Genomic DNA, 57,346 nt, shown 5'->3' on the forward strand with positions numbered 1-57,346 from the left:
TTTCATCCTGATCATATTCATCTCGAATCTCTCCGACAATTTCCTCTAATATGTCCTCTACTGTGACTAGTCCCGCTGTACCTCCGTATTCGTCTACGAGCACTGACATATGAATTCGTTCCTTTTGCATCAAAATGAGCAATTCTTGAACAGGGGTGCTTTCAATGACCCGGATCACCGGACGCATTAAGTCTTCAATAGATACATCTTGATTTAGGAAGCTCGCCTTAAATACATCTTTGCTATTAATAACTCCAATCACATGATCTTTGTCCTCTTTAATAACAGGGTAGCGTGTGTACCTTTCGTTCAGCATATAATGAGTCACATCTTCTAAGGTCTGTTCAATCTCTATAGCTGAAATTTCTGTACGCGGGATCATGATCTCTCTCGCCACTCGGTTATCAAATTCAAAGATTTTATTCACATATTTGTACTCAGATTGGTTAATCTCACCCTTCTCATAGCTTTCAGATAAAATGAGTCGCAATTCTTCCTCACTGATCGCCACTTCATGTTCTTTGACAGAATGATAACCAAATAATTTCACGATGCTTCGAGCAGCCCCATTTAATGCTTTAATAAACGGGTACATGACTTTATAGAAAAAGATGAGTGGTTTTGCTGTCACAAGGCTGACGGCCTCTGCCTTTTGAATGGCAATTGTTTTAGGCGCGAGTTCTCCAACAACAACATGTAAAAACGTAATGATCACAAATGCGATGATAAACGAAAGGATGTCAGTTAATGCGGAATGAAGCCCGATTTTTTCAAAAAGCGGATGCAGAAAATGCTCCACCGTCGGCTCACCCAGCCACCCTAATCCTAAAGCTGTGATGGTAATTCCAAGTTGGCAGGCGGACAAATATTCGTCCAGATTTGATATCAGCTTTTGAACATGGATGGCCCTTTTATCACCGCTTTCAATCAGCTGGTTGATTTTAGAGCCTCTAATTTTCACAATCGCAAATTCAGTGACAACAAAAAATGCTGTCGCAGCAATGAGTAATATGACTAAAAATACGTTTAAAATGTACAAAAAAACCCTTACCTAACACTGGTAAGGGCTCACCTCCTCTGGCATCAATTAATCATTACGGCCATTTAGGAAGATCATTACAAAACGGAGCAATTCAAACAGGGAGACAAGGGCTGCTGCTACATACGTAAGAGCTGCAGCATTTAACACCTTGTTCACGCCTCTTTCTTCACTGCTTCTAATGATTCCTTCTGAAACAATGATATCCTTTGCACGAGAACTTGCATTAAACTCGACAGGCAATGTCACAAGCTGAAAGAATACAGCTGCTGAGAACAAAATGATCCCAAGCCCGATTAAGTTAAGGCTGCTGAGCAAAATTCCACCAAGGAAAAGAAGCGGAGCAACACCAGATGCAAAGTTCACGACAGGAAAGATCTTATGTCTCAAAACAAGCGCACCATAGGATTCCTGATGCTGCAAGGCATGTCCAACCTCGTGTGATGCGACTGAAATGGCCGAAATGGAGTGGCCGTAGTACACAGGTTCAGATAAACGAACCACACGCTGCGTCGGGTCGTAATGATCAGTCAAAGTTCCTCTTACCGGTTCAACGGGCACATCGTATAACCCGTTGCGATCTAAAATATATCGAGCGGTTTCAGCACCTGTTTTCATACTGGATGCTTCCACCTTTGAATACTTTTCAAAATTATTCTTCACTTTAAATTGTGCCCAAAATGATAATCCCAATGCGGCAAATGTTAAAAAATAAAAAAACAGCATGCTCATCAGCTTCCTTTTTATTTTATATATTTATTTACAATTTTAATGACTTTTATGTACCATGTACAGCAAAAAGCACTAGGTCTTTTTCAGGGGAATGACCGCACCAATGAAAAAGAAGAACACACCTAAGCAAGCTGTATAAAAGGTCACTGTACCATAAAGGTCTTGAAAAAAGTGCAGCCATGAAAAATCATTTATAAAATGATTCACAGCATTTAAATCAAACACGAGTAAGATGACAGCTGATGATAAAAAGTGCACACCAATAAAAAGAAGTACGGTCTTTTGAACGAACGACATTCGAATTCCCTCCTTCTTCTCCCTTATTTTAAGATATGGGTTCTATTTCAATACATGACGAAGATGAAAAAATCTTTCCTCAATCGGGCATACTGACATTAGCATTCTCCTGAAAGGAAGAGTCCGATGAAATCAAACCGTATCTTTATCGCTTGGCTAAGGTGGCCGCTTTATCTTCGAATTGCTATTATCATTTGTTTCTTGCTTCTTTTTTTTGGACAATTAATCGTTTTACTAGAACCGAAGCAGTATCATACGATCTTTGATGGGATCTGGTGGGCGCTCATTACAGTCTCTACGGTTGGCTACGGTGATTTTGTGCCGCAAACCATGCCAGGGCAGGTGGCGGGTATGGCACTCATTTTTATCGGAGCCAGCTTTGTCACCGCTTATTTCGCCACACTTGCCGCCGCTGTGTTCAGCAAGCAGCACCATTATGTTGAGGGCAAGGTAGCCTTTAAGGGGGAAGGACACCTGATTATCGTCGGCTGGAATGAGAAGACGAACAAACTGCTTCAGTCGTTTCAAACGATTGATCCAGCCATGCCGATTGTGCTGATTGATGACTCCTTGAAAGAGGGGCCTCTTTTGGAAAATGTTCATTTTATTAAAGGACATGGGACCGAAGACGGCACACTCCGTAAAGCCAATATTACCGGTGCAGATGCACTGATGATTACCGCAGATCAGCATGAAAATGAAGTGACAGCCGATATGCAGAGTGTCTTAACCTTACTTGCTGCAAAAGGCTTAAACCCTTCGCTATATTGTTTAATTGAAATTTTAACAGATCGTTACGTGAAAAATGCCGAGCGTGCTGGCGCCAACCAAGTCATTCATACCTCTGATGCTGTCAATCATTTAATGGTTGAACATTTTCTAATAAAGGAACAGCTTACGGCGATTAAGAAAAAACGACATATGACGTTGCATAAACACGTCACGATCATACCTGTACCAGCTTCATTAGCCGGAGAAACCTTCTTAACAGCGCTCCATCACTTTTTAGAGCATCATGTGATCATCGTTGGCGTACAAAAAAAAGAAGGACCCATGATGAATCCTCCCTTTGGCTATGAGCTTCATCCAGAGGATGAACTGATCAGCCTTTAAAGCAGTGCGTCTTCTAATTCCTTGACGAGCGAAAAGCCAATCTCAGCATAAGCCTTTGATACATCTCCATCTTTCTCTTTTGGTTCTTGGAATTGGTTAAAGGATGCGCCCACATTTCCAACCATCGCATGATCATCTAACTTGTCTTGGTATACATGCTTTAAGAGAAATGGATGTCCCATTTTCACCACAACACCTGGCTGATCCAGCTGGCCTTTCTCGGCTGTAAAAGGAACTCTGAGAAAGGTATAGCCATCACGGTTATCAATTTTATAATCAAAATACCCGTGATCATAATCCCAGTTCCCATTAATGACATAACCGAGCGGCTTCATCGTTTCTTCTAAATGGTAAAGTGAAAAGCTTTCACCAGGCAGCCTGGATGGTACATGAATCATACGAAACCCTCCTTTTTTATTAGGGTTCGTTAAAGAGAGGAATTCATACATTTCCTCTCGCGATTTGTACATTGTTTGTAAACGCGGCATCAAATAAGCTTTGATTGGTTGATTGATTCGTCTCGTTATCGCTGCCGGAACCTGCTGTTTCCTTCGTAACACTCTTAGAACAAATGCGTCCGACATTGCCAAAGTTCACGATTGCCTGGCCCGAAATATCATGAATATAGACATGATTCGTCCTCATTTTTCACCCTCCTCCATTTATTATTCTATGTACAGAACATAGGAAAGCTTGCACAGGAACCTGAAGAAAACAAAAAAGGCACACCTTTATGTAAAGGTGTGCTTTTTCGTCTTATGATTGTTTTAAACGGCTTTCAAGCTCTGCTTTTTTCTCTTCGAAGCCCGGTTTGCCTAGTAAAGCAAACATATTCACTTTATACGCTTCTACTCCAGGCTGATCGAATGGATTGACGCCTAGTAAATATCCAGACATCGCACATGCTTTCTCAAAGAAGTACACAAGGTATCCGAATGTATAAGCATCCATCTCAGGAATTGTCACGATAAGATTCGGTACTTTTCCATCAGTATGGGCAAGCATTGTTCCTTCAAATGCTTTTTTATTGACGAAATCAACCGTTTTTCCTGCCAGATAGTTCAAGCCATCAAGGTCTTGCTCTTCTGCTTCAATCACAAGCTCATGTCGAGGCTTGTCTACATTGACGATTGTTTCGAACAAATCTCTTCTTCCTTCTTGAACATATTGGCCAAGTGAATGAAGATCTGTTGAGAAGTTAGCTGATGAAGGATAGATTCCTTTTTCATCTTTCCCTTCACTTTCACCAAATAATTGCTTCCACCATTCTGCGAAATATTGCAGGCCTGGCTCATAGTTGATCAGCATTTCAATCGTTCTGCCTTTATTGTAAAGGACATTGCGGACGACTGCATATTGGTAAGCCGCATTTTCAGAAAGCTCAGATGAAGCGAAGTCTTCGCTTGCTTTTGCCGCACCTTCCATCATCTGATCAATGTCTGCACCGCTCACAGCGATTGGCAAAAGACCGACTGCTGTTAATACAGAATAGCGTCCACCTACATCATCAGGGATGATAAATGATTCATAGCCTTCTTCAGTTGCTAATGTTTTCAGTGCACCGCGTGCCTTGTCAGTTGTCGCATAAATACGTTTTTTCGCTTCTTCAGCACCGTATTTTTCAATAAGGAGCTTTTTAAAGATGCGGAACGCAATGGCTGGCTCTGTTGTTGTACCAGATTTTGAAATCACATTAATGGAGAAATCTGCATCTTCCAATAGATCCATCACATCTGTTAAATAAGAAGAACTGATGTTGTTTCCAATAAAAATAATTTGTGGTGTCTTGCGCTTGCCTTTTGGCAAAGTGTTATAGAAAGAATGGTTCAAAAACTCAATCGCCGCACGTGCACCTAGATATGACCCGCCGATTCCAACAACAAGCAGGACATCAGAGTCAGACTTAATTTTATCTGCACTTTTTTTAATGCGGGCAAATTCTTCGCGGTCATATTGCTTCGGCAAGTCCACCCAGCCTAAATAGTCACTGCCTGCACCCGTTTGTTCATGAATATTATGATGGGCCACCTTCACAAAATCTTTTAAATATGTAAGCTCATGTTCTTGAAAGAAAGGTAACGCTTTCGAGTAGTCAAATTGAATATGTGTCATCGCTTGTAAGCCCTCCATTACGTTAGTTCTGTCCCTTTCACTTTAGCGGAACTAGCTTTTGAAATCAAGTGATCGTCACTGGCATAGCAAAAAGCCGCTTCTCATTCGGAGAAGCGGCAATCTGAATTATAAAGAAGCTTTCAAAATCGATAGAATGTCATCACGGTTAAGTTTCATAAAGTTTCCAAAACCACCATATTCCATTTCTTTTGCTGCAATGTCAGCAATTTTGTCCAGCTGATCCTCACCAATGTCATAATCAGCTAAACGGCTTGGTGCACCAAGGCTTGTCCAGAACGCTGACAATTTGTCGATTCCTTCTAATGCGATGTCACGATCTGACTTTCCTTCTGTTTCGATGTCAAACATGTTCAACATAAGGTTTTTAAAGCGTTCGACATTATGATCGAGTGTGTGGCGCATCCAGTTTGGGAAGAGGATAGCAAGCCCGCCTGCATGCGGAATGTCATAGACAGCCGATACAGCATGCTCAATCGTATGGGACGCCCAGTCGCCAAAGTAACCCATTTGCAGCGTGCCATTTAAAGCAATCGTTCCTGCATAAAGAATGGTTTCACGATGCTCATAGTTTTGTAAGTCCTCCAGAAGTTTTGGTGCTGTCTCGATGACCGTTTGAAGAACAGCAAAACACATCCGGTCCTGTAAAGGCGTGTTTTTTACATTATGGAAGTATTGCTCAAAAACGTGGCTCATCATATCGACCATACCATACACTGTCTGGTTTTCTGGCACAGAATACGTATGCTCAGGATCTAGAATCGAAAAAGCAGGGTGAGTGACAGAGCTGCCCCACACATATTTTTCATTCGTTTCCCAGTTTGTGATGACAGAGTCCGGGTTCATTTCTGAACCAGTTGCTGCAAGTGTCAGCACTGTGCCAAACGGCAGTGCTTTTTGAGCTGTTGTTTTCTTTGAAATAATATCCCACACATCACCGTCATACTCTGCTCCGGCTGCAATCGCTTTTGTACAGTCGATCACACTCCCGCCGCCAACGGCTAATAAGAAATCAATGTTCTCCTTTTGGCAGATATCGATTCCCTTTTTTACTGTTGTGAGGCGCGGGTTTGGTTCAACGCCAGACAGCTCAAACACTTCTGCATCTGCTTCATTTAACGCACGGATGACATTGTCATAAAGACCATTTTTCTTAATGCTGCCTCCGCCATATACAAGTAACACTCGTTTTCCATAACGAGCGAGTTCGCTTTTGAGTCCTTCTAGCTGTCCTTTTCCAAACATCAATTTTGTTGGATTATAGTAAATAAAATTCTCCATCTGTTCTACATCTCCTTAAAACGAATATATCCAAAAACATGAAAGACTACTGTAACATATGTACACGATGAACTCAAAAAAAGATAACTGCCCGTAAGCAGCTATCTTTTGTTGTTCAATTATAAAGAAGCGTTCAGAATGGCTAAAACATCTTCTTTGTTTAGCTTTTTAAATTGACCAAATTCACCGCGTGCCATTGCACGGTCTGCAATTAAATCAATTTTCTCATCGTTGATATCATAATCCGCTAAACGGCTTGGCGCACCAAGACTTGTCCAGAAAGCTGACAGCTTGTCGATTCCTTCTAAGCCGACTTCTTCATCTGTTTTGCCCGCAGGATCTACATCAAATACACGCACCGCTAATTGTTTAAAACGGCCTGGGTTTTCTTGAATCACATGTTTCATCCAGTTCGGGAACAAGATCGCAAGTCCGCCTGCATGAGGAATATCATAGACAGCAGATACTGCGTGCTCAATGTTATGAGATGCCCAGTCACCACGTGCCCCCATTGAAAGCATTCCATTAAGCGCAATTGTGCCAGTGAATAAAATCGTTTCACGCAGCTCGTAGTTCTCTAGATCGTTGATCAACTTCGGTGCCGTTTCAATGACAGTGCGAAGAAGTCCTTCACACATACGATCTTGGTAAGGTGTATTTTCTGTGTGATGGAAATATTGTTCGAACACATGTGACATCATGTCAACCATGCCATAAATCGTATGGTTTTTAGGCACAGTGAATGTGTTGACTGGATCCAGAATAGAGAATTTCGGGAAAACTGCTGGACTTCCCCAGCCATACTTCTCATTTGTTTCCCAGTTTGTGATAACTGATCCAGAGTTCATTTCAGAGCCTGTTGCGGCAAGTGTCAACACAGTACCGAACGGAATAGCTTCCATTGGGACGTGCTTACGTGTCACGATATCCCAAGCATCTCCATCGTACTTCGCACCAGCAGCGATTGCTTTTGTCGCATCAATGACACTGCCGCCGCCAACTGCCAAAATAAAATCAATATCGTTCTCTTTGCAAAGCTCGACCCCTTTTCTTACTGTTGTTAAGCGCGGGTTTGGCTCTACGCCAGCAAGTTCAGTGATGGCAGCTCCTGATTCTTTTAGGATGCTGACAACTTGGTCATAAAGGCCGTTTCGTTTAATACTGCCTCCACCATATACAAGTAATACGTTTTTTCCGTAGTGTTTGAGTTCATCTGAAAGGGCTGATACTTCTCCCTTTCCAAAAATTAATTTCGTTGGGTTCCAATAAGTAAATCGATCCATGTGATCTCCTCCTCGCGCTACATTATGCGCCTCATTCATTCCAAAAGTAAAGTAATTTGCTTTCATCCATTTTCTTACGCATAGTTTGGCTAAAAATCTGCAAAATATAAATGTATTGATGCTGTAGCGAAAGGAGGAATCACGATGAGTGCTATTCAGCGTATTGCCCTCGTGCTCACGATTATCGGTGCTATTAACTGGGGACTAATCGGCTTTTTTCAATTTGACTTAGTAGCAGCGATCTTTGGCGGACAAGGTTCTGCATTATCACGTATTATTTATGGTCTTGTTGGAATTGCAGGTCTTGTCAACCTTGGTCTGTTGTTCAAGCCAAGCGAAGAAGCTGTTCGCCGTGACGAGCCGAATCCAGAGGTTCGTTAAATAAAAGGACATAAAAAAGGCTGCCTACATGAGGCAGCCTCAGCGTGTAGACAAACCCTCGCATTCTTTGTCAGGTCTGCGCGCTGGTGCTCACGATTTCTAAATTCGCTCCGCTCCAGTGCTCGCCCTTCCTAGACTTCAAAGGTTTTCTATCACGCTGAAAAAAAGACAAAGGGCTAAAATAAAGATCATTTTAGCCCTTTGTCAACAATCTAAGGCACCGTTTGAAGCGGTGCTTTTTTATTATTTCTTGATAAGGTCTTTACGGTTTGATTGCTCAATCCACTCTTCAAGTTTATCTTTAAGCGTATTGAAACCTTGTGGTGCAGCAGCTTCTTCTTTCACTTGCTGTGGTCTTTGTTTCTTTGGTTTGCTTTCTTTTCTTTCAGGTGCTTCTTGTGTCGCACGGATAGAAAGGCTGATTTTACCTGCATTTTCATCAACAGAAAGAACTTTTACTTGTACTTCGTCACCAATTGAAAGGTGCTCGTTGATGTCTTTTACAAAGCCATGTGTTACTTCAGAAATATGCACAAGTCCTTGAGTTTCTTCATCTAATGCAACAAACGCACCATACGCTTGTAATCCTGTTACTTTACCAGTGTAAACACTGCCTACTTCAAACTTTGTCGCCATGATAACAACTCCTAAATAAATGTTTTAATATTCGTTTATACGCAATTAAAAACTATATCACAGAACGGGCAGTTACGCAAAATATTTTTTAAATGGGTTTAGATTAGATTAAAAGGGGGAATACCTGAAAACAAGAATGCTTTCTAGTATTCCCCCCTAATTTGTGAGGCATGAGTCCATTTGGATTGATGCCTTTTTTTATTTTAAAATGGCTGATGCTTCTTCCTTCACTTGTCGAGCCTGCAAAAAGCGCTGAATTCTTGAAAGTGATTCCTGAAGATGATCAAGTGATGAAGCGTATGAACAGCGAATATGACCCTCACCGCTCGGTCCGAATACATTCCCAGGAACAACAGCGACTTTTTCACTTAGGAGCAGCTCCTCAGCAAATTGTTCTGATGTCATGCCTGTGCTTTTAATCGATGGGAACGCGTAAAATGCTCCGTTTGGCTGGTGGCATGTGAGGCCTAGTTCATTCAGGGAGCCGACAAACAAATTACGGCGTCTTCTATAGCTTTTCTTCATTTTCTCTACATCTTCAAGCCCATTTTTTAATGCTTCTTCTGCCGCATATTGTGCCATCGCCGGCGCGCACATCATAGAATATTGATGTATTTTCAGCATGGCATCGCGCAGTACAGGTGGTGCTGCCACATATCCTAAGCGCCAGCCCGTCATGGCAAACCCTTTAGAAAAGCCTGAAATCAAGATCGTTCTTTCTTTCATATCCTGAATAGCCGCCACGCTTGTAAAAGCTTCATCGTATGTCAGCTCTGCATAAATCTCATCCGTAATAATGAGCAGGTCATGCTCTTTCGCAAATTGAGCAATATCTTCAAGCTCTTCCTTTGAATAAACAGACCCCGTTGGATTTGATGGCGAGCAAAGCAAAATGGCTTTTGTCTTCGGCGTCAGCTTTGTGCGAAGATCAGCAGAATCCGCTTTGAAATCTTTTTCAGCGGATGTACTTAAATAGACAGGCACTCCGCCTGCAAGTGTCGTAAGCGCCCCGTATGCTACGAAACAAGGCTCTGGAATGATCACTTCATCCCCGCTGTTTAAAATCGCACGAAAGGCCAAATCAAGTGCCTGGCTTCCACCAACTGTGATAATGAGCTCTTCTTCTGGACTGTAGTCAATGTGAAACCGCTTATATAAATAGTGGCTCAGTTCTTTTCGCAAAGAGATTAAACCTGCATTCGCCGTATAGGAGGTCAGTCCTTGTTCTAATGACATAATACTTGCTTCTCTGACATTCCAAGCTGTCACGAAATCCGGCTCACCGACACCAAGGGAGATAACTCCCTCCATTGTGGCAGCCAAATCAAAGAATTTCCGAATACCTGACGGCTGAATGCTTTGTACCGTTTCAGATAAATAAGACTTTTTCATTTAAGGAGACACCACGATTCTTTTGTCATCGTCTCCTGTTTCAAACACTTTCCCATCATGTTTATATCTTTTCAAAATAAAGTGGGTAGTTGTTGAAACAACGGAATCAAGTGTCGATAATTTTTCAGATACGAAGCGTGCAATATCAGACATTGATCTTCCGCGGATCACAACGGAAAGATCATAAACACCTGACATGAGATAGACAGATTCCACTTCCTGAAACCGATAAATCCGTTCAGCAATTTCGTCAAATCCGACGCCTCTTTTTGGTGTCACTTTTACATCAATCATTGCTGTAACGCCTTCATGGCCATCCACTTTTCGCCAGTCAATCATAGTTGAATAATCAATAATGACTTTTTGATCTTCAAGTTTTTGAATGATGGCTTCGGCTTCTTCTGTTGTCACGCCTGCCATTTTTGCAATTGTATTTAAATCGGCGCGGCTGTTTTCATCTAAAATCTCTAATATTTCAGTTTCTTTTTCTGTTAGTTTCATTTGATTTCACACCTCAGATTATAAAAGCTAGTTTTAAAAAATCTTCTGAACATTATAGCACGTTTTTCCCATTATGCTAAGCAGGGAAAAGATTCTAATGATAGCTTAAAATCCACTTTTTAGGGTACAATACAGTCACCTAACAGAGAGAGTATCAAGTATCGGAGTGAAGAATGTGGACATTGTTCAGCCAGCTTATATGAAAAGTACATTCGGTTTAGATATCTATTACGAGCACTATCCAAATGAGGGCAAGAAGACATTGATCTTAATTCACGGTCTCTTCTCTTCCACCTTCAGCTATCGAAAACTCATCCCGCTTTTGAAACAGGACTTCAATTTAATTGCAATAGATCTGCCGCCATTTGGACAGTCTGAGAAGTCGAATACGTTTATTTACAGCTATCGCAACATGGGAAAAATTATTATTGAGCTAGCTGGTTATTTACAGATTCAGCATGCGATTCTAGTAGGCCATTCAATGGGAGGACAGATTGCCTTATACGCTGCTACTGAGCGGCCGGACCTATTTGAAAAGGCGGTTCTTTTGTGCAGCTCTGGATATTTGAATAAATCAAAAAGATCACTTGTTTACAGCACATATATTCCTTATTTTTATCTGTATCTAAAAAGAAAGCTTTTAAAGCAGGGCATTATGAAAAATTTAACTGCCGTTGTGCATGATCACTCCATCATTGATCAAGAGATGGTCGACGGATATTTAAAACCGTTTTCAGATGATCAAATCTTTCGGGGAATATTTCGTTTGATTCGGCACCGGGAAGGAGATTTAACCTCGGACATTTTGAAGAAAATGGAAACACCTGTGCTGCTCATTTGGGGCGAGGAAGATCGAATCGTTCCCATTCAAATAGGCGAAAGACTGCACAAAGATCTGCCGAATTCGACCTTACATGCATTAAAAAAAACCGGGCACCTCATTCCTGAGGAAAATCCGGTCTTTGTGTCTGATCAAATCGGACATTTCAGCCTGTCTTAGCGTGAACAGGAGCTGCTGTCTCGCAAGACAAAAAGCTGATTCGCTGTTTGCTGACAGCTCTCTATCGGAAGAAGCTGTTCAAATGAGTGATGGTAGATGGCTTGAATCTCTTTTGCTAAAGATAACGGGTCTTCTGCGTCGTATAATGCACTGATGACGTCAGCAGGCTCCGTTTCATAAAAATCCTCTCCATAAAGAAAAGGGTCCCATGCCTTAATGAATTGAATCATCTCTTCTACAGCTTGACTATCTTTCATCGGTATCACCGCTTATAATAAATTTTGTGATGTTTATTTTAGCACAACCAAGAATGGTTGAAAAACAGCTAGAGGTGGGTTTCATGAATTTCGACGAACAGATCATACGTAAAGGTTCAAAATCAGTGAAATGGGATCAAGCAGAGTCTTTGTTCCTGACAACGGATGCCCTCCCGATGTGGGTGGCCGATATGGATTTTAAAGCGCCGCAGGTCGTCCTTGATGCATTGAAAGAGCGATTAGACCATGGTGTATTTGGCTATGCATTTCAAGATCAGGATACGCAGCAGGCAGTAGCTGGATGGCTCAAAAGAAGACACGGATGGACCATTCAGACAGAAGCGGTCACTTTTACACCAGGAATCGTAACGGCCCTTAGTTTTGCTGTTCAAGCCTTTACAGCACCGCATGACGAAGTAGTTATACAGTCACCAGTGTATACACCTTTTTATCAAATGATTGAGCGAAATGGACGTACAGTCTCAACCAATCCTTTAAAAATAGAAAACAACCGTTATATGATGGATTTTGATGATTTAGAGAAAAAACTGAGCAGACCACAAGCAAAGCTCATGTTCCTATGCCATCCGCATAATCCGTCTGGAAGAGCGTGGACAAAAGAGGAATTAAAGCGAGTTGGAGACCTCTGTGTGAAGCATGGAGTCACAGTCGTTTCAGATGAGATTCATTCTGATTTGATGCTTTATGGGAAGCAGCATGTTCCCTTCGCCAGCCTTTCTGACGACATTGCACATATCACGGTAACGTGTATTGCGCCGAGTAAAACCTTTAATCTAGCGGGTCTGCAGGCATCTGCTATTATCATTTCAGATGAAGAAAAAAGAACCCTTTTCACCAATGAATTGCAAAGAAATGGACTGTCCAAACTGAATGCATTTGCAATTCCAGCGATGGAAGCAGCATACCGTCACGGGGATAAGTGGCTTGATGCCCTTGTTCTTTATCTCGAAGGCAATATGAAGATGGCGATGGACTATATTGACGAATATCTTCCAAATATGCGTTATATGAAACCAGATGCTTCTTATTTATTGTGGCTGGACATTCAGGATTATCAATTCAGTCGAGCGGAATTAAAGCGGAATCTGCTAAAAAAAGGGAAAGTGATCCTAGAGCTTGGCCACGTGTACGGACACGAAGGAGACGGCTTTATTCGGATGAATCTCGGCTGTCCTGCTTCAACAGTCAAAGAAGGACTGAAACGTCTTCATCAAGCGTTCACGCCATCAGCTGAATAAGATCTATACGGTAGAAAGAACATCCTAACGGGTGTTCTTTTTAAAGAAAAAAACCCTCCTTTTATCATATCTACTTTGTACATGAAATGATATAATGAGAGGAATTACTATTATTTACGAGGAGAGCATTTAAATGGAAATGTTCAAGGATTTTCTGCTCCATGTATCTTTTATTCTATTTCCAATCTTTTTATATCATGCGCTATGGTTAAGCCGGACCCCTGCTCATTTCCCAAAAACGAATAAACTGCTCATCACAGTATTCGCATCCATCTCTTCAGCACTATGTATTATGTATCCAGTTGGTTCGATTTTAGATTTGCAGACTGGGCTTCAATCCATTCCCCTTGTACTTGCTATTTTATACGGAGGATACATGGCGGGGAGCGTTGCCATCTTGATAAGCATCATTGTCAAATTCGTGATGTATGGCTCTTTCTTATGGATTGGACTCATTGTTGTCCCAATTTACTTTTTCATCCCATTCCTGTTCTACCGAAAATGGCATCAATATTCGAAGCCAAATAAGCTTTTTTACGGAGTGCTTATCGGTTTATCCAAAGGATTCTTTATCTACATTGGACTGCTTGCGGTCAGCTTACTGGAATACAGCCCAGCTTTTATTATGCAGCAAAAGCTCCTTGAGTTATTTTTCTCAACTCTTTACTACATATTCTTTCTTTTGCTCAGTATCTATTCCATTGAATTCGTTAAAGAAAATGCGGAAATGAGAACACAGCTTGTCCAGTCAGAAAAACTGACCATTGTAAGTGAACTTGCTGCAAGTGTCGCCCATGAAGTACGCAATCCGCTGACAGTTGTGAGAGGGTTTATTCAATTGCTCTTTTCGAGTGATCATACAAAAGAGCCGCCTGCCAATAAAGATTATAAAAATCTTGTTCTATCCGAATTAGACCGGGCGCAGGACATTATCACGAGTTATCTTGACATCGCAAAACAAAACTATTATCAAATTGAATCACTCAATCTATCTAAATTACTTGAGGAATGTGCATCACTGATGACATCCTATGCGAATTTTAAATCGGTCACGATTCATCAATCCATTGAACCTGACTTATACATTCAAGGTGACGTAACGAAGATCAAGCAAGTCATGATTAATTTAATCAAAAATGCGATAGAAGCAGCTCCCGAACATGAAGGAAAGGTTGAACTTTTTGCTTCGAAAGAAAATCATAAAATCTGCCTTTATTTCGTTGATAATGGTGTAGGTATGACAGAAAGCCAAATGAAAAAGCTTGGCGAACCGTATTACACCTTGAAAAACAAAGGAACTGGGCTTGGGCTGACAGTGACTTTTTCAATTATTGAAAATCACCATGGAACCATTCGTTTCAAAAGCTCGCTGCAGTCTGGAACAACCGTTACCGTAAAATTTCCTGAAGATACAAGAAGAAAATGATTAATCCATTTTTTTTGTTCTTTTTTCATCTATCCGCTCCTGCTTTTTAGACGCACGCACGATGAGACGAAAACAAATAAACGCAGCAATAAAGAAAATCACCGTGGTGATCGCCGCCGGGATGTACTCCCTTTTATCTTCAGGAAAATATAGTAGAAAAAGTACGATGAATGACATCTCGCCATTCCCCCTTTTGCTCGTTTACTTCACTATATTGGCTAAAAGAAATGAAATACCTTCCTATGAGAAGGAAATGGAGGAATTTCACATGACAGACATTCAAATTGGACAAGTTGTGAAAGGTTTTTATAAAACAGGTGTATACGTTGGGGAAGTGACAGCAGTAAAACCATCGACCTATCTCGTTCAAGTAAAAGCCGTTCTGACACATCCCACTCAAGGCGACCTGCATCATCCGAAAGAAGCAGACGTGCCTTTTTTCCAGGAGAGGCGGGCTTTGGCCTATAGAGAACAGACCAATATCCCTCATCATATGGTGAAGCCTTATGATGGCGATATACCTGATTATGAAGAGTCACTGAAAGAAGCTGTAGATAAATTGAAACAAGCACTCCATGCGGATGATTCCAAATGGGCTGAAAAATCAAGAGCGTGCCTATCTTCTCTTGAGAAAGATTATTTTCCAGAAGACGTCCGCTAATCAGCCGAATCAAAAAAATGCGAGAAATCGATCAGCTCACCAATTTTGGTTGTTTGCGGATTTTCCACATAGGCTCTGTCTTTTTCAAAAAGGGTTAACAGCTGATAAGTCGTCATGGCATCATCGAGTGCTTTATGATGCTTACCAGCTCCTTCACTGCCGTATTCCTTTGCCGCTTTTCGAAGCCCTGTCAGTGTGCGGTCACCAAAAAAGGTTTTATATTCAAAGGCAAGATCCCTCAGCTTCCCCTTAAAAGGAAAGCTAATATGATTCAGCATACAATTTTGCTTCAATACCTTCATGTCCATGTTGCCCCACGTAATAATCTCACAATTCTCTCCCCCATCAAGAGTCACGAGCTTCTCGATAAACACCTCAAATGAAATCCCGCTCTCTACATCCTCCTGCGTAATTCCGAGGAATGATTTACAGCGCTTCGTCAGCTTGGGGAACTTTTTCGGTTTGACGTAGCTGGAGAATGTGTCTATGATCGTTTCATCTGCTGCTTTCACTACCCCAGCTTCAATAATTTCAGGAAAAAAGTTTTGTGGATGATATTTTCCATCAGGCATCGTAAATTCAAAATCGACCACAAGCACCGTCTTCTGTTCCACCAGTTTCACCTCACTTTTTCGTCAGTTTTCATTCTCATACCATTATATTAAGGTGGACCTTGAAATCACTTCATTTTCGTGAAAATAATGCAGATTCACTACGCCCAACCTATTCATCTGATGAAAGATCGTTTATTTTCCTTTATAATTATTAAGGAACACGAAATAAATAAAGAAGGTGGTCTCTATCACAAACAGGAAGAAAAACTTGTACATCATGTGGTTTGTGAACTTTTTTGTATCTGCGAGCATTACAATGATCGTCCCTTTTTTATCACTTTACATAGAATCTCTTGATAGCAGCTATTCAAATGAATTTGTTCAAAGATGGAGCGGCTATGTCTTTGGGGTCACGTTTTTAACGGCCTTCCTGATCTCTCCGATTTGGGGGCGGATTGGCGACAGGCATGGCTATAAAAAGATATTATTAATTAACGGTATTGGCATCGCCACAAGCATTCTATTAATGGGGCTTGTGCACACCGTGTATCAGCTATTCGCATTAAGGCTCTTCATGGGGCTTGTCACAGGCTTTATCTCGACTTCCATGGCACTGATTTCTGCACAGACCGAAAAGGCAACAGCCGGTAAAACCCTTGGAACGATGCAGATGAGTAATGTCGCCGGAGGATTGTTTGGCCCATTAATGGGTGGATTCATGGCAGACAGCGTCGGATTTATTTATACGTTTTTCCTCACAGCGGCTGTCATTTATGTGTCGGCTATTGTGATTATCTTCGGAGTGAAGGAACAGCCAATCCGGTCAAAAGAAGCAAAGCGTGTTTCTTACTCACGGAAGGATGTACTCTTTCACATTTTCAAACAGCCTTTACTTATAGTCACGATGCTTTTAACGTTTATTACACAAGTAGGGAACTTTAGCATTCAGCCGCTTTTGGCTTTATACATTCATGATTTACATGGTCCTGTCAATCTCGCTTTTTATGCGGGGCTTGCATTTTCTGCAACTGGACTTGGCAATTTGCTGTTTACGCGAAAATGGGGAGATCTCGGAGATCGAATTGGTCATGACAAGGTGCTGCTAGCCCTTCTCATCCTCTCTTCTATTTTATTCATCCCGCAAGCGATGGCGGATTCGTACGTGATGTTAGTCATTTTCCGTTTCCTATACGGCATGGCACTTGGCGGCATTATTCCATGTACGACAGCGTATATTCGGATCAAAGCACCTGCTTCTATGCAAGGTGAAGTGCTCGGATACAATGTCAGCTTCCGCTTTCTTGGGAATGTCGTCGGTCCGGTAATCGGCGGCATTGTGGCGAGTCATTACGGGATTCCAGCTGTCTTTTATGTCACTGCCGGCATTTTTCTGTTTGGCGCGTTATTTTTATGGGCGGTCCGCTCGCATGCGAAGACAAAGGAAAGGAGTGTCTGATCATCTTCAGACACTCTTTTTTTCTTGCAGAAAAGCCTTATTCACTAGACTTCACGCCCATTCTTTTCTAAAAATAACCTTCTCGTATTCGCAAAAGAATGGTACGATATGGCTAGAAAATTGAAGAAAGTGAGTGACCTCATGTTTCGTGCAATCATTGGTTGGTTATTACTTGCTGCCCTCATCCCATTATTTGCTCTGACTTTTTATCTATCAAAGGAAGAAGCTGCAAGTGTAAAGCCTGTTAACGAAGTGCTTGATCAAAAAATCAAGCTGGAAAAGATAGATTTTTCCCAAAACAGTTATATGTATGACCGGGATGGTTCTCTCATCTCCGAGATCGTCTCAAACGATGAGAACCGAGTGTTTGTGAAATACGATAAAATCCCTGAACCTGTGAAGGAGCTGTTCCTTCGTTCAGAGGACCGCAACTTTTATGACCATAAAGGAATTGACTTTATGGGGGTGGTTCGTGCCCTTGCTGCAAACGTCAAAAACCATGGCATCAGCCAAGGTGCGAGTACAATCACACAGCAGCTGTCCCGCAACTTATATTTAAGCCATGAACGTTCGTTCAGCCGAAAGTTTACAGAGCTGCTCTATTCCTATGAACTTGAGCGGAAATTCTCGAAAGATGAAATTCTCGAAAGCTATTTAAATACGATTTATTTCAGTAATGGTGTTTACGGTGTCGGTTCTGCGGCTAATTACTATTTTGATAAGCCGCTTAGTTCTTTAACACTCGCACAAATGGCATTTATCTCTGCTATTCCAAACAACCCAACACTGTATGACCCATTAAAACAGTTCAAGCACACAAAGAAACGCCAAGAACGGCTGCTTGGTATTTTGAAGAAAGATGGCGTCATCACCAAAAAGCAATACAAAAAAGCCGTTAAAGAAAAAATCAGCCTATCCTTAAGTGAAAAGAAAAACCTTTATCCTGACTATGTGACATATGCCAATGAAGAGTTTACCGATCTTGTGTCTGATCAGGAGGGCTTTACAAAACGATTGAAGAAGGCCAAAACGGCTGAAACAAAAAAGGCCATTCAAAAAGAATTATCTGAAAAGGTCAGTGCTCTGCTCCAGGATGGCGTGAAGATTTATACGGCGCTTGACCCTTCCTTACAGCAAAGAGCTGTCTATCAGCTCAATGCTCAATTGCCTTACCAAGGGGTCGAAGGTGGATCAGCCGTCATTAATCATGAAACGCATCAAATTGTTGCACTTGCTGGCGGGAAAAATTATAAGAAATTTGATTTTAACTATGCTTATCAAGCGCAAAGACAGCCTGGTTCTGCGATTAAGCCGCTTTTAGACTATGCGCCTTATATTGATCAAACCGGCGCAACAGCTTCAAGCACCATCAGTGCTGGCAAGTTTTGCAGCAGCGGATACTGCCCGCAGAACTATAATCATAAAACGTATGGAACAGTCACACTTGAAACAGCCTTTAAAAATTCTTACAATACCCCTGCGATCCGAATGCTGGATACAGTAGGTGTCAAAAAAGGCTTCAGCTATTTAGAGAAGTTCTCATTCGAGCATATCGTAGCAGATGATTACCGCCTTCCTTCTGCACTTGGCGGATTTACGAAAGGCTTCTCACCGCTAGAAATAACAGATGCGTACACCGTTTTTGGCAACCAAGGAGCCTACACACAAAGTCATTCGATCACAAAAGTGACAGACTTAAACGGCAAGACCCTTTACAAGTGGAAAGAGTCGCCAAAGCAAGTATATTCTCAGCGGACAAATGAAACGATGCGTAAGCTGCTTTCCTCCGTTGTAAAAAGTGGAACAGGGAAAAAAGCGAATTTCAATGCCCCTTATATCGGTGGTAAAACAGGGACATCCAATGACTACAAAGATATTTGGTTTGTGGGACTGACAGATCAGTACACAATGGGTGTCTGGGTCGGAAGAGATAGAGGAACGGTTGAATCGATTTATCGTTCAAGCCCGCACTTACGTATTTGGAAAAATACGATGCAATACGCCAGATAAACAGGAGGTTTGATTGCGATGCATTCAACACATCCATCCCATTTAATTTTATTTGACGGTGTCTGCAACGTGTGCAGCGGCGCTGTTCAATTTGTGATTAAGCGCGATCCGAAAGAACGGATGATGTTTGCTTCATTACAATCAGATACAGGACAGCGTATTTTAAAGGAAAACGGTTTGCCTTTAGAAGAGTTCAATTCATTCATTTATATTGAAAAAGGAACCCTTTATACGAAGTCAACAGGCATCTTAAAAGCCGCGCGGCATTTAAAAGGGATCTACAGATGGAGCTTTTTACTCCTTGCCATACCGCGACCAATCCGTGATTGGTTTTATGAGCTGATTGCAAAAAATCGCTACAAATGGTTTGGTCAAAAAACATCTTGTATGATGCCTACACCCGATATTCAAAAGCGGTTTCTTTCATAAAAAAAAGCATCCTCCAATGATAGGAGGATGCTTTCTTTGTCTGCTTACGAAGGCAGACTTGCCATCACACTGTTATAAAGCTTAATAAATAAGTACAAAATACCGATCAAAAACGTCGCCCAAAACAGCAGAATAAACATCATAAACCCAATCAAATTCAGCATATTAAGCGATTGATAAATGCGAACCACAACCCAGATAAAATAGACAAGACTTGCTAATGCAAAAAGTCCGACTAGCAGAATGAGCTGCTGCGTCAACAGAAATGCAAGCAAGCTGGCAAATAAATAAACAACGGATGCAATCCGAATTTTCTTTAAGTTCTCCCCTTCAGGGTCCTTAGCGAAAAAGAGTAACGCCAGCTCTAATACCGTATCTGCAATCAGTTTTAAGGCAGATAAGATCATAAAATAAACAAGTGCAAAAGCGGCAAAAAGAGCAAGACGGATGCCCTGTTCTGAGAAAAATTCCAGCATTCCTTTTAAAATACCTGCTTGAGTCAAGAAATCAGTTGTGATACCTACTGTAAAAATCGAAAAAGCAGAGCTGAATAGTAAGATTGAAATCAGCGGAAAATATCCAGTCAAATATGTATTTTTCATAAATAGTTCCTTTCTCATAAGCTCACATTTATTATGGCTCACTTAAAACGGATTGACAAGATGCTTTCAAAGTAAACTGACAGCAAAATCAAATTTATGATTTTGCACGTACATTCCTTCACAAACTTACATTTTCCCGTTAAAGTATTACTGTTACGAAAAAATCGTGCGTTAGGGGTATACTCGTGAAAAAAACTTTAAGACTGCAAACACGGCTGACGATCTTTGTGTGTATCGTTGTCCTGATCTCCCTTTGTATCACATTCTTTACGATATGGTCGGAAACAGCCAAGAACATTCATCAGCAGGAGCGTGACATTGCTCTGTCTACTGCCAAAATGGTCGCAGAGGCACCGATCACAGCACAATCATTAGAAGATCATTCATATTCAGCATTACGAAAATATACAACAAATGTTCAGCAAATCACCAAAACCGAATTCGTTGTCGTCATGGATATGAAAGGTATCCGCAAAACACACCCGAATCCGCATAAGATTGGGAAACGGTTTGCCGGCGGTGATGAAAAAGCAGCATTACAGGGAAAAGAACATATTAGTACGGCTTCTGGAACACTCGGCAGATCCATGCGTGCTTTTGTTCCTGTTTATGATCAAAATGGTAAGCAGCTCGGGGCTGTAGCCGTAGGGATTACGTTAAAGGAAATTGACTTGATTATTCATCAAAGCTTACTTCCACTCTACTTCGTCACATCACTCAGCCTCCTATCTGGCATCATCGGGGCACTCATTGTGGCAAGAAAAGTGAAGAAGATTATGTTTGGACTTGAGCCGGATGAGATTGCCACATTGCTAAAAGAACGAAGTGCCATGCTAGAATCAACAAAAGAAGGGATTCTTGCCGTCGATCAGCGCGGTAAAATCAAGCTGGCCAATGCAGAGGCAAAACGACTCTTTCATAATATGGGCATTATGGTTGACCCTAGAGAACAAGATGTTCAAACTCTCCTCCCTTCAAGCGGCTTAAAACAGGTCATTGAAACACGCAAGCCGCTGCTTGATCGTGACGTGAGAATGAATGGACTGGAGCTCGTTTTTAATGAAGTACCAATTACAGTAAATGATGAGATTGTCGGGGCCATCGCCACCTTCCGTGACAAAACAGAAGTCAAACACCTGGCTGAGCAGCTTAGCGGGGTCAAAATGTATGCGAATGCCCTCCGTGCCCAGTCACATGAATTTATGAACAAGCTTCATGTCATTTTAGGTTTGGTCCAGCTCAAAAACTACGATGACCTTGGTACCTACATCAAAGATATTGCCATTTATCAGCAAACGGAAACAAATGAAATCATCAACCATGTGAAAAACTCTGTTTTAGCAGGATTTTTACTAGGAAAACAAAGCTATATCAGGGAACAAGGCGCTTCCTTGGAGGTTATTTGCAGCACACAAGTGCCAAATACGGAGGACCCGGCAGTGACGCATGACCTCATTACCGTGATTGGCAACCTGTTAAATAATGCACTCGATGCGGTTTCACATACTGAGACGAAAAACATCTCGATCTCCTTCAGATACGTTCAGGAGCAGCTTCACATTGAAATCACGGACACAGGTGTTGGTCTCACAAAAGAAGAACAAGACATCATGTTTGATCAAGGCTTTTCAACTAAAGGAGAAGACCGAGGTTTCGGACTCTACTTCGTTGACCAAAGCATCAAGAAATTGAATGGACATATGATTGTCACGAGTGAAAAAGGAGAAGGAACGACCTTTAGTCTCCGCATTCCGTATAAACAAAAGGAGGATTCACATGATTAATGTGTTAATAGTAGAAGATGATCCAATGGTTGGGGAGCTGAACAAACGCTACCTGACCCAAATCGATGGCTTTGAGTTAAAGGGGATTGCCACCTCTTTTCAGCAAGCACTTGAAGTGTTAAAAACAGAAGTCATTCACCTCGTACTGCTCGATATTTATATGCCAGGTCAAAATGGGCTGGCATTACTAACAGAAATTCGCCAGCAAAATCATGCCGTTGATGTCATTGTCATTTCGGCTGCAAATGAAGTGGACGTTGTTCAGCAAACGATGCGAAACGGAGCGGTTGATTATTTAATCAAACCTTTTGAGTTCGAACGATTCCAATCAGCACTGGCAGAGTATAAACGGAAACACGCCCTGTATCAATCCATGAACAGCATTTCGCAAAATGATTTAGATGCGAAGCTTTTTCATAAAAAAGCAGAGGCGGAAAAAGTCCTCCTGCCAAAAGGCCTGACCAAAAGCACACTCAAACTCATATGGACAAGCATTCAATCATTTGGTCAGCAGGCTTTCACGACCGAAGACCTAGCCAATCATACAGAAATCTCTCAAGTCTCCATTAGAAAATATTTGAAATTCCTTGAGGACATCGAAGTGGTGGATGTTGAAATGGCTTATGGGACAATTGGACGTCCTGTTTTCCAATATAAACTGAACACGAGCAATATGAATTTGATTCAGCAATATCTTTAAAATGTTACATCTGACCTTCACGAAAGGCCAGATGTTTTTTTATGGCATACGATGTAACAAACCCCTTGATATCAGTGGTTCTACTGTAATAGAGCACATCACAAAAGCGGCATTATATCATATTTCGGCAGATAAAAAGACATCAAATAAAGCCATTTAACATTTTTTTAAAAATAAAACAAATTTCTATTTATTTATTCGATGGGAAATGATAAATTATGATTGATTAGTTCAACGAGATATAAGTCTGATGTCTTACATCTTCTCTCCTGCCCTCCATAAGTTTCATGAGAAAGCAGGATAAAATACCCTCTTTAGGGTGAGAAGAGATAGATCGGTCTTTTTTCGCGAGACTTTTCTGAAACTTTTAAATTTTATAGGGGGTTATGTTTTGAAGAAGCGCAAAATTGGACTAGCATTGTCCTTAGTCGTAGCAGCAGGAACCATCCTTGGAGCATGCGGCAACTCTGGCTCAAACAGCGGTGAAAGCAAAAAAGATAAAGATCAATTCACTGTTGCAATGGTAACTGATGTCGGTGGTGTCGATGACAAATCGTTTAACCAATCAGCTTGGGAAGGTTTACAAGCTTTTGGGAAAGACAACAATCTAAAAAAAGGTAAAAACGGCTTTGATTACTTACAATCTAAATCAGATGCTGACTATACAACAAACTTAAACACACTTGCTCGTGAGAAATTCGATCTGATTTACGGAATTGGTTTCTTAATGGAAGATGCTATATCTGAAATTGCGGATCAACGTAAGAAAAACCACTTTGCTATCGTTGATGCAGTCGTGAAAAAAGACAACGTGGCCAGCATCGTGTTTAACGAAAACGAAGGATCATTCCTTGTGGGTGTTGCGGCTGCTCTTACAACAAAATCAAACAAAATTGGTTTTGTCGGCGGCGTTGATTCCGAATTAGTCAGAAAATTCGAAGTCGGTTTCCGCGCAGGTGTTGAAGCAGCGAACCCAAAAGCAAAAGTTGAAGTGAAATATGCTGGTGCATTCGATAAGGCTGACATCGGTAAAGCAACAGCTGAAAGCATGTACAAATCTGGCGTCGACATCATCTATCATGCTGCTGGCGGCACTGGAACTGGTGTCTTCACAGAAGCGAAAAACCTGAAAAAAGCAGATCCTAACCGTAAAGTTTGGGTCATCGGTGTAGATAAAGACCAGTATGACGAAGGAAAAGTACCTGGAACAAAACAAAGTGTCACCCTTACTTCTATGGTTAAGAAAGTAGACACAGCGGTACAAGACTTAACAACAAAAGCAAAAGATGGTAAGTTCCCTGGCGGCGAAGTGATCACATACGGTCTGAAAGAAGGCGCTCTTGACATCTCTCCATCTAAGGAAAACCTTGATAAAGATGTATTAAAGAAAGTGGAAGAATGGAAACAAAAAATCATCAAGGGCGAAATCAAAATCCCTGCAACACGTGATGAATTAAAAGATTTTAAAGCTTAATTTGAGCATCGGGATAAGCGCGCCTTATCCCCTTGCCTCTCCTTTACCTCCTCTTTATTCGTAAAAGGTGGTAAAAGAAAAGCTGCAGCCTCGTTTTGCAGCTTTTCTTTTGCTAGTTTTTATCTTCATCAGCACCCTAAAAAAGGAGCGGTTAAACCTGTGGATTATGTCATTGAAATGTTGAATATACGCAAAGAATTCCCTGGCATTGTAGCAAACGACAACATTACGCTGCAGCTAAAAAAGGGCGAAATTCATGCGCTGCTTGGTGAAAACGGCGCTGGAAAATCAACGCTCATGAACGTGCTTTTCGGACTGTACCAGCCTGAAAAAGGTGAAATCAAGGTACACGGAAAACCCGTGACCATCTCTAGTCCAAATGATGCTAGTGATTTAGGCATCGGAATGGTGCATCAGCACTTTATGCTTGTCGATACCTTTACTGTCGCTGAAAACATCATTTTAGGTAAAGAGCCAAAGAAGTTTGGAAAGATTGACAAAGAGCAAGCCATACAGCAAGTACAAGAGCTTTCTGACCGCTATGGTTTAAAAATAGATCCTGCCGCAAAAGTATCTGACATCTCTGTCGGTATGCAGCAGCGTGCAGAAATCTTAAAAACACTTTACCGCGGCGCTGACATTTTGATCTTCGACGAACCAACGGCCGTTTTAACACCTCAAGAAATCAAAGAACTCATACAAATCATGAAAAACTTAATCAATGAAGGCAAATCCATTATTTTAATCACCCATAAGCTGAAAGAAATTATGGATGCCTGTCATCGCGTGACCATTATCCGAAAAGGTCAAGGTATTCGTACACTTGATGTGGAAAACACAAATAAAGACGAACTTGCAAGCCTCATGGTTGGTCGTGAAGTGTCATTTAAAACAGACAAAAAAGCTGCTTCTCCTGCTGAGGAAGTTCTTCAAATTCAAGACCTCACAGTAAAAGACGCCAGAGGAATTGAAGCGGTCAAACAGTTAAACCTCTCAGTAAAGGCTGGCGAAATTGTTGGAATTGCTGGGGTAGACGGCAATGGCCAGTCTGAATTAATTGAAGCCATTACCGGTCTAAAAAAATCAGAATCTGGCACGATCATGCTAAACGGGAAAGCCATTCAAAATCTCCCGCCTCGTAAAGTGACCGAATCTGGGATTGGACATATTCCTCAGGACCGTCATAAACATGGACTTGTACTCGATTTTTCAATTGGAGAAAACATTTCCTTACAAACGTATTATCAGCGTCCTTATTCAAAATTCGGCTTATTGAATATGAAGAATATTTATCAAAAGGCAAAACGAATCATTGCGGAGTATGACGTCAGAACACCGAGTGAATATACAGAAGCGCGCGCCTTGTCAGGCGGTAACCAGCAAAAAGCCATTATCGGCCGTGAAGTGGACCGTAATCCTGATTTATTAATCGCCGCTCAGCCGACACGAGGACTTGATGTTGGTGCGATTGAATTTGTTCATAAACGTCTCATTGAGCAAAGAGACTCTGGCAAAGCTGTTTTGCTCATCTCCTTTGAGCTTGATGAAATTATCAATGTTAGTGATAAGATCGCTGTCATTTTCGAAGGCAGCATTGTGGCCATTGTTGATCCAAAAGAAACAACAGAGCAAGAGCTTGGCCTATTAATGGCTGGAAGTACGCAACAGGAAGTGGGGAAGAAAGCAAATGTCTAATCGCTTAACAAATCTGCTGATTCCGCTTATAGCCATTGTACTTGGTCTTTTGGTTGGGGCCATTATTATGCTGGCAAGCGGTTATAGTGTCATCGAAGGCTATGGCGCCCTTTGGAATGGCGTTTTCGGTGAAACCTATTATATGGGAGAAACCATCAGGCAAGTGACACCTTATATTTTATCAGGTCTTGCTGTTGCCTTTGCATTTCGGACAGGCCTGTTTAATATCGGTGTCGAAGGTCAAATGCTTGTTGGCTGGGTAGCTGCTGTATGGATTGGAACAACTGTCCATGCACCTATGTATATTCATCTGCCGCTTGCACTCATCACCGCAGCTGCTGCAGGTGCTCTATGGGGCTTTATTCCCGGATTTTTAAAAGCTCGTTTTTATGTGCATGAGGTCATCGTCACCATCATGATGAACTACATTGCCCTTCATGTCACAAACTATTTAATCTCAAATGTCTTAACAGATAATAAAGATAAAACAGATAAAATCGATGCCACTGCCTCGCTTCGCTCTGGATTTTTTGAGCAGATCACTGATTTCTCCCGGATGCATAACGGTATTTTTGTTGCCATTATTGCGGCGGTCGTGATGTGGATCATTATTCAAAAAACTTCTAAAGGGTTTGAGTTACGGGCTGTTGGAATGAATCAGCAGGCATCACAGTATGCTGGCATGAACGTTCGCCGCAATATCATTTATGCGATGCTCATTTCAGGTGCTTTTGCAGGTCTTGCAGGCGCTATGGAAGGCCTTGGTACATTTGAATATGCCTCTATTAAAGGCTCGTTTACAGGCGTAGGTTTTGATGGAATTGCTGTCGCTTTATTAGGTGGAAATACGGCTGTTGGTGTTGTCCTTGCTGCATTATTGCTTGGTGGACTGAAGGTCGGTGCATTAAATATGCCGCTTGAATCAGGCGTACCGACTGAGGTTGTTGATATTGTCATTGCGATCATCATTCTTTTCGTCGCCTCAAGCTATATTATTCGTCTTGTGATTCAACAAATGAAGAAAAAGGGGGGAAAATAAGTGGGATTTCTGCAAATACTTGAAATCATCGTCCCAGCTACACTTGTTTATGCTGCACCACTTATTTTAACCGCTCTTGGAGGCGTCTTTTCAGAAAGATCAGGTGTTGTCAATATCGGTCTTGAAGGTTTGATGGTCGTCGGAGCATTTTCCAGTATTATCTTTAACTTATTTTTTGCTGATACGTTTGGAGCCTTGACCCCGTGGCTTGGGCTTCTCGTTGGAATGGCCGTTGGCGGATTGTTCTCACTGATTCATGCAGTTGCGACCATTACATTCCGAGCTGATCAAACGGTCAGTGGTGTGGCCATTAACATGCTGGCACTTGGCGCTACACTGTTTGTCGTAAAACTGATTTACGGAAAAGCACAAACTGATAAAATTACAGAACCTTTCTATAAAGGAGATATTCCCCTTTTAAGTGACATTCCGATCATTGGTGATATTTTCTTTAAAGATGTTTATTATACGTCCATACTTGCTTTAGCCCTTGCGGTTGTTGCATGGTTTGTTTTATTTAAAATGCCATTTGGTCTTCGTCTTCGTGCAGTCGGAGAGCATCCAATGGCAGCAGATACAATGGGAATCAAAGTGTACCGGATGCGTTATATCGCTGTCTTCATTAGTGGACTGTTTGGCGGTCTGGGCGGGGCTGTTTATGCCTCAACGATCGCGCTTGATTTCTCCCATGCCACCATTACTGGACAAGGCTTTATCGCACTAGCTGCGCTTGTATTCGGTAAATGGCATCCATTTGGCGCAATGGGAGCTGCTTTATTCTTTGGATTTGCTCAAAGCTTAAGCATCATTGGTTCTCTCCTGCCGCTGTTCCAAGATATACCGAATGTTTATATGCTCATAGCACCATATGTGCTCACCATTTTAGCACTTACTGGCTTCATCGGACGTGCCGATGCACCGAAAGCACTTGGTACACCTTATTTAAAAGGAAAACGATAAATACGATGTATGATCAATCCCCTGAAGGACAAACTATCTTCAGGGGATTTTTGTATGATAAAAAACTCAAAAACTCCTGTTTATTTTACTTTTATTACACTTATTTTAGTTTAATAAATAGATGAGTGTCACAGAATCTTCTACAATTGAGACAAATAGCATTTGGGGGTGTTTATGTGGCTAATGCACAACAATTGAAATCGATTACAGACGATTCTGACAATAATAAAAGCGTTTTCCGTAAGATCATGTCTTGGAAAATTGGTGTTATTGATCTACCTGTGTATTTAGTACTTGCAGCGATTATTTTAACTGCCGCTTATTTTAATAAAATTCCAGCAAATATGCTTGGTGGTTTCGCTGTTATTATGATTTTGGGGATTTTCCTTGGAGATGTAGGACAACGTATTCCAATCTTAAAAGATATTGGTGGACCGGCGATTCTTTCTTTATTCGTACCATCGTTCCTGGTCTTTTTTAATGTTCTAAATCCGAACTCATTGGAAGCGGTTACGTCTCTTATGAAAACGTCGAACTTCCTTTACTTCTATATTTCTGCTCTTGTAGTAGGAAGTATTCTTGGCATGCAGCGAACTGTTTTAGTACAAGGCCTTATTCGTATGTTTGTCCCTCTAGTTGCAGGTACAATTGCAGCTGTGAGTGCTGGTATCCTTGTCGGCCTTTTAGTTGGTTACACACCGCATCATTCATTCTTCTTTATTATTGTACCGATTATTGCCGGTGGTGTTGGAGAAGGGATTTTGCCATTATCTATCGCTTATTCACAAATTCTTGGTGTATCAGCAGAGTCATTAATTTCTCAATTAATCCCTGCGGCTGTCATTGGGAACGTCATTGCCATTATCTGTGCTGGCGCAATGAAGAAGCTTGGTGAGAAACGTCCTGAACTGAACGGGAATGGCCGTCTTGTGAAATCTAAAGAAGCAAACGAAATTTTCGAGCAGCCGGATATGGATGCAAAAGTTGATTTCGGTTTAATGGGTGCTGGTGTACTCGTTGCTTGTACAACCTTCATCTTTGGTGGTTTGTTAGAAAGCTTCGTTCATATTCCAGGTCCAATCTTAATGATTGTTCTTGCTGCTTTAATCAAATACTTAAACGTGATGCCTCAGCATCTTCAAAATGGCTCACAGCAGTTCTACAAGTTTGTATCAAGAAGTTTTACATGGCCGCTAATGGTTGGTCTTGGTATTCTATACATTCCACTTGATGATGTAGCAACTGTCATCTCAATTCCATTCGTATGCGTATGTATCGCTGTTGTACTCGCAATGGTTGGTTCTGGTTACTTCGTTGGAAAACTAATGAACATGTATCCAGTAGAATCTGCTATTGTCACTGGCTGTCACAGCGGACTTGGCGGTACTGGTGATGTTGCCATTCTTTCAGCTTCTGGAAGAATGGGTCTTATGCCTTTCGCACAAGTATCTACACGACTTGGCGGAGCAGCAACTGTTATCTGTGCAACGATCTTACTCAGAATGTTTAGTTAAACTACCACACATAAAAAGCATGAGCTCTCACATGGGCTCATGCTTTTTTATATTTCTTTTCTCCTATAGGATCTCTTATTCATCAGCTAATACAATTCGTAAATATTCCCTGGGCTGAAAAGGATACAGCTTGGTTTCTTGATAGCTCATGTGAAGAAGATGCTCAGAAAACAGAGGCCATTCACTCCCGGCCTGCCACCTTTTTTGATCATTTCGGTCAATCAAGAATGCTCCTCCTAAAATCGTGCAGAATAGGCTTAAGCTGATGGCGATCTTTCGTTTCATTTGATCAGCTCCTTTAAGAAAAGCATGTACGAAAAACAAAACAATATACAATGAGTGTCATTTTTGATAAAATTATTTTTGTGGTCAAAAGAACCTAAAACAAATACAGTTTGCTTGAAATCGTTTCAAACCAATGCACTATGGCTGTATTTACGCTATAATTTTAATTACCAGTTCTTTAGAACGTGAATTTATATTGATCAAAGGAGGTTCATTTTCTTGCAGCTTATTCACTTCGCCATCCTATCACCTTTTTTACTCGCTTTTGTTGTACCTTTCCTTTACAAATATGTGAAGCGTATACATACAGGATGGTTTGTTCTCATCTTGCCGATTCTTTTATTTACCTATTTCATCCAAATGTTACATATCACTTCGAATGGACGAACGCTTTTCTCACAGGCTGAATGGATTCCATCTTTAGGGATGAATTTCACTGTGTATGTCGATGGTCTCAGCCTGTTATTTGCTTTATTAATTACAGGTATCGGTGCACTTGTGGTACTGTACAGTATTTTCTACTTATCAAAGGAAAAAGAACAGCTTGGCTCTTTCTACACGTATTTGCTCATGTTTATGACCGCGATGCTGGGTGTCGTTCTTTCTGACAACATGGTGGTTCTATACTTGTTTTGGGAGTTAACGAGTATCTCTTCCTTCCTCTTAATTGGGTATTGGTATAAGCGTGAGCGCTCTAGGTATGGAGCAACGAAATCACTGCTTATTACTGTTTTTGGCGGATTAGCTATGCTTGGTGGCTTCATCCTCATTTACCTGATTACTGATTCATTCAGTATTCGTGAAGCAGTCAATCAGCTTCAGTTCATTATGGCATCACCTTACTTTATCCCTGCCATGATCCTAATCTTACTAGGTGCCTTTACGAAATCAGCGCAGTTCCCATTCTATATCTGGCTGCCAGATGCAATGGAAGCACCGACCCCTGTGAGCAGTTATCTGCATTCTGCTACGATGGTGAAAGCCGGTATTTATCTTGTTGCCCGCTTCAGTCCAATCTTTGCTATATCAGAGGTATGGTTCTGGACCATTTCCATCGTTGGACTTGTCACATTATTCTGGGGATCATTCCACGCCGTCCGGCAAAACGATTTGAAAGCCATTCTGGCCTATTCGACGGTGAGTCAGCTCGGCATGATTATGCTCATGCTTGGCGTCGGCTCAGCTGCGATTCATGAAAACAATCCTGCCTTTTTTGGCGCAGCCATTCTTGCAGCTATTTTTCACCTCATTAACCATGCTACGTTTAAAGGAAGTCTCTTTATGGCAGCTGGTATTATCGATCATGAAACAGGAACTCGTGACATTCGAAAATTAGGCGGATTAATGACGATCATGCCGATTACCTTCACAATTACGTTAATCGGTACATTTTCAATGGCCGGATTACCGCCATTTAACGGTTTCTTAAGTAAAGAGCTATTTTTCACAAGTATGATACGAATTTCTGACATCAGCTTTACGGACGTTTCAACATGGGGTGCTATCATCCCAGCACTTGCTTGGCTCGCTAGTGTCTTTACGTTCATTTATAGTATGATGCTCCTCTTTAAAACTTTTAGAGGCCGTCTGAATATAGACCAATTGGAGAAAAAACCGCATGAAGCACCGATCGGCATGCTCATTCCGCCAATCATTCTCGCTGCACTTGTGGTCACCTTCTTCTTTTTCCCTAATATTCTTGCCTATTCTGTCATCGAACCCGCAATTGCGGCGATCATTCCTGAAGCGATTGAAACAGGAAGCCGTTTTTCTGTGAAGATTGAAGCATGGCATGGCTTCCAGCCAGAGCTCTATATGACAATAGGTGTTGTTGTACTCGGAACAATCGGCTACTTGACGCTTTCAAAATGGCGTCCAATGTACAACATCTTTAAGGAAAAATGGTCATTTAACGCTTTATACGACCGCTCTCTTATCGGTTTGGAAAAAGGGTCATACCGCCTGACAAACAGTTATATGACTGGTTTTCTTCGTGACTATCTTGTCTATGTGTTTGGGTTCATGATTATCGTCATTGGCGGCGTGATGTTTTATCAGCAGGCCTTTTCATTTCAAACAGATCAGGCTGCCTCAATTGGCACGTATGAGGTGATTCTTTCACTTGTGATGGTGGCGGCGACGATTGCAACAGTATTCGCAAGCTCACGATTAACAGCTATTATTGCTCTAGGTGTCATGGGCTACACGCTGTCATTATTCTTCGTGATTTTCAGAGCACCTGACCTTGCGCTGACGCAGCTGATTATTGAAACGATTTCTGTCGCACTGTTTTTGCTTTGCTTCTATCATTTGCCGAAGCTGAGCTTAAAGCAAAAAACGAGAAGATTCAAAATGACCAATTTCATCATTTCATTAGGTGTTGGGGTTGTTGTCACTTGTCTAGCTTTCGCTTCCACAAGTCAGCAGTCACTTGATACCATCTCAACTTACTTTATTGAAAACAGCTACAAACTTGCTGGCGGTGACAATATTGTCAATGTCATTCTTGTCGATTTCAGGGGCTTTGATACCCTTTTTGAAATTACTGTGCTCGCCATTGCGGCACTTGGTATTTATGGGTTATTAAAAACACAAGCAAAACGGAAGAGAGGTGTGCGGCGATGAGAAAGATTGATACGAATGATATGCTTTTGCAAGTCACAACAAAAATCACAGCATTCATCATCTTGCTCTTCTCCCTTCACCTATTTCTTGCGGGGCATAACAATCCTGGCGGCGGATTCATCGGCGGCCTGATGAGTTCTGCGGCTGTCGTTCTTCTGCTTTTAGCCTATGATCTGAAAACAGTAAGACGCATTTTGCCTTTTGACTTTATTTATGTAGCTGGAGCCGGTTTGCTCGTTGCGATCCTGACAGGTATGGGATCCTTTCTATTCGGTGCACCTTTTCTATCACATGCATTTGATTATTTCCAATTACCGTTTTTAGGAAAAACAGAACTAGCGACAGCCGTCCTGTTTGATATCGGGGTGTATTTGGTCGTTGTTGGTGTCACCATGACCATTATTCAAATGATTGGAGAGAAGGAATAATGGAATTTCTAATGTCTATTATCGTCGGAATTATTTTTATGGCGGCGACCTATTTGATGCTGTCAAAAAGCCTTCTGCGGGTCATCGTCGGTACTGCTGTTTTGAGTCACGGCGTCCACTTGCTTCTTTTAACAATGGGCGGCTTAAAAAAGGGAGCGCCTCCCGTTCTAAAAGAGGGGCTCACATCCTATGTAGATCCATTGCCGCAAGCATTAATTTTAACAGCCATTGTCATTGCTTTTGGTGTGACATCCTTATTACTTGTCATGGCCTTCCGAGCCTTCCAAGAGCTGCGAACAGATGACATGGATCAAATGAGAGGAAATGATCAGCATGAATAATCTCGTGATCCTGCCTATTTTAATTCCATTACTAGCTGCTACACTATTGATCTTTATGAATAAAAACATCATGCTGTCAAGAGTTTTTAGTGTCTTGGCATCTCTCTCAGCCATTATATGTAATGCATATTTGGTTCAAACGATTTTCACAAATGGGATACAAACCCTTTATTTAGGCGGCTGGAAAGCGCCATTTGGGATTGCCCTTGTGGCCGATCAATTTGCTGCACTCCTTGTGCTGACCGCTTCCGTTGTCGGGCTTGTGACAGTCCTCTTCTCCTTTCAAACGATTGGGAAAGAAAGAGAGCGGCTCTTCTATTATTCTGGCGTGCAGTTTTTGTTAGCTGGCGTGAGCGGAGCCTTTTTAACGGGAGATATATTCAACCTGTTTGTCTTCTTTGAATTACTGCTGATGGCATCTTATATGCTCATTGTATTAGGCGGGTCAAAGCCTCAGCTTCGTGAATCACTCAAATATATTGTGTTTAATATCATCTCGTCGGCATTATTTATTGTCGGAGTTGCCTGTTTATATGCAGTGACGGGTACGCTCAATATGGCTGATTTAAGTGTGAAAATAGCTGAATCAGGGCAAACAGGGTTAATCACTGTTATTTCCATCCTGTTCCTCATTGTATTCGGCTTAAAAGCTGGGATCTTCCCGCTTTATTTCTGGCTGCCAGGATCGTATCATGCGCCGCCAGCAGCGATTTCAGCTCTTTTTGGGGCTTTGCTCACAAAGGTTGGCTTATATGCGATTGCCAGAGTCTTTACATTAATTTTTATACATGATACAGGCTTCACCCATACACTCATGGCGTGGCTTGCCGCACTGACGGTGATATTCGGTGTGATTGGCTCGATCGCCTATTCTGATGTGCAGAAGATCGTGATTTATAACATTGTCACAGCAGTTGGGGTCATTTTGTTTGGATTTGCAGCCAACACACCTGCATCACTCCAAGGAGCCATTTATTATCTTATTCACGACATGGTGATCAAAGGGGCTTTATTTATGCTGGCAGGTGCCCTCTTTGTATACGCTGGCACAAACCAACTGAAAAAAATGGGCGGACTGATTCAATCCCAGCCTCTATTGGGATGGATGTTTTTCATATCGGCTTTATCGCTTGCAGGAATTCCGCCGCTGAGCGGCTTTGTTGGGAAACTAAAAATTGTGGAAGGTGGATTTTCTGCTGGACACATGACGTTTTCTATCCTGGTCTTACTGTCAAGTCTTCTTGTCCTCTACTCTATTATGAAGATTTTCATGTCCGCATTTTGGGGCGAGGAACAGGATATGCGAAGAAGAAAGCCGTCAATTAAAGGAATGGTGTACCCTGGCGTACTGCTTGTCGTCTTATCGCTCGCCATTGGGTTAGGGACAGAGTTCATTGCCCCTTATATCAATCAAGCAGCGGAAATGCTCTCTACACCAGAAAAATATATTCAAGCTGTGCTGAAGGAGTAGATGAACATGGCCTTTCAAATATTACTAAACGCTCTCCTCGCCTTTACATGGATGTTTATGAATGATACATACAGAGCCGCAGACTTTGTATCAGGGTTTGCATTAGGGATGATCGCCATTTTTATGCTGCGTCGATTTTTCCCGCAGCGTTTTTACGGCTATGCCCTTTATGCGATTTTCAAGCTTATCATCATTTTTATTCGCGAGCTGCTTCTTGCCAATTTAAGTGTATTAAAGACCGTATTATCTCCAAAGCTCAAGATTAAGCCCGGTATTTTCGCCTTTCGTACGGATTTGAAAACAGATTGGGAAATCACCATACTGGCTAATATGATTACATTGACACCAGGTACACTAGTGATTGATATTTCCGACGATCGTTCCATTTTATACATTCATGCGATGGATATTGAAGATGCTGAAAAAGCCATTCACGATATCCGGGTTTCATTTGAAAAAGCGATTCAGGAGGTGAGCGGTAAGTAATGGAACTCATTTTGCAAATTTCACTTGGCATTCTTGCGCTGTCTACCTTGCTTTTTGTGATACGAGTGATCAAAGGTCCGTCTATTCCTGATCGTGTGAGTGCGCTTGATGCGATAGGAATCAATTTAATTGGGATGACAGCCATCGTTTCAATTTTACTGAAAACCACTGCATTCTTTGAGATTATTTTACTGCTCGGTATCCTTGCCTTTATCGGTACTGTCGCTTTTTCCAAATTCCTTGAGAAAGGGGAAGTGATTGAAAATGATCGTCATCGCTAAAGCCATCGTCATTTTCTTTATCCTGCTAGGCGCTATCCTCTGTTTGATTTCAGCCATTGGTGTCCTTCGCCTGCCGGATGTTTACACACGTATGCATGCTGCATCAAAAGCATCGACACTTGGCGTTGTTCTGATTTTAGTAGGTGTGTTTTTTCATGAATGGTTTCTTGCAGGCGTTATTTCTGCAAAAATCCTTCTCGGCATCGTATTCATCTTCCTGACAGCACCAGTCGGCGCACACTTAATCGGAAGAGCCGCCTACAATACTGGTGTTAAGCTCGACAAACGCAGTGTCCAAGATGATTATGGCGGTTTCCGTAACTTTGTGATTAAGCGGAAAGAAGATTCTTATTTATAAACAGCGAAAAAAAATGGCCTGACATGTTAGGCCATTCTTTTTTTATCGCTCAACGTGCATATAAAAAAAGCTTCCGCTGCACCGGGAGCTTTTTTATATGCGATCAATGACAGCAAGTGTGCATCTTGACGTACAGATGTGCCGGTCTCGATCATCTTTTATATCGATTTGAAATACCATTGTACGCCGTCCTACATGCACAGGAACAGCTGTCGCTGTCACAACTCCATCGCGTACAGATTTTAAATGATTGGCATTGATTTCAATACCTGAGCAAACTTGCTGCGTTAAGTCTAAATGAGCCGCAGCCCCCATGCTCGCCACTGTTTCTGCTAGAGCAGCAGATGCTCCTCCGTGCAGCAGTCCAAATGGCTGTTTTGTTCTGTGATCGACTGGCATTGTTGCAACGCATCGTGATTCATTGCACTCTACTATTTCAATGCCTAGTGCCTCAAGCAGTGTATTTGATCCGCTCACATTCATTAAGGCCCTCTCCCTTCACACGTTTACAGCACACTTTCAGACTTGGCAATTAACACCGCTTCTGTACGAGATCCAACATTCAGCTTATTAAAGATGGATGTCAAACTGTACTCAATTGACCGTTTGCTCAAATGAAGCACATCGGCAATCTCCTGGTTCGTGTATCCTTTTTCCACTTCTCTAAGGATCAAACACTCCCGTTCCGTTAAGAGATCGTGGTCAGTCTGCTGCGCCTGTTCTGGCTTTTCTTGCTGCTGTGAAATTAATTTCTTTAAATAGGACAGCTGAATGACAACTTCTCCTTGCAATGTCCGGTGTATGTATTCAATAATTTTGTCTTTCGTCTCTGTTTTACTAATTGCACCGTGTAATCCAGCCCGAATAGCCTCTTCAAAATAATCATCTACTTCATACCCTGTATAAATGATAATTTTCACTTGATGGTTGGTTTCTAAAATTTGTTTCGCTATGTCCATTCCATTGATATCCCCGAGATTTAAATCCATTAAAATCACATCATAGATGGAAAAGTCATGCGTCTTTAAAAAGGCGGCTTCTGCATCAGGACTTAAACAATCGACTGATAGCTGCTGGTCTGATTCTAATATGCTTTTTGTCCCTTCCATGACAGCCGGATGATCATCAATGACCAATATCTTCTTCATGTCTTCCTCCCTTTAAATCACTCACTTCCATTTTATATAAAAGACTTGGCTGATGCCAAGTCTTAATCCTTAATAAATGGTTACAATTCCATTTCAATTTTCACCTTGAGCCCTTTCCCCGGGGCTGTGTGAATTTGAAGCTTTCCATTTAATGCTTTCACTCGTTCTCTAATTCCCGAAAGCCCCATGCTCATTGTGTGCTGATCAAGATGACTTGCATCAAAACCGACTCCATCATCCTCATAGTGAAGAACAACCTGATCTTTAATACAAATTAGCATAACTAACACTTGAGTGGCCTTAGAGTGCTTCAGGGCATTAGATAACAGTTCCTGAACAATGCGGTAAATATTCAGCTGTGAATCAATATCAATGTCCAATTCTTTATCAAAGCGTGTCGTATTCAGCCTAATATGAAACGGTGCTTCCTCCTGAATTTGAGAAGTTAGCTTCGATATCGCCTTTACTAAACCTAAATCATACAGCAGCTGAGGCCGAAGCTCATGACATGTTTCTCTCGTCGTTTGAATCACTTTAGACATTTGATCGTTCCATGAGATAAGCGAATTTTCAATAGATGTCGGGCATTGATTGCTTTGGAAATTCGTTAAAAACATCTCCGACTGCCTTTTTAGTGATATCAAGTCCTGGAGTACGGAATCATGAAGATCTCTCGCTAAATCTGAACGCTGCTTCTCTTCCATAGCAAACATGATTTTCTTCAGCCACGCAGGATTGGCCTCACGCTGTTTCAAATCGTCAAGATGCTCCATCAACTCTTCGATTTTGACGACATTTTCTAAACTGACACTGGTGTAAAATGCCAATGTTTTCAACCAAGAAATCTCATCGCGTGTCAATTTCGGTGTCTGTATATTGGATAAGCAGCAAATCATAAACGAGTGACCGCCCCGCTCGCCAATTTTCATCATAAACCCTTTATCAAGCTCGATGATTTTACCAACTTCACCTAAAATATCTTGAAATTGATCCACGTATTCTTTCCATAGCTTACTATCATTTGTTGATTCATCAATTTCAATAATTTGTCCGTCAGCCTTCACCTCAAGCACAAAGGCTTTATTCACAACAAGCACTTCTAAAATGGTGTATTTCAAATGATACAGCACTTGATGAAGTGATGATGCCTCACGAATAAGCTGCGTGAATTTAAACACGCTGTCCTGGTAATTATGCTTCTCTGAAAAACGCTTCAGACGAAAACGGAAATCTAGAATTTCTTTGAAATAGAAAACAGCCAGCATGAGTGTATAGGTAATTATTGCGAGCTTCAGTGTGTACTTCAAATCTTCTGGTTTTTGCAGAATATAAAACGTGACAACAACAAAAATGGTCGGTGTAATGGCAAGAAATCCATAGTATTTCAGTCTACTAATCAAAAAATCCATATTGTAAAGTTTGTTCGTCATGAATTGATACACGAGTGAAAAAGGAATGAGCAAGACAAAAGAAGTTAAGAAAAAGGGATCTACGACATAAATACGAAACAAAACATATGGAATTGCAAATAAAAAGATAAATGGACAAAATGCTATGATATTTATCATGACAAAAAACTTTAAAACAGACCCCTGCTCTGTCTCTTTATATTTCCGCATTCCATTGATAATCACTTTGAATGACATGATAATAGAAGCGAAAAAGAATAAAAGATTTAAACTTGGCATGTATCTGGCTATCACCGAATCAATTGGAACAATTAACTCTATTACTAGATTAATTATAGGAAGGCTATATAAAAAGCGAATCGTTTTTTGAGTCGTTAAATGCAGGTCAAACTCTTTGAAATATTGATAAATGAAATGAATATAAAAGATAAATACACTTGATAAACAAAATGTGATGACATAATGGCTAAATCTATCACCAATACCTGAAGTACCTGCACTAAGATATCCGATACAAATCGTTAATAAAAATAAAATTAAAAGGAATGCCGATTTTCGTTGGGCCTCTTTGTTAATTCGAATGATAAAGAAGATACAAAATAAACAAATTGAATACAGGATAAGAGGAATTAAATAGACAAATAAACTTTCTTGACCAATCAATGTCTTATTTTTTAGAGTGATCATTTGGTTGCCTCTTTGAATATCAATTCTTTGCACATTCCTAAGCTCACCATTGATCAAATGATCTTTGTTGTTAGCAGGTTCCCCATTGATTTTAAGTATAATATCTCCTTCTTCTAATCCTGATGTGTAGGCTAAAGAAAGATATTCAACTTTGACAACTTCTGCTTGACCGTTCTTGTTCTCCGCTACACGTGCTCCATTAAAAATATCAAATACATAAATATATGAAACATAGATCACAAATAAAAAAGACAGAAAAACCAAAAAAGCAGATAGTTTCGTATAAGTTATCTTCATGTATAAAACATCCTTAACTGGAGAACTTTTAAATCATTTTTTAAATGAATAGTATCATTTATAGTACCATATATAATCTGCAGACATTTGCCCTTTTTTAATGCCTTGAATAATTACTTTCATGGTTTGCTCATCTGTGTGAATTAAACTTGCATTCCCTAAGTCCAATTCATTCACAACACCAGGATTTTTCACTAAATATGCAATAACATTTTGAATGTTCAACCATTGCCCTCCTTTGTCATAAATGCACATAATTGTTCCTTCTTCTTCCCAGGTAAATCAAGTTGTTCCATTCCTCGCTTCATTTTTAACAGCATAATCTCTCTCATCGATACCATGTACTGAGTCAAACCAGCTTCAAGTAACTTCTGCTTCAGTTGAAACGGCTTTTGCTCAGACTCATCCAGCCGATTAGAAAAGAAGGAAAGAAGCTCTTGACTGGCATCGTTAAAACGTCTTTTTAAATAACTGAATGCCAGCGTTTGTTTTTTTTGAAAATCTCCGTTTGATTTTGAAAATAACGCAAAAAAATCGTTACTGATCTGTTCAGCAACACCATAATATATCGAATAAGATTCCACAGTGGCGTTTATTTTTCCTGTCGCTAAATAAACACCCAGTACGCTAGAAAGAGCTGTTAAAGATCCTGATTTTTTCCTTAAAACCTCTACACACTCTTCTTCTGTTCCATGCAAATGACGCAAATCCTCGTGCTGCCCTTCCATTGACATTTTGATGAAATGGAACAATTTCTCTATTAGTTGAGAATTATTTTCACATATAGATGTGATGAATTGGATACTCACCGTATACAAATACGTAGATGCATTGATGGCCACTCCTTGGTCGACGTTCATCCAAGGATACGAGTCATTGTCCTGATCTTCAATATCATCTAATATATCGGCAGATAAAATGAGAAGTTCAATCCCCGCTGCCAGTTTTGTAATCGCTTGCTTGTCTTGTCCGCCAAATGCCTCATAATGCTGGTAAGCCAGTTGACCAAGAGGAAATTCTTTTTTTCTATCTGTAAATTTCAGAAGCAGCTTTTGTAAATCATTCTGCCTGACTGCATGTTGAATAAAATCAGACATATTCTGCTTGATTTTTGTATTCTCTAGATAGTTTAGCATACTCGATCTTGTACCTCACCCTTTCGCCTTTTATTTTACTAAAAAGACATGAGCAAATGTCCACTGACATCGCTATTTAACAATTATATAATAATATATCCTTTTTTTGTATGTATTTGGATAAAAAAAAGACTTGATGATTATCAAGTCTTTAAGAAATTTTCACATATTCATATTTGTCGTATTGATCAATGCTTTTGTTAATGTTATGAAGAGAAGCCGTTGTTTCTCTGATTTCGTTTTCAAGTTTCCATAATAATTGTTTAAGTTCTTCGATTTCATACTTTTCCATCGATTCCACTCTCCTTTTTTGGAAGATCAATGTATTTGTGTATGGTGATTGGGTCATAAGTATTTGATCTGTTACTAACAGTGTAAATGTAATTGAGTATTTTTTCACCGAAAAGTATGCACAAAACGTGTGCGCGATACCGCAAAATTCAATAGGTCTTTTTTCATCATTTTCTGACTTTTCAAATCATACTTTTATCTCAATTTCAAGGGAATTGCGTCATTTTTGCGACAGAAATAGGCATCATTCGTCACACTTCTCTCCTAACAGAACGTACGATCCCCTCTATATCTTCGGTTTTGCGTGTCATAGGTCAGACGACAGACGCTATTGTGGACACCGCAATTTTTTGGCGACATTCACCGAAATTGACCGCAAAAGTACCTATTTTTATGCTGGAATTACAAAGATAGAAAGATCATTTTGATTCTTTATTCTGATTTTCTACATACATTTAGAACAGATATCCGTCCAATTTCACGCCAATGAGAGAAGAGGTGACCATGTGTTTTACTATGTACCTTATCCTGCTTTGCAGGTTCCCGCAATGAGCAGCGCATACCCGCCGCGCACGCCAATGACTTTTCCTCCAGTTGATGCCCACTCATTTCAACGAGCTGCAAAGGAATCAGCCCGTCTCGTTGCTGATGCTTCACTCATCACGCAGCAAATTTCCAGCTCCCTTCCGTTTGCGCAGCGCATCATGGAGGCTGCTGAGCGCTCTGATTCGACAAGTGTCATCCGAATGCTGAAGCAAATCGGGGTGAAAAGCGGTATTGATATCCGCTTTAGTCCAGAAGGCATTCGAATCTACTTGTCTCTTGCCTCCAGCAGACTTTTCCTTCTTTTACAGTGGGCATGACAAAGAAAAAGCCGCTCTCACGCGAGCGGCTTTTCTTAAGATTCAAACATTTTATGGCACCATTCAATGGCTTCTATATAACAGCCATAGGCTTCCTGTTTCGGGAGATTTCCATCGAACATTTCATCATCCCATTCATTTCGTTCAATACGTTTGGCCACACCTAGCACAAAAGAATAATCATTTTCATAGCCAAGCAGTGCCTCGCCAACTTCATCAGAAAGCGGCAGCTCCTTCACAAGTTCTGTGATATCTGCCCTGACTAGTGTATCAATGAGAGAAAACATGCCTGTCAGCATATAAGAGGCAGGGTGCTCCCGCTCAGTCCGATAGGCAATCAGTTCACACGTTTTGGCACGAATGAATGACATTTTGATAATTTCTTTTTGGCTTGAGTTAGCTTGGACATTCAGTTCTTTAAATGAAAGGATAAAGATCCAGCGCCGAATTTCATTAAATCCAAGTAGGATAATCGCCTGCCGGATACTCTTAATTTGATATAGACGTCTCATGCCGCCTGAATTCAGCATTTTTAATAATTGATATGATAGCGAAAGGTCACTTTCAATAAAATGAGTCACGGTCTGGATATTCGGCTGGTCCTTGCTTAACTCATTTAAAAGCTGATGGTACGCATGGAAGCTGGTCGATAATGCTCGTCCTGATATCACATGCGGCTCACTAAAGAAATACCCTTGAAACAGGTGGAAGCCCGCTTCTAGCGCTTCTTCATATTCTCTTCTCGTTTCTACTTTTTCTGCTAGAAATCGAAGGCGATACTTTTTATACGTATTCAGAATAGCTCTTCGTTCTTGCGTTGTCGTTTTCAGAAAGTCAATTTTTAAAATATCAATGCAATAGAGGAGTTCCTCAAGCAGCTTGTCACTATAATGTGTTCCGTTTAGAAAGAAATCATCAAGTGCAATCGTATATCCCCATTTTTTTAACTGCTTACATCTCATAATAAGTGCCGGGGTAATCGGTACATTTTCTAATATCTCGATCACAAGCTGATGCGGATCAAAATAGGTGAGCAGATCAGATGAAAGCAAGCTTTCGGTGAAATTAATGTAGCATCGTTTTCCTTCTGTCAGTGTTTCGATGCCGATATTTAGAAAACTGTTAATAATGAGGTCCGTTGTCGCTTGATCACCGTCTTCAGCGCTATATGTATTGGTTTCACTATCTCTATAAAGCAGCTCATATGATACGACTTGTTCTTTTCTGTTAAAAATAGGCTGTCTCGCAACAAACACCCTCAACTGCTCCAATCCTCCTTTATGCCATGACAAACAAGATGTGCTTTCAGTATACCAAATGATTGCGCTTTTAGTTCATTTTCAATCGGTCAAAATAAAAAAAAGAGACCATCTGGCTTGATGATCTCCCTTTCTTCTAATCATTCGCTTTCATAAAGCTCTTTTTTGATTTTATTTTTCACATCATGGATAAACTGCATTTTATTATCCCAGCATTTTTGACTCAAATCGACTGGATATTCTTCTGGTTTGCTGATTCGTTTGTATTCCTCCCAGAAGAGTCCAAGACTGTCCTGCACGTAGGCTTGAATCGTTTGAATATCCGGATTGTCATAGACAAGTTTACCTTGTTCAAAAATCGGGACGTGAAGATCTTTCGCCACAAAGTTTGTCACGAATTTACTAATAAATGTATGCACGGGATGGAACATTTTTAGTTTATCCTCACTATGAACATCTTCCTCTTCAAGTGCAATGTAGTCACCTTCAGAATGATGATTCAATTGATTGATAATGCGGTACACCCGTTTACGGCCTGGTGTTGTCACTTTCTCTGGGTTGGATGAAATTTTGATGGTATCATTCATTTTGCCGTTTTCTTCAATGGACACCAGCTTATACACTGCACCGAGAGCTGGCTGATCGAATGCTGTGATAAGTTTTGTCCCAACACCCCACACATCAATTTTGGCGCCCTGTGCCTTTAAATTCATAATGGTGTGTTCATCAAGATCGCTTGATGCAATGACTTTTGCATCATGGAATCCTGCTTCATCCAGCATTGTTCTAGCTTTTTTAGACAAGTATGCAAGGTCCCCGCTATCAAGTCTGACACCAATGAAGTTGATTTTGTCTCCAAATTCTTTCGCTACCTTAATCGCATTCGGAATACCTGATCTGACAGTATCATACGTATCGACTAAAAAGACACAGTCTGTATGTGTTTCAGCATATTTTTTAAATGCTGTATATTCATCACGGTATGCTTGTACAAGTGCGTGAGCATGTGTTCCTGATACAGGGATGTTGAAGCGTTTCCCAGCACGAACATTACTTGTTGCTTGGAAGCCGCCGATGAGTGCCGCTCTTGCTCCCCACATCGCCGCATCCATTTCATGTGCCCGTCTTGTTCCGAATTCTAATGCTGTCTCATCTTCAATGATTCCTTTAATCCGAGCTGCTTTTGTTGCAATCAGCGTCTGGAAATTCACGATATTGAGCAATGCCGTTTCGATTAACTGAGCTTCAACAAGCGTTGCCTCGATGCGCATAATCGGTTCATTCGCAAAGACAATTTCCCCTTCTCGCATTGAATGAAGTGTACCTGTAAAGGACAATCCGCTTAAATAGTCAATGAAATCGCTTTTATAACCAAGTTCATCTTTTAAATACGCGAGATCGCTTTCAGTGAAGGAAAAGTCCGATAAATATTCAATCGCTTTTTCTAAGCCAGCAAATACAGCGAAGCCATTGTCAAATGGAAGCTTTCTAAAGAAGAGTTCAAAGACTGCCTTCTTCTCATGTATGCCGTCTCTCCAATACGTTTCTGCCATGTTAATTTGATAAAGATCTGTATGTAGTGATAAACTGTCGTCATTAAACCGATGCTCCAACTTCCATTCTCCTTCCCTTACTTAACCACTTTCGCACCAAGCGACTGCTCAAAGTGAGAAAGTGCCCACTCGTGCCCCGCTTCATTAAAACTCGCCACAGCATTTTGGTGAATCACAAGTTCAAAGCCTTTATTGTACGCATCAACAGCTGTATGAAGTACACAAATATCGGTACATACGCCGGCTAAGTGAAGTTCCGTGATGCCGCGCTCGCGCAGTTTCATTTCTAATTGAGTGCCTGCAAAAGCAGAGTATCTTGTTTTTTCCATATAGTAGACATATTTTAAATGTTTTGACGTGTGAAATAGTGAACTTAGTTGTCCATAAAGTTTAATACCCTCTGTTCCGCGAATATTATGGGGCGGAAATAACTTTGTCTCTGGATGATAAGGATCCTCTTCTTCATGATGATCGACAGCAAAGACGACAAAGTGGCCTTCATCAATAAATGAAGAAGTGATCTCTGTGATCTTAGACTCAATCGCCTGTCCAGGCTTTCCGCATGTCAGTTTTCCATCGTCTGCAACAAAATCAACTGTATAATCAATACAAATCAACGCTTTGCCCATCCGCATCTCTCCCATATGCTCTTTTGAATCATTATATCTTATTCATTTCACTAGGGAAACCTATTCAACAGATTCATGAGAAAAAGCTTTTTGAAACAGTTCATCCTCTATATAAATGTGCTCCTGATTCACCGCACTTGGCATCTCTATGACAAGACCAAATGGAGAGTGCGCTTCATGATGATTCACCACTTTAAACGAACATCCAGCGGCATTTGCCATTTTCACATATTGAGAATAAGAAGCATAGGACAGTTCACCATTTAAAAGAAGGGAGGCCTGCCGATTGGCCTTCAATACTTGCTCCACCTCATGATACGGTTTATTTCTTGATACCTGTCCCTTTGTCAGGGCGAGAAGCGCTCGTTCCCTTAATGAACCAAGAAACATCCTGCGTTCATCGGGTTTTGTTTCAGCATGTCCAAATATCCCCTGCTGCAAATAAAAGTCTACGGATTCTTCTTTCATCGCTGTTTCCACTCCTGGTTTCTAAATTTACATTTCTGTGACCCAGTGCACAATCTTGAGTGCGAGGTCACGGGCTTCGTCTGTTTCTACTCTTTCCATTAAAGAATGTTCAAGTGTATGGATGAGCTGCTCTTTTTCGTCCTCATACGCAATGGAAATACTCCATTCAATGTCAGGTACAGCTACAAGCGTTTTATATTCTTTTTTATTTTCATGTAAATATACATTGTAGGTCTTTGGTTGTCCGCTTGTGATGTGTGCTTTTCTAATTTTCATTTGACTCTATTCACACCTCTTTTTTCTTCTTACATCCATATCCATTGTACCATAAAAAAAGACAGCTTCTGAAAAGGAATTCCCTTTCAAAGCTGGCTACGCATTAAAGCTCTTTTGCTGGCTGATCAGGTCTATATCCCACATAAACGTAACGTTTGGACTGCTAAAAAATTGGACAAAGTCCCCTGCATTATAGGTACCTGAACCACCGGCGGAGTGATCGACACTTTTTGGCGAAATGGCAAAAACATCACCGAAATGTGCAGAACCATTTCCAATCACACGGTCAATATGAATAGGTCCAACAATCGCTGGCATCTTTCCACCACCTTTTCTCCCCACATCATATGCCCAGCTCAAAAATACGTGTATGAAAAATAAAAAAGACAGCTGATCTGTAATCATCAGCTGTCTTTCTATGCGTTAAATGATTGAGGCTGGCCAAACAATGTGAAGTCCCAAAGCATTGTGGCATTCGGATCACTTGTAAGTGACATATAATCACCTGAATTAAAGGCTCCCGCTCCGCCAGTAGAGTGGTCTACAGCCAAAGGGGCAATGGCCAGGACATCACCGAAAGTAGCTGCACCGTTTCCTCCTAATGACTCGATATGAATAGGTCCAACGATTGCAGGCATCAGAATCTCCCCCTATCTGCTTATCTCAATCATCTTATGCAAAAAGGGAAAAGGTGTGCATCTGTCCTAGACGTTTAAATGCTGTTCCTTACGAGATCGCTGACGCAGCTGCACCAATCTGACAATATTCAAGGTGATGGCTTTGAGCAGTGCATAAACAGGAACCGCAAAGATCATGCCAAGGATCCCGCCAAAGCTTCCTGCCCCAATTAATAAAAGGATAATGGTCAAAGGATGTGTGTTGAGGCGTTTCCCAATAATCAATGGAGAAATGACATTTCCATCAACTTGCTGAACGACAAGAATCACAATCACTGTCACCACAGCTTTTCCAGGCGAATCAAGAAACGCAATAAGCACAGCTGGTGCCGCGCCAAGATATGGCCCAAGGTAAGGAATCACATTCGTGACCGCAATGATAATACCGAGAATGAGCGCATATTTCACACCAATTAATAAGTACCCGATAAAACAAGCCACTCCAACAAATAAACAGACGACAATCTGCCCTTGTATGTAAGCCGCAAGCGTATCGTTTAATTCTTTAAAGATTTTTAATCCTTCTTTACGGTAAGGCATTGGCAAAAATTGAACAAGCTTGTCCGGAAACTTATGTCCGTCTTTCAACATATAAAACAAAATGAACGGAACTGTGATCACAGCTAAAGCAATATTGGCAATCACGCCAAACACAGCAGACATACTTGAAGCAATATTTTCCGGCAAATCTTTTAATGTCGAAACAATTGTCTGTTCAAACTTCGAGACGGAGACATAATCTTGGTTCATCATCCAAGTAAATGTTTTAGAATGCGAGAAGTCATTCATAAATTTCTGCATATCCGTCACATAACCAGGGAAGCTTTTGACAAGTCCACCGACCTGCGTGACAATAATCGGTCCCGCAGCATTCACAATGAACGTGATGAGTCCGATGAACAAAAGATAAATGATCAGGATAGCCAGTGTCCTAGGAATTTTCTTGGACAAAAATCGAACAATTGGATTAAAGATGAAAAAGAGAATTCCAGCCAGCAAGATGGGAACAAACAAGGTTGAAGCAAATAAAATAATCGGCTGAAATAAAAACGAAACCTTTGTTGATACATAAACAATGAGTAAAACAAGTAATATTTGGAATGTCCAGAAATGAACTTTAGATTTTAACAAAGATGCTCCTCCTGTTACGTATTGATCTTATTAAAAAACTACTATTCAACCCACCTTCTGTCAACTGCTTCTTGTTTTAGAACCTTATTTTTTGTAAAAAAAAGAACAATTGGTATATCATGCACTTTTTCCAGATATACATTCTGTAAGCATGAAAAAAGCAGACACCTTTGCGTCTGCTTGTTACACTCTTTCACTGTGATCAGGCATCACCGATACAATTTGCTGGATCCGCACATAAAAAACTGATTTTGCCCCTGCCTCAATGACAATATGATCCGGCATGACTTCTTTCAATTTTCCACGCACCGTATCTTTCACTGTTTGAACAATTAATCTCATACCGATTACTTTCTGCAATGTTTGATAAACATATGGATCAACTAATGAAACAAGCTGTGGACTTCCTTGTTGTGCCATCCTACCTGCCCCTTTACTTGTGTATTTACCCACAGCGTATGCAATGACCCATGTGAATGTCACTCAGGGCAAACCCACAACATAAATACCATATTTTAACATTTTATGTTATTTTACATCTTTTGGAAGTATAATAGATTGGTGCTGCCAACAACTTAAATCATTTGAAGAGGTGAATGATCTTGAAAAAACTCATCTGTCTCGCTGCTGTCATGCTCTTTTTTTCCTTTGCAAGTTATGCGTATGCAGGATCAATTGGAGATGAACCTGGGACACCGGGGAAGTGGTTTAAAGGAGAAGCGCCAGTTCAAAAAGACGAGTCAAAACCGCCACTTGTTTTTGTTCACGGCATTAACAGCTCCTCCTCCACATGGTTCGACCGAAACGACATGGCAAAGCAAGCTGTTCTGAACGGATACGAAAGCGCATTCATAGATTTGTATCCAGATCAGAATACGAAAAAGAATGGCAAACTATTAGCAGAAAAGCTAAAAGAAATCTATGATGTGTTCGGTCGAAAACTCATTGTGATTGGTCATAGTAAAGGCGGAGTGGATACACAGTCCGCACTCGTGTATCACAATGCCCATCCATATGTAGAGAAGGTCATCACACTTGGCTCCCCTCATTACGGGACGCCACTGGCAGATTTAGCGTATAGCAAGGGCGGAAGCTGGCTCGCGGAAATTCTTGGACAAAAAAGCGATGCGCTCTATTCTTTGCAAACGGGACTCATGGCGGCTTTTCGAAGTGAAACCGACAAGCTGGAGAAGTTTCCTCAAAAATACATCACTTATTCGGGATCGGAATGGGGCACATTTGGCGGAGTGCTTTATTTAGGCGGCATGTATTTAAAGAGCTTTGGTGCAAACGATGGCGCCGTCACGGTAAGCAGCACAAGACTATCATATGCAAACAATATTTTAACAGGGAAATGGGATCACAACTCCATTAAAAACGGCACAAGCATGTTCCCTGTGTTCCAGCATCAGCTGCTGGCAAATGCCGCAAGCACTGGAAATGAAAATATAGAGAACCCGAACTCTACTGAGCTGAATACAGATGTTTATGTGAAAGGCGGAGAAAGTGAAAAGGATAAAACAGAAGCGTTCTATGTAGAGGAAGGAACGAATGGCTTATCGATTCAGTGGTTAAATGAAAGGCATGAGGCGCAGCCGGAAATCATCGCCCCAAATGGAGACGTCTTAACAAATCTGAAGACATCGGAAGCATCTTTCCCATATGAAGGCGCATTTTCGCACCATGTGCAAATCAATAAACCCGTTCCTGGAAAATGGACAATTCGATCAAATTCAGAAAAAATGACTCCTTATTTGCTGCTCGTATCCTTTGATTCACCATTAAACGAAGAAATCAAAGCAGAGGCAGCGAAATCAGGGGATGATGCATCAACCCATTCAAGCGGTCTGATTAAACGATTAAGCAAGAAAGTAGAAACCTATTACTTTAAGGATGCTCAAAAAGATCATCCTCTCAAAACAACTGCTTCATCAGCTGTTCAATTGAAAAAAGAAGGTGCTTATTCTGTCACGGTTCATTACACTGGACTCACTGCATCAGGTACATCAGCATTTAACCGTACCGTTATTCGCACATTGTATGTCGATCAGCATGGAAATATTCATGGAGACATTCCATACTAAACAGAGCGTTTCATGGGCTGAAGTGCCTGCTGCACTTTCTGATCCAATTCCGTGATTTTTTTCATTGCAAGTGATTCGTCTATTTGTCTGTAATGGTGATGCCCGCCAGGCTCTTCATCCATTTCATCTGCTTTCTTAACGATTTGCTGGAGTGTGTCCTTATGAAGGTCGCCCTCTGGCAAATATGAATCAGTATGAAGCAGAATCGCAAGCGCAATATCTTTGGCTGCCTTTGGTTCCTCACCGAGGCGTATGAGCAGTTTGTGAGCACGCTCTGCGCCTTTTATGGCATGAATATCATTCCGTCTATATGTCTCGTAATCCCATTCTCCGCCAGCTGTATACCATTCATAGTGGCCGATGTCATGCAAGAGGGCTGCTTTCACAGCGAGATCTGGATTAATCCCAGCCTGCACTGCCAATTTGAATGCGTGATAAGCACAAGCAATCGCATGGGCTTTACCTGAACGATTTAAATATTTTTGAGCGACTGGATGGGTGTAAACATCCATTAATGTAACCTTTCTCATGGAAACCCCTCCTTATCTATATTTTTAGCATCCTAACATATTCTGAAAAGAAACTCAAATGTTCTGTTATATTTTCTATGAGTCTCAAAAATAGCTTATGTCAAATGAGCTGTTTTTGCTTGTACAATACGAAAAAAGCAGTCGTTATGACTGCTTTTTTTCTTCTTTTCAGCGTGATATGAAAACCCTTGAAGTCTAGGAAGGCCGAGTACTGGCGCGGAGCGAATTTGACATTCGTGAGCACCAGCACGCAGGCCTGACACCGAATGCGAGGGTTTGTCTTTACGCTGCAGCAGTCGTTATGACTGCTTTTTCACATACTCACGTGCATCGTAGACACATCCGCCAGCTGGATCATCTCCTAAAAGATTGAGCAAAATACCTGCGACTTCATCTGGACTCTTCAGTGTGCCTGTTTCATATAATTGCTGAAAACGGTCTATTTGTTCAAAGTCTTGTTTTGATGACTTCCGAATTTCCCCCTGCATATCTGTATCGATCGTGCCGGGTGAAAAGGAAAACGTGTTGATCGGATGCGCCTCGTCCTGCTGTTCCTCATGAAAAGTCCTCATAAACATATCGAGTCCTGCCTTTGAACTGCAATACGCACTCCAGCCTTTGTATGGGTTTTTCGCCGCTCCAGAAGAGAGATGAACGATCGTTTTCTTCCCGTTAAAAGATTGAGTCTGTTTGGCAAACACATGGCTCAGCAAAACAGGAATGACAAGATTCAACTTGTAATGCTGATGAAGCGTATCATGTCCGCCTTGTCCAACGCGTTTGATAGGTGTGACCATTCCTGCGTTGTTGACGAATAAGATGTCATCAGCATCTTCCAGAGTTTGCGGCGTGAGACTATGTTGAAGCCATTTGGCCGCTGCTTCTTCATCCGTCAGATCGACCTGAGTATGTGTGAGCTTTGGATGGGATATCGGCGATGCACTTCTTGCTGCTGTGTACACAAGATCCCCGCGTGAAAGCAGCCTGTTCACAAGTGCTAGGCCAAAACCTTTTGATCCGCCTGTAACGATTGAAATTCGAATGACAATCTCCTCCCTTGATATCACTATTTTACGTAGTGAAACGGTATGACATCAAGCAATCTGCATAAAGAAAAGCCTGCCTCTTTTAAAAGAGACAGACTATTTCTTTTCAGCCTTCGCATTCACCTTTGGAATCAGGATAATCATCACGACGAGACCAAGGGCTATCAAGAAACCAAAGATAATCGGAAGCAGTGCCGATGTCTGCTTCTCATGTTCATCCTCAGAAGGTGCTGATACAGCCGAATCACTAAAAGAAATATTCATCTCTTTCATCATGTGAGCTGGTGTTTTGGGCGGGTTCTCTTTTAGATCACTGAAAAGCTGCGGAGAAAGAGATCCACCCGGGGCTTTAGGCGGTTCAGCAAAATGAATGTCTGTTTTGACCTTTGACGTTGTTTTACTTTGTTCATATTTCGTTTGATCCCTCAATATACTCGAGTTAATATTGAGCTCTTTTTCCTGATATTCATTCGGCTTGACATTCGTATCCGTATCTTCACCAGCAGCAAAAGCGGCAGGGATGAGGAGAAAAAGGGAAACGGCAGCGAGTGCCGCCCCTTTCACGAATAGATTAAGCTTCATGAGTCACATCACGTTCCTCTGTTTTATCTTTCCATAGCTTTTTCACAAGCGGTACGACCATGAAAAGGACAGTTAAAATCACTAACCCTGTGACGCCCATTCCAAAGGTGTCTCCATTTCCATATTGGATCGACAGGTACACGTCTGTCACTGGATTGGTAAAGTGGAAATTCGGCATCACCAAATCAATTAACGGTGCGACAAAGAAGAAAATAAGCGCCGTTGCTGCCATCCATCCGGCAATGGAACCGAAAAGGAAGGCCGTGCGAATAAAGGCAGAGCACGCCACTAATAACAAAATGGTGAAGATCGACCATTGAATAGCTTGATCATCTGCAAGCTTGTAAATGTTCAGTCCAAACAAGCTGATCATGAGTCCGACTAATAGATTTAAGATGCCAAACAGTGCACCTTTGACCAGCATCGGAGCTGACGCATAATACGAGCTGAAAAAGCCAATTAACAAACTGCTGATCATCACAATGACCAAAATGACGACCGGCGGTACAGTCTGCGTTTTTTCTTCCGGCACATCGCCGCTGATTTTCAGTGGATTGGCTAAATGATTATACACATAGTTGCTGTTGCCTTGATCACTTAATGTATTTCCTAAAATACCCTTTAAATCTTGCTGAACAAGTTTTGTAGAGTCGACATTCTTGCTCCAGTTTTCATTCAGCGTATCTGCTTTTTCTTGAACTGTTGTGACACTCTCTTCAATGTTATTCGTATAATCCGCCACCCCTTTTTGGCGGTCGGTTAACGAACTCATATTTTCAGAAAGACGAAGCACTTCCTGACCAATTGAATCCTGTGCACTGACAACAATTGAACTGCCTGCAAGGTCTGCTGTATATACCGCATCTCCTTGATCAGCCATTTGCTCAGCTACATTGTCCGCACTTTCAGCAATTGTCTGTAATTCCTGTTCCATACTTGCCTGCTGAGTCGTGATGTACTCCGCATAGCCATCTGAAAACTTCTGCATCTCATCAATAAAAGTAGACACATCATCGTTTGATGTCAGCATCTGGTTTTTGAGCTTATCCCAGTTTTCTGTTTCTTCTTTTTTGATGGAGAGGATGGATTGGATTTCTTCTCCTTTAGTGTCATATAGAGAAGAGTTATTAGATGGTTGATAGACATTTGCAATCATCAGCTCTAGCTGAGAGAGTTGATTTGAATAGTCCATTAATTTTTTAGTTCTTGTTGATTTCGTTTCAAATTTTTTCTCAAAAAGATTATCGCTAAAGACATTACTAATCGGTGAATTTCTGCGCTTCAGCTCTTTTACTTTGCTGACAATGGATGATTCCTGATTTTTGATTTCATTTGGAATGACATTATATCGATCTTGTAACGATAGAATCATCTTTTCAAGTTTATCTACTTTTTTCGTCAGACTCTCAAGCTCTTTACTCATTTGACTCACTTTATCTTTCAATTCGTCATTATGAGCAGCAGCTTTTTCTTGAATTTTCTCTTTCACTTCATCTAAGCGAGTTGAGAGTGCTTTTAGGTCATCCTGCGATGAATTCTTACTACTGGTATCTGGCTGAGCAGGATTTTCACCGCTTTCACCTTGTTCCCCATCTTCAGTCGAAGGCGGTGTTTCCGGTTCTCCTAATTGATCCGCAAGCTCATTCATCTCTATTGAAATTTGTGAGAGTTCATTTGTTTCTTCATCTAAGTTAATCCCAATCTCTTCTGGGTTTTCATTATCTTGGTCTGATGGCCCGTCATCATCAGAATCAACTGGCGGTTCCGACTCGTCCATTAACTCTTGCCTTTTTGCTAATAGCTTTGTCTGCAGGGCTGATATTTTATTTCGATAATCTTCTAAGTAACGCTCTTCATACTTTTTAATCAGTTCTTCCTGAGACGTCTTCACAAGTTCCGTTAATCCCGTTGATTGCTTAGGAATAGCCTCTTCTCTCGACTTTTGAACAGATTGGATGGCGCTGTCAGTTGTTTTCAGCTGACTTTGTACCCCGTTGATGTCTGTTTTGAGTCCGCCCATTTGATCACTAAAGCTGCGGGCATTTTGGTTTTGAATGTCAGCGAGCTGCTTAAGCCCTTGCTGGATTTGCTTTTGGTTTGTTGATTGCGCTTTGATCAAGAGATCCTTTTGTTTGTCTTGATACTGCTGGTATTGATCGACTACTTTCACAAAGTCCTTTAACTGGTTCTTTGCTTCTTCTGTTGTACTCAAGCCGTCTTTATATTGTTTCTGTGAATCGGCCATTGCATTCTTTAATTCTTCTATTTGTTTCTTCTGCTGCTGTACGGCATCTGATAGTTTGTTCGAGTTCGGTTTATAGAAGTTGTACATCGTGTTTTGGAATTCGACTTCTTTGCCGACAATATGCTCAAACTCTTCTCTCACATTGCCAATTTCCTGAGATACAAAACTCCAGTATAACGTCGACATCTGTTCATTCATTTTCTTTTGTGCATTTTCCAGCTCTCTTTGCACTTTCTCTTTATTGACAGCATTGAGCTGATCTTGAATCGAAAATTGAATGGACGCCTTTTCCGGATGGTCTTTATCATAGCTCAGCACATTTTTAGAGAAGTCCGACGGAATATAGAGGACAGCGTCATACTTTCTGTTTTTCAGTCCATTTTCCGCCGCACTGCGATTCACTACAGTCCATGTATAATCAGGACGCTCTGACAATGCTGCCACAACATCCTGTCCGAAACGAGCCGTGTTTTCACTTTCACTCGCCCCCATATCCTCATTGACCACCGCAATATTTCGTGTGGCATTCTTCTTCTGCTTTGCCGGATCATCTCCAATCAGGTGGAAAAATAAAACCGGCAGCACAAGAATTAATATCATGGTGGATATGATTTTGATGGAGCTTTTTTGCTGCTCTGTCATTGAACACTCTTCCTTTCTACCGCACATAAAGGAACCTGGATTTTCTTCTCTTTCCCGTTTTCAACCAAATAGCCGAAGCCTGGCTGAATGTCTGGTTCTTGTCTTGCATACGGAAGCGGTATGATGTTTTGCTCTGATTTTTTCATGAGTAACATGGCATGACGAACTTGTTTGATTTCGTTTGTGAGTGCATCATAACCCTTACTGAACTCGGTATGATTCCCTGATGCAATCAGGCTGAAGCCTAAGTGTGCATATGACTTCATGAAATCAGCCAATTGATCTTGAAGACGCGGATCGATCGTCTGCTGAAAACGCGTAATGCCATCAATCACAAGCACAATTTGAGGAAATGACAGCTGATCGGTCTCCCCTCGGCGAACAGCTTCGACATACATCTCTTCCCGCACCTTGAATAAGCGGTCCATTTCTTCTGCCCATTCCGTGATATCATCCTTTGTTTCAAGGTAATCAATGTTCTCTTCTTTTGCATAATGGGATAGACCTCGATCAATTGAATCAAAGACTGCCAGTTTTTCAGGCTTTGCCACTAAAAGCTGATCAAGCATTAGTTTTGTCACATTTGTTTTCCCGCGCTGCGTTTGACCGATGATGAGGCAATGTTTATTCTTTTTCAAGTCAAAATAAACAGGTGCCACAGATTCCTCATCTAATCCGACTGGAATGTCATAAGGTGGTTTTTGTTCATCTAAACGACTCTCAAGCTCCCAAACTGTCAGCTTATCAGGAAGCATTGGCACAGGCTTTGGTTTTTCGGCTGCTTCAAAGCGGTCATGAAGAAGCTGTATCTCTTGTTTCAGATGCTCAAACAATTCGAGATCGTTCTCTCCTTCAACTGGCAGAAACATTTGCGCAAAATAAAGCTCTTCTTTGTTGATAATCACTCGTCCTGGGATCGGCTCTAAACTGAATTTCGGTCTGCCAATAATCGAGTATGCCTCTCCTTGATCCATTAAGTAATGGACAATCTTAGTTTTCAGATTGTTCATCAGCGATTGACGCACTGCATTTACCCGAGTCGCTGTAATCAAGAAGTATATACCTAGAGATTGTCCGTCACGGCTCAGCTGAATAAATTCAGATTCGAGATCATGCATTTCGTCTTTGACAATGTCAAAGTTGTCAATCACGATAAAAATGAACGGAAGCTTTTTCTCATTTAAGGCATTGTACATTTTGATATGACTCATTTCTTGCTGTCTGAATAACCGCTTGCGATATTCAACCTCTTCCCGCAGACGCTTCATTGATTTTTGAATCTTTCTCATCTGATCCATTAAGAAATAATCCGCCGTATGCGGCAGTTTGGCTAACGGAAGCAATGTTCCGTTTCCGAAATCATAAATATATGCGTGCCATTCTTCAGGTGAATACCTCTCCGCAAAGCTCATCAATAGTGTTGTAGCAGCAAGTGATTTGCCGTAGCCGGAGGAACCAAAGATGCCAATGTTCCCATCTTCCATCATTTGATAAGAAAGTGGATGCTGGCTTTGCTGATCTGGTTCATCGACAAGCGCAAAATGGAAGACATGCTCTTCACTCGACGCATAACGTGTTTTAGGGATCCGCTCTTCAAGCGGTGGAAGCCATGGACTTGGCAGCTTCTCAATTCCAAGCTCTTGCTGCATACGTTCAATTTCATCCACAACAGCAGAAATCTCCGTCACTGTCTCTTTTTTCACTGCTGGCTCTGTGCTTACTCCTGATAACGGAATAAGACCAGTATCAGTCACAATGGCAATGTCATCTTCTGAGCCGTAGCCATCTTCCATATATGGTGCACCGCTCCAAGCCGATTGGAACAATTCATAAATTTCATTGTTGCCCACTTGTAAATAACCGCGGCCTGTAACGGTAATAGACGCTGCATCACTATTTTTCAAAATTTCCTTACTGTCTGACGCATCTTGCACTTTGAGTGCGACCTTAAAGCGGGAGTTACTCCAAATCTGGTCATCAATGACCCCGCCTGGCTTTTGGGTAGCTAAGATCAGATGGACCCCGAGGCTTCGGCCGATACGTGCAGCACTGACAAGCTCCCTAATAAAGTCTGGCTCTTCACTTTTTAATTCAGCAAACTCATCAGAGATTAAGAACAAGTGAGGCATTGCCTGCTCAGCCTTTTTCTCCTTGTAGAGCTTCGTATAATCATTGATGTGATTCACATGATACTGATCAAACAGCCGCTGTCTTTTCTTCAATTCACTTTTAATTGAGGCAAGCGCTCTTTCACTAAAGTTCTTGCTGCCTTCAATATTGGTGATCGTTCCAAGTAAATGAGGAATATTTCGGAACGGCTGCGCCATTCCGCCTCCTTTGTAGTCAATCAACAGGAAAGCAACTTCGTGCGGGTGAAAATGTACAGCGAGCGATAAAATATACGTCTGTAAAAATTCACTCTTCCCTGATCCCGTTGTTCCCGCCAATAGTCCGTGCGGGCCATGTGCTTTTTCATGCAGGTTCAAATCGACAATGTCGTTTTTCCCTTTATA

General features: G+C 41.2%; 61 protein-coding genes (2 of these 61 only partly in view). 25 read left to right on the forward strand and 36 right to left on the reverse strand.

Annotation, left to right across the window (positions count from 1 at the left end):
- From AC3WTB_RS05720 to AC3WTB_RS05730, 3 genes are all read right to left on the reverse strand, one after another.
- On the reverse strand, positions 1 to 1,039 hold the 5' portion of the coding sequence (locus AC3WTB_RS05720) for a hemolysin family protein (RefSeq protein ID WP_024423287.1). It extends 254 nt beyond the left edge of the window; only the first 1,039 of its 1,293 coding nucleotides appear in the window; its start codon is at positions 1,037 to 1,039; its stop codon lies off the left edge, out of view.
- Positions 1,040 to 1,087: 48 nt separating this feature from the next.
- Positions 1,088 to 1,762, reverse strand: a complete 675-nt coding sequence (locus AC3WTB_RS05725) for a zinc metallopeptidase (protein ID WP_024423288.1) — start codon at positions 1,760 to 1,762, stop codon at positions 1,088 to 1,090.
- Positions 1,763 to 1,843: 81 nt separating this feature from the next.
- Positions 1,844 to 2,068 (reverse strand): YuzI family membrane protein, encoded by a 225-nt coding sequence (locus AC3WTB_RS05730; protein ID WP_268474656.1) that lies wholly within the window; start codon positions 2,066 to 2,068, stop codon positions 1,844 to 1,846.
- A gap of 126 nt (positions 2,069 to 2,194) precedes the next feature.
- Between AC3WTB_RS05730 and AC3WTB_RS05735 the strand changes: the two genes are divergently transcribed.
- Positions 2,195 to 3,181 carry a potassium channel family protein gene (locus AC3WTB_RS05735; protein ID WP_268474657.1) on the forward strand — a complete coding sequence of 329 codons (987 nt, stop codon included), beginning with the start codon at positions 2,195 to 2,197 and terminating at the stop codon, positions 3,179 to 3,181.
- Here the strand turns inward: AC3WTB_RS05735 and AC3WTB_RS05740 are convergent.
- The 5 genes from AC3WTB_RS05740 to AC3WTB_RS05760 form a co-directional block, all read right to left on the reverse strand.
- Entirely contained in the window at positions 3,178 to 3,579 is a 402-nt protein-coding gene (locus AC3WTB_RS05740; protein ID WP_024423291.1) for a YugN-like family protein, read from the reverse strand. The genes AC3WTB_RS05735 and AC3WTB_RS05740 overlap by 4 nt on opposite strands.
- 43 nt (positions 3,580 to 3,622) lie before the next feature.
- Positions 3,623 to 3,826, reverse strand: coding sequence for a spore germination protein (locus AC3WTB_RS05745; protein ID WP_228280185.1), 204 nt, complete (start codon positions 3,824 to 3,826; stop codon positions 3,623 to 3,625).
- 111 nt (positions 3,827 to 3,937) lie between these two features.
- Positions 3,938 to 5,293: a glucose-6-phosphate isomerase gene (locus AC3WTB_RS05750; protein ID WP_024423293.1), complete on the reverse strand. Its 1,356-nt coding sequence runs from the start codon at positions 5,291 to 5,293 to the stop codon at positions 3,938 to 3,940.
- Between the two features lie 126 nt (positions 5,294 to 5,419).
- The gene (locus AC3WTB_RS05755; protein ID WP_047203925.1) at positions 5,420 to 6,592 is read right to left on the reverse strand and encodes an iron-containing alcohol dehydrogenase; all 1,173 of its coding nucleotides are present in this window, start codon (positions 6,590 to 6,592) and stop codon (positions 5,420 to 5,422) included.
- A 119-nt stretch (positions 6,593 to 6,711) separates the two neighbouring features.
- Positions 6,712 to 7,875, reverse strand: a complete 1,164-nt coding sequence (locus AC3WTB_RS05760; RefSeq protein ID WP_034282535.1) for an iron-containing alcohol dehydrogenase — start codon at positions 7,873 to 7,875, stop codon at positions 6,712 to 6,714.
- A gap of 144 nt (positions 7,876 to 8,019) precedes the next feature.
- Here AC3WTB_RS05760 and AC3WTB_RS05765 point away from each other — a divergent pair, with 144 nt between their 5' ends.
- Positions 8,020 to 8,256: a DUF378 domain-containing protein gene (locus AC3WTB_RS05765; RefSeq protein WP_003212952.1), complete on the forward strand. Its 237-nt coding sequence runs from the start codon at positions 8,020 to 8,022 to the stop codon at positions 8,254 to 8,256.
- A gap of 243 nt (positions 8,257 to 8,499) precedes the next feature.
- Here the strand turns inward: AC3WTB_RS05765 and yugI are convergent, their stop codons facing one another.
- The 3 genes from yugI to AC3WTB_RS05780 all read right to left on the reverse strand — a co-directional run bounded on the left by yugI (position 8,500) and on the right by AC3WTB_RS05780 (position 10,785).
- Positions 8,500 to 8,892, reverse strand: a complete 393-nt coding sequence (yugI, locus tag AC3WTB_RS05770) for a S1 domain-containing post-transcriptional regulator GSP13 (RefSeq protein WP_008345795.1) — start codon at positions 8,890 to 8,892, stop codon at positions 8,500 to 8,502.
- Between the two features lie 198 nt (positions 8,893 to 9,090).
- Complete coding sequence (locus tag AC3WTB_RS05775; RefSeq protein WP_039181074.1) at positions 9,091 to 10,284, reverse strand: aminotransferase; 1,194 nt, start codon at positions 10,282 to 10,284, stop codon at positions 9,091 to 9,093.
- A complete protein-coding gene (locus AC3WTB_RS05780) occupies positions 10,285 to 10,785 on the reverse strand; it encodes an Lrp/AsnC family transcriptional regulator (protein WP_003213765.1) in 501 nt (166 codons plus the stop codon).
- A 175-nt stretch (positions 10,786 to 10,960) separates the two neighbouring features.
- Between AC3WTB_RS05780 and AC3WTB_RS05785 the strand changes: the two genes are divergently transcribed.
- On the forward strand, positions 10,961 to 11,785 hold the full coding sequence (locus tag AC3WTB_RS05785; RefSeq protein ID WP_224426588.1) for an alpha/beta fold hydrolase: 825 nt from the start codon (positions 10,961 to 10,963) through the stop codon (positions 11,783 to 11,785).
- Here AC3WTB_RS05785 and AC3WTB_RS05790 read toward each other — a convergent pair.
- Positions 11,782 to 12,042, reverse strand: a complete 261-nt coding sequence (locus AC3WTB_RS05790) for a DUF1871 family protein (protein ID WP_144490179.1) — start codon at positions 12,040 to 12,042, stop codon at positions 11,782 to 11,784. The genes AC3WTB_RS05785 and AC3WTB_RS05790 overlap by 4 nt on opposite strands.
- Positions 12,043 to 12,125: 83 nt before the next feature.
- Here AC3WTB_RS05790 and AC3WTB_RS05795 point away from each other — a divergent pair, with 83 nt between their 5' ends.
- Together AC3WTB_RS05795 and AC3WTB_RS05800 are read left to right on the forward strand one after the other, a co-directional pair.
- Positions 12,126 to 13,301, forward strand: a complete 1,176-nt coding sequence (locus tag AC3WTB_RS05795; protein WP_492333455.1) for a MalY/PatB family protein — start codon at positions 12,126 to 12,128, stop codon at positions 13,299 to 13,301.
- A 133-nt stretch (positions 13,302 to 13,434) separates the two neighbouring features.
- On the forward strand, positions 13,435 to 14,727 hold the full coding sequence (locus AC3WTB_RS05800; protein WP_492333456.1) for an ATP-binding protein: 1,293 nt from the start codon (positions 13,435 to 13,437) through the stop codon (positions 14,725 to 14,727).
- Here AC3WTB_RS05800 and AC3WTB_RS05805 read toward each other — a convergent pair whose 3' ends face one another.
- On the reverse strand, positions 14,728 to 14,904 hold the full coding sequence (locus AC3WTB_RS05805; RefSeq protein ID WP_162860193.1) for a hypothetical protein: 177 nt from the start codon (positions 14,902 to 14,904) through the stop codon (positions 14,728 to 14,730).
- A gap of 91 nt (positions 14,905 to 14,995) precedes the next feature.
- On the opposite strand from AC3WTB_RS05805, the gene kapB reads away from it, so the two are divergent.
- Positions 14,996 to 15,388 carry a kinase-associated lipoprotein KapB gene (gene kapB / locus AC3WTB_RS05810; RefSeq protein WP_039181082.1) on the forward strand — a complete coding sequence of 131 codons (393 nt, stop codon included), beginning with the start codon at positions 14,996 to 14,998 and terminating at the stop codon, positions 15,386 to 15,388.
- Here kapB and kapD read toward each other — a convergent pair.
- Positions 15,385 to 16,002, reverse strand: coding sequence for a 3'-5' exonuclease KapD (gene kapD / locus AC3WTB_RS05815; RefSeq protein ID WP_059375878.1), 618 nt, complete (start codon positions 16,000 to 16,002; stop codon positions 15,385 to 15,387). The genes kapB and kapD overlap by 4 nt on opposite strands.
- Positions 16,003 to 16,219: 217 nt before the next feature.
- Here kapD and AC3WTB_RS05820 point away from each other — a divergent pair, with 217 nt between their 5' ends.
- The 3 genes from AC3WTB_RS05820 to AC3WTB_RS05830 all read left to right on the forward strand — a co-directional run bounded on the left by AC3WTB_RS05820 (position 16,220) and on the right by AC3WTB_RS05830 (position 19,837).
- The gene (locus tag AC3WTB_RS05820; RefSeq protein ID WP_221885112.1) at positions 16,220 to 17,398 is read left to right on the forward strand and encodes an MFS transporter; all 1,179 of its coding nucleotides are present in this window, start codon (positions 16,220 to 16,222) and stop codon (positions 17,396 to 17,398) included.
- A gap of 108 nt (positions 17,399 to 17,506) precedes the next feature.
- Entirely contained in the window at positions 17,507 to 19,408 is a 1,902-nt protein-coding gene (locus tag AC3WTB_RS05825) for a transglycosylase domain-containing protein (protein ID WP_492333457.1), read from the forward strand.
- An 18-nt stretch (positions 19,409 to 19,426) separates the two neighbouring features.
- Positions 19,427 to 19,837, forward strand: coding sequence for a thiol-disulfide oxidoreductase DCC family protein (locus tag AC3WTB_RS05830; RefSeq protein WP_268474728.1), 411 nt, complete (start codon positions 19,427 to 19,429; stop codon positions 19,835 to 19,837).
- Positions 19,838 to 19,881: 44 nt separating this feature from the next.
- Here AC3WTB_RS05830 and AC3WTB_RS05835 read toward each other — a convergent pair whose 3' ends face one another.
- A complete protein-coding gene (locus tag AC3WTB_RS05835) occupies positions 19,882 to 20,439 on the reverse strand; it encodes a YufK family protein (protein ID WP_039181089.1) in 558 nt (185 codons plus the stop codon).
- Between the two features lie 185 nt (positions 20,440 to 20,624).
- Between AC3WTB_RS05835 and malK the strand changes: the two genes are divergently transcribed.
- The 7 genes from malK (at position 20,625) to maeN (ending at position 29,605) form a co-directional block, all read left to right on the forward strand.
- Positions 20,625 to 22,223 carry a malate sensor histidine kinase MalK gene (gene malK / locus AC3WTB_RS05840; RefSeq protein ID WP_330545490.1) on the forward strand — a complete coding sequence of 533 codons (1,599 nt, stop codon included), beginning with the start codon at positions 20,625 to 20,627 and terminating at the stop codon, positions 22,221 to 22,223.
- Entirely contained in the window at positions 22,216 to 22,923 is a 708-nt protein-coding gene (locus AC3WTB_RS05845) for a response regulator (RefSeq protein ID WP_024423307.1), read from the forward strand. Before malK ends, AC3WTB_RS05845 begins: the two co-directional genes overlap by 8 nt.
- A gap of 391 nt (positions 22,924 to 23,314) precedes the next feature.
- Positions 23,315 to 24,397: a BMP family lipoprotein gene (locus tag AC3WTB_RS05850; RefSeq protein ID WP_039181096.1), complete on the forward strand. Its 1,083-nt coding sequence runs from the start codon at positions 23,315 to 23,317 to the stop codon at positions 24,395 to 24,397.
- 159 nt (positions 24,398 to 24,556) lie between these two features.
- Positions 24,557 to 26,092 (forward strand): ABC transporter ATP-binding protein, encoded by a 1,536-nt coding sequence (locus tag AC3WTB_RS05855; protein WP_492333458.1) that lies wholly within the window; start codon positions 24,557 to 24,559, stop codon positions 26,090 to 26,092.
- A complete protein-coding gene (locus AC3WTB_RS05860) occupies positions 26,085 to 27,131 on the forward strand; it encodes an ABC transporter permease (RefSeq protein ID WP_064498102.1) in 1,047 nt (348 codons plus the stop codon). The genes AC3WTB_RS05855 and AC3WTB_RS05860 overlap by 8 nt, the downstream gene beginning before the upstream one ends.
- Complete coding sequence (locus AC3WTB_RS05865) at positions 27,132 to 28,091, forward strand: ABC transporter permease (RefSeq protein ID WP_024423311.1); 960 nt, start codon at positions 27,132 to 27,134, stop codon at positions 28,089 to 28,091.
- A gap of 176 nt (positions 28,092 to 28,267) precedes the next feature.
- Entirely contained in the window at positions 28,268 to 29,605 is a 1,338-nt protein-coding gene (gene maeN / locus AC3WTB_RS05870; protein ID WP_047203307.1) for a sodium/malate symporter MaeN, read from the forward strand.
- Positions 29,606 to 29,680: 75 nt separating this feature from the next.
- Here maeN and AC3WTB_RS05875 read toward each other — a convergent pair whose 3' ends face one another.
- Positions 29,681 to 29,890, reverse strand: coding sequence for a hypothetical protein (locus AC3WTB_RS05875; protein WP_024423313.1), 210 nt, complete (start codon positions 29,888 to 29,890; stop codon positions 29,681 to 29,683).
- Between the two features lie 219 nt (positions 29,891 to 30,109).
- On the opposite strand from AC3WTB_RS05875, the gene AC3WTB_RS05880 reads away from it, so the two are divergent.
- The 7 genes from AC3WTB_RS05880 to mnhG are packed head-to-tail and all read left to right on the forward strand — an operon-like array spanning position 30,110 to position 35,880.
- Positions 30,110 to 32,515, forward strand: coding sequence for a Na+/H+ antiporter subunit A (locus AC3WTB_RS05880; RefSeq protein ID WP_492333459.1), 2,406 nt, complete (start codon positions 30,110 to 30,112; stop codon positions 32,513 to 32,515).
- Positions 32,512 to 32,943 carry a Na(+)/H(+) antiporter subunit B gene (locus AC3WTB_RS05885; protein ID WP_039181111.1) on the forward strand — a complete coding sequence of 144 codons (432 nt, stop codon included), beginning with the start codon at positions 32,512 to 32,514 and terminating at the stop codon, positions 32,941 to 32,943. The genes AC3WTB_RS05880 and AC3WTB_RS05885 overlap by 4 nt, the downstream gene beginning before the upstream one ends.
- Positions 32,943 to 33,284 carry a Na(+)/H(+) antiporter subunit C gene (locus AC3WTB_RS05890; RefSeq protein WP_024423316.1) on the forward strand — a complete coding sequence of 114 codons (342 nt, stop codon included), beginning with the start codon at positions 32,943 to 32,945 and terminating at the stop codon, positions 33,282 to 33,284. Before AC3WTB_RS05885 ends, AC3WTB_RS05890 begins: the two co-directional genes overlap by 1 nt.
- Positions 33,277 to 34,755 (forward strand): Na+/H+ antiporter subunit D, encoded by a 1,479-nt coding sequence (locus AC3WTB_RS05895; RefSeq protein WP_024425940.1) that lies wholly within the window; start codon positions 33,277 to 33,279, stop codon positions 34,753 to 34,755. The genes AC3WTB_RS05890 and AC3WTB_RS05895 overlap by 8 nt, the downstream gene beginning before the upstream one ends.
- Positions 34,756 to 34,761: 6 nt before the next feature.
- Entirely contained in the window at positions 34,762 to 35,241 is a 480-nt protein-coding gene (locus AC3WTB_RS05900) for a Na+/H+ antiporter subunit E (RefSeq protein WP_059375889.1), read from the forward strand.
- Positions 35,241 to 35,522, forward strand: coding sequence for a Na(+)/H(+) antiporter subunit F1 (locus AC3WTB_RS05905; RefSeq protein ID WP_039181117.1), 282 nt, complete (start codon positions 35,241 to 35,243; stop codon positions 35,520 to 35,522). The genes AC3WTB_RS05900 and AC3WTB_RS05905 overlap by 1 nt, the downstream gene beginning before the upstream one ends.
- Positions 35,506 to 35,880 carry a monovalent cation/H(+) antiporter subunit G gene (gene mnhG, locus AC3WTB_RS05910; protein WP_024423320.1) on the forward strand — a complete coding sequence of 125 codons (375 nt, stop codon included), beginning with the start codon at positions 35,506 to 35,508 and terminating at the stop codon, positions 35,878 to 35,880. Before AC3WTB_RS05905 ends, mnhG begins: the two co-directional genes overlap by 17 nt.
- Positions 35,881 to 35,973: 93 nt before the next feature.
- On the opposite strand, the gene AC3WTB_RS05915 is transcribed toward mnhG, so the two are convergent.
- The 6 genes from AC3WTB_RS05915 to degQ all read right to left on the reverse strand — a co-directional run bounded on the left by AC3WTB_RS05915 (position 35,974) and on the right by degQ (position 40,849).
- Positions 35,974 to 36,363 (reverse strand): hotdog fold thioesterase, encoded by a 390-nt coding sequence (locus tag AC3WTB_RS05915; protein WP_039181120.1) that lies wholly within the window; start codon positions 36,361 to 36,363, stop codon positions 35,974 to 35,976.
- A 23-nt stretch (positions 36,364 to 36,386) separates the two neighbouring features.
- Positions 36,387 to 37,028 (reverse strand): two-component system response regulator ComA, encoded by a 642-nt coding sequence (comA, locus tag AC3WTB_RS05920; protein WP_024423322.1) that lies wholly within the window; start codon positions 37,026 to 37,028, stop codon positions 36,387 to 36,389.
- 80 nt (positions 37,029 to 37,108) lie between these two features.
- Positions 37,109 to 39,421 (reverse strand): ATP-binding protein, encoded by a 2,313-nt coding sequence (locus AC3WTB_RS05925; protein WP_341084363.1) that lies wholly within the window; start codon positions 39,419 to 39,421, stop codon positions 37,109 to 37,111.
- 54 nt (positions 39,422 to 39,475) lie between these two features.
- Positions 39,476 to 39,646: a competence pheromone ComX gene (gene comX / locus AC3WTB_RS05930; RefSeq protein ID WP_181286101.1), complete on the reverse strand. Its 171-nt coding sequence runs from the start codon at positions 39,644 to 39,646 to the stop codon at positions 39,476 to 39,478.
- Positions 39,643 to 40,557 (reverse strand): polyprenyl synthetase family protein, encoded by a 915-nt coding sequence (locus AC3WTB_RS05935; protein WP_260774697.1) that lies wholly within the window; start codon positions 40,555 to 40,557, stop codon positions 39,643 to 39,645. Before AC3WTB_RS05935 ends, comX begins: the two co-directional genes overlap by 4 nt.
- Before the next feature lie 151 nt (positions 40,558 to 40,708).
- Complete coding sequence (degQ, locus tag AC3WTB_RS05940) at positions 40,709 to 40,849, reverse strand: degradation enzyme regulation protein DegQ (protein WP_003213123.1); 141 nt, start codon at positions 40,847 to 40,849, stop codon at positions 40,709 to 40,711.
- A gap of 505 nt (positions 40,850 to 41,354) precedes the next feature.
- Here degQ and AC3WTB_RS05945 point away from each other — a divergent pair.
- Entirely contained in the window at positions 41,355 to 41,711 is a 357-nt protein-coding gene (locus AC3WTB_RS05945; protein WP_410559623.1) for a YuzC family spore coat inner layer protein, read from the forward strand.
- Positions 41,712 to 41,746: 35 nt separating this feature from the next.
- Here AC3WTB_RS05945 and AC3WTB_RS05950 read toward each other — a convergent pair whose 3' ends face one another.
- The 9 genes from AC3WTB_RS05950 to AC3WTB_RS05990 form a co-directional block, all read right to left on the reverse strand.
- Complete coding sequence (locus AC3WTB_RS05950; RefSeq protein WP_047203313.1) at positions 41,747 to 42,973, reverse strand: EAL and HDOD domain-containing protein; 1,227 nt, start codon at positions 42,971 to 42,973, stop codon at positions 41,747 to 41,749.
- A gap of 137 nt (positions 42,974 to 43,110) precedes the next feature.
- Positions 43,111 to 44,583 carry a nicotinate phosphoribosyltransferase gene (locus tag AC3WTB_RS05955; protein WP_024423327.1) on the reverse strand — a complete coding sequence of 491 codons (1,473 nt, stop codon included), beginning with the start codon at positions 44,581 to 44,583 and terminating at the stop codon, positions 43,111 to 43,113.
- A 17-nt stretch (positions 44,584 to 44,600) separates the two neighbouring features.
- Positions 44,601 to 45,152, reverse strand: coding sequence for a cysteine hydrolase family protein (locus AC3WTB_RS05960; protein WP_492333460.1), 552 nt, complete (start codon positions 45,150 to 45,152; stop codon positions 44,601 to 44,603).
- Between the two features lie 60 nt (positions 45,153 to 45,212).
- The gene (locus tag AC3WTB_RS05965; protein WP_268465247.1) at positions 45,213 to 45,620 is read right to left on the reverse strand and encodes a YueI family protein; all 408 of its coding nucleotides are present in this window, start codon (positions 45,618 to 45,620) and stop codon (positions 45,213 to 45,215) included.
- A 27-nt stretch (positions 45,621 to 45,647) separates the two neighbouring features.
- A complete protein-coding gene (locus tag AC3WTB_RS05970; protein WP_151284693.1) occupies positions 45,648 to 45,896 on the reverse strand; it encodes a YueH family protein in 249 nt (82 codons plus the stop codon).
- Positions 45,897 to 45,992: 96 nt separating this feature from the next.
- Complete coding sequence (locus AC3WTB_RS05975; protein ID WP_024425952.1) at positions 45,993 to 46,214, reverse strand: spore germination protein; 222 nt, start codon at positions 46,212 to 46,214, stop codon at positions 45,993 to 45,995.
- Between the two features lie 98 nt (positions 46,215 to 46,312).
- Positions 46,313 to 46,534, reverse strand: coding sequence for a spore germination protein (locus AC3WTB_RS05980; RefSeq protein ID WP_003213446.1), 222 nt, complete (start codon positions 46,532 to 46,534; stop codon positions 46,313 to 46,315).
- Positions 46,535 to 46,600: 66 nt separating this feature from the next.
- On the reverse strand, positions 46,601 to 47,704 hold the full coding sequence (locus AC3WTB_RS05985) for an AI-2E family transporter (protein WP_039181146.1): 1,104 nt from the start codon (positions 47,702 to 47,704) through the stop codon (positions 46,601 to 46,603).
- A gap of 183 nt (positions 47,705 to 47,887) precedes the next feature.
- Positions 47,888 to 48,124, reverse strand: a complete 237-nt coding sequence (locus tag AC3WTB_RS05990) for a YuzF family protein (RefSeq protein ID WP_024423334.1) — start codon at positions 48,122 to 48,124, stop codon at positions 47,888 to 47,890.
- 176 nt (positions 48,125 to 48,300) lie between these two features.
- Between AC3WTB_RS05990 and AC3WTB_RS05995 the strand changes: the two genes are divergently transcribed.
- Positions 48,301 to 49,788, forward strand: a complete 1,488-nt coding sequence (locus tag AC3WTB_RS05995) for an esterase/lipase family protein (protein WP_492333461.1) — start codon at positions 48,301 to 48,303, stop codon at positions 49,786 to 49,788.
- Here AC3WTB_RS05995 and AC3WTB_RS06000 read toward each other — a convergent pair.
- The 5 genes from AC3WTB_RS06000 to essC all read right to left on the reverse strand — a co-directional run.
- On the reverse strand, positions 49,785 to 50,318 hold the full coding sequence (locus AC3WTB_RS06000) for an HD domain-containing protein (RefSeq protein ID WP_024423336.1): 534 nt from the start codon (positions 50,316 to 50,318) through the stop codon (positions 49,785 to 49,787). The genes AC3WTB_RS05995 and AC3WTB_RS06000 overlap by 4 nt on opposite strands.
- A 299-nt stretch (positions 50,319 to 50,617) precedes the next feature.
- The gene (locus AC3WTB_RS06005) at positions 50,618 to 51,361 is read right to left on the reverse strand and encodes a (S)-benzoin forming benzil reductase (protein ID WP_492333682.1); all 744 of its coding nucleotides are present in this window, start codon (positions 51,359 to 51,361) and stop codon (positions 50,618 to 50,620) included.
- A 99-nt stretch (positions 51,362 to 51,460) separates the two neighbouring features.
- On the reverse strand, positions 51,461 to 51,946 hold the full coding sequence (gene essA / locus AC3WTB_RS06010; protein WP_039181152.1) for a type VII secretion protein EssA: 486 nt from the start codon (positions 51,944 to 51,946) through the stop codon (positions 51,461 to 51,463).
- Positions 51,936 to 54,833: a type VII secretion protein EsaA gene (gene esaA / locus AC3WTB_RS06015; RefSeq protein WP_492333462.1), complete on the reverse strand. Its 2,898-nt coding sequence runs from the start codon at positions 54,831 to 54,833 to the stop codon at positions 51,936 to 51,938. The genes essA and esaA overlap by 11 nt, the downstream gene beginning before the upstream one ends.
- Positions 54,830 to 57,346, reverse strand: the 3' portion of a protein-coding gene (gene essC / locus AC3WTB_RS06020) for a type VII secretion protein EssC (RefSeq protein WP_492333463.1). 1,959 nt of this gene lie beyond the right edge of the window; 2,517 of the gene's 4,476 nt are visible here — the last part of the coding sequence; its start codon lies off the right edge, out of view; its stop codon occupies positions 54,830 to 54,832. The genes esaA and essC overlap by 4 nt, the downstream gene beginning before the upstream one ends.

This window comes from Bacillus sp. EB106-04-04-XG123 (assembly GCF_058791855.1).

Excerpts from the sequence above, each read along its gene's own strand:
- AC3WTB_RS05730 (WP_268474656.1), bottom strand. The coding sequence starts at position 2,068 with ATGTCGTTCGTTCAAAAGACCGTACTTCTTTTTATTGGTGTGCACTTT.
- AC3WTB_RS05735 (WP_268474657.1), top strand. The coding sequence starts at position 2,195 with ATGAAATCAAACCGTATCTTTATCGCTTGGCTAAGGTGGCCGCTTTAT.
- AC3WTB_RS05740 (WP_024423291.1), bottom strand. The coding sequence starts at position 3,579 with ATGATTCATGTACCATCCAGGCTGCCTGGTGAAAGCTTTTCACTTTAC.
- AC3WTB_RS05745 (WP_228280185.1), bottom strand. The coding sequence starts at position 3,826 with ATGAGGACGAATCATGTCTATATTCATGATATTTCGGGCCAGGCAATC.
- AC3WTB_RS05750 (WP_024423293.1), bottom strand. The coding sequence starts at position 5,293 with ATGACACATATTCAATTTGACTACTCGAAAGCGTTACCTTTCTTTCAA.
- AC3WTB_RS05755 (WP_047203925.1), bottom strand. The coding sequence starts at position 6,592 with ATGGAGAATTTTATTTACTATAATCCAACAAAATTGATGTTTGGAAAA.
- AC3WTB_RS05760 (WP_034282535.1), bottom strand. The coding sequence starts at position 7,875 with ATGGATCGATTTACTTATTGGAACCCAACGAAATTAATTTTTGGAAAG.
- AC3WTB_RS05765 (WP_003212952.1), top strand. The coding sequence starts at position 8,020 with ATGAGTGCTATTCAGCGTATTGCCCTCGTGCTCACGATTATCGGTGCT.
- yugI (WP_008345795.1), bottom strand. The coding sequence starts at position 8,892 with ATGGCGACAAAGTTTGAAGTAGGCAGTGTTTACACTGGTAAAGTAACA.
- AC3WTB_RS05775 (WP_039181074.1), bottom strand. The coding sequence starts at position 10,284 with ATGAAAAAGTCTTATTTATCTGAAACGGTACAAAGCATTCAGCCGTCA.
- AC3WTB_RS05780 (WP_003213765.1), bottom strand. The coding sequence starts at position 10,785 with ATGAAACTAACAGAAAAAGAAACTGAAATATTAGAGATTTTAGATGAA.
- AC3WTB_RS05790 (WP_144490179.1), bottom strand. The coding sequence starts at position 12,042 with ATGAAAGATAGTCAAGCTGTAGAAGAGATGATTCAATTCATTAAGGCA.
- AC3WTB_RS05795 (WP_492333455.1), top strand. The coding sequence starts at position 12,126 with ATGAATTTCGACGAACAGATCATACGTAAAGGTTCAAAATCAGTGAAA.
- AC3WTB_RS05800 (WP_492333456.1), top strand. The coding sequence starts at position 13,435 with ATGGAAATGTTCAAGGATTTTCTGCTCCATGTATCTTTTATTCTATTT.
- AC3WTB_RS05805 (WP_162860193.1), bottom strand. The coding sequence starts at position 14,904 with ATGTCATTCATCGTACTTTTTCTACTATATTTTCCTGAAGATAAAAGG.
- kapB (WP_039181082.1), top strand. The coding sequence starts at position 14,996 with ATGACAGACATTCAAATTGGACAAGTTGTGAAAGGTTTTTATAAAACA.
- AC3WTB_RS05820 (WP_221885112.1), top strand. The coding sequence starts at position 16,220 with ATGTGGTTTGTGAACTTTTTTGTATCTGCGAGCATTACAATGATCGTC.
- AC3WTB_RS05825 (WP_492333457.1), top strand. The coding sequence starts at position 17,507 with ATGGCTAGAAAATTGAAGAAAGTGAGTGACCTCATGTTTCGTGCAATC.
- AC3WTB_RS05830 (WP_268474728.1), top strand. The coding sequence starts at position 19,427 with ATGCATTCAACACATCCATCCCATTTAATTTTATTTGACGGTGTCTGC.
- AC3WTB_RS05835 (WP_039181089.1), bottom strand. The coding sequence starts at position 20,439 with ATGAAAAATACATATTTGACTGGATATTTTCCGCTGATTTCAATCTTA.
- AC3WTB_RS05845 (WP_024423307.1), top strand. The coding sequence starts at position 22,216 with ATGATTAATGTGTTAATAGTAGAAGATGATCCAATGGTTGGGGAGCTG.
- AC3WTB_RS05860 (WP_064498102.1), top strand. The coding sequence starts at position 26,085 with ATGTCTAATCGCTTAACAAATCTGCTGATTCCGCTTATAGCCATTGTA.
- AC3WTB_RS05875 (WP_024423313.1), bottom strand. The coding sequence starts at position 29,890 with ATGAAACGAAAGATCGCCATCAGCTTAAGCCTATTCTGCACGATTTTA.
- AC3WTB_RS05885 (WP_039181111.1), top strand. The coding sequence starts at position 32,512 with ATGAGAAAGATTGATACGAATGATATGCTTTTGCAAGTCACAACAAAA.
- AC3WTB_RS05890 (WP_024423316.1), top strand. The coding sequence starts at position 32,943 with ATGGAATTTCTAATGTCTATTATCGTCGGAATTATTTTTATGGCGGCG.
- AC3WTB_RS05895 (WP_024425940.1), top strand. The coding sequence starts at position 33,277 with ATGAATAATCTCGTGATCCTGCCTATTTTAATTCCATTACTAGCTGCT.
- AC3WTB_RS05900 (WP_059375889.1), top strand. The coding sequence starts at position 34,762 with ATGGCCTTTCAAATATTACTAAACGCTCTCCTCGCCTTTACATGGATG.
- AC3WTB_RS05905 (WP_039181117.1), top strand. The coding sequence starts at position 35,241 with ATGGAACTCATTTTGCAAATTTCACTTGGCATTCTTGCGCTGTCTACC.
- mnhG (WP_024423320.1), top strand. The coding sequence starts at position 35,506 with ATGATCGTCATCGCTAAAGCCATCGTCATTTTCTTTATCCTGCTAGGC.
- AC3WTB_RS05915 (WP_039181120.1), bottom strand. The coding sequence starts at position 36,363 with ATGAATGTGAGCGGATCAAATACACTGCTTGAGGCACTAGGCATTGAA.
- comA (WP_024423322.1), bottom strand. The coding sequence starts at position 37,028 with ATGAAGAAGATATTGGTCATTGATGATCATCCGGCTGTCATGGAAGGG.
- AC3WTB_RS05925 (WP_341084363.1), bottom strand. The coding sequence starts at position 39,421 with ATGAAGATAACTTATACGAAACTATCTGCTTTTTTGGTTTTTCTGTCT.
- AC3WTB_RS05935 (WP_260774697.1), bottom strand. The coding sequence starts at position 40,557 with ATGCTAAACTATCTAGAGAATACAAAAATCAAGCAGAATATGTCTGAT.
- degQ (WP_003213123.1), bottom strand. The coding sequence starts at position 40,849 with ATGGAAAAGTATGAAATCGAAGAACTTAAACAATTATTATGGAAACTT.
- AC3WTB_RS05960 (WP_492333460.1), bottom strand. The coding sequence starts at position 45,152 with ATGGGCAAAGCGTTGATTTGTATTGATTATACAGTTGATTTTGTTGCA.
- AC3WTB_RS05965 (WP_268465247.1), bottom strand. The coding sequence starts at position 45,620 with ATGAAAGAAGAATCCGTAGACTTTTATTTGCAGCAGGGGATATTTGGA.
- AC3WTB_RS05970 (WP_151284693.1), bottom strand. The coding sequence starts at position 45,896 with ATGAAAATTAGAAAAGCACACATCACAAGCGGACAACCAAAGACCTAC.
- AC3WTB_RS05975 (WP_024425952.1), bottom strand. The coding sequence starts at position 46,214 with ATGCCAGCGATTGTTGGACCTATTCATATTGACCGTGTGATTGGAAAT.
- AC3WTB_RS05980 (WP_003213446.1), bottom strand. The coding sequence starts at position 46,534 with ATGCCTGCAATCGTTGGACCTATTCATATCGAGTCATTAGGAGGAAAC.
- AC3WTB_RS05990 (WP_024423334.1), bottom strand. The coding sequence starts at position 48,124 with ATGGCACAACAAGGAAGTCCACAGCTTGTTTCATTAGTTGATCCATAT.
- AC3WTB_RS05995 (WP_492333461.1), top strand. The coding sequence starts at position 48,301 with ATGATCTTGAAAAAACTCATCTGTCTCGCTGCTGTCATGCTCTTTTTT.
- AC3WTB_RS06000 (WP_024423336.1), bottom strand. The coding sequence starts at position 50,318 with ATGAGAAAGGTTACATTAATGGATGTTTACACCCATCCAGTCGCTCAA.
- essA (WP_039181152.1), bottom strand. The coding sequence starts at position 51,946 with ATGAAGCTTAATCTATTCGTGAAAGGGGCGGCACTCGCTGCCGTTTCC.
- esaA (WP_492333462.1), bottom strand. The coding sequence starts at position 54,833 with ATGACAGAGCAGCAAAAAAGCTCCATCAAAATCATATCCACCATGATA.